Annotated in this window: 44 protein-coding genes, 1 pseudogene and 1 riboswitch; of the genes and pseudogenes, 30 read left to right on the top strand and 15 right to left on the bottom strand. The window is 76.8% G+C overall.

What is annotated here, in order from left to right; all coding sequences use genetic code 11:
* The first annotated feature begins 650 nt into the window (after positions 1-650).
* From WDZ17_RS14565 to WDZ17_RS14500, 14 genes are all read left to right on the top strand, one after another.
* Positions 651-1,268, top strand: coding sequence for a hypothetical protein (locus WDZ17_RS14565; RefSeq protein WP_339575899.1), 618 nt, complete (start codon positions 651-653; stop codon positions 1,266-1,268).
* Positions 1,265-1,825, top strand: a complete 561-nt coding sequence (locus tag WDZ17_RS14560; RefSeq protein WP_339575898.1) for a tetratricopeptide repeat protein — start codon at positions 1,265-1,267, stop codon at positions 1,823-1,825. The genes WDZ17_RS14565 and WDZ17_RS14560 overlap by 4 nt, the downstream gene beginning before the upstream one ends.
* Entirely contained in the window at positions 1,818-2,813 is a 996-nt protein-coding gene (locus tag WDZ17_RS14555) for an HAD-IIA family hydrolase (RefSeq protein WP_339575897.1), read from the top strand. The genes WDZ17_RS14560 and WDZ17_RS14555 overlap by 8 nt, the downstream gene beginning before the upstream one ends.
* A 10-nt stretch (positions 2,814-2,823) precedes the next feature.
* Positions 2,824-3,072: a hypothetical protein gene (locus WDZ17_RS14550; RefSeq protein ID WP_339575896.1), complete on the top strand. Its 249-nt coding sequence runs from the start codon at positions 2,824-2,826 to the stop codon at positions 3,070-3,072.
* A 26-nt stretch (positions 3,073-3,098) separates the two neighbouring features.
* Positions 3,099-4,073, top strand: a complete 975-nt coding sequence (locus tag WDZ17_RS14545) for a TlyA family RNA methyltransferase (protein ID WP_339575895.1) — start codon at positions 3,099-3,101, stop codon at positions 4,071-4,073.
* Positions 4,070-5,197 (top strand): NAD kinase, encoded by a 1,128-nt coding sequence (locus tag WDZ17_RS14540; RefSeq protein WP_339575894.1) that lies wholly within the window; start codon positions 4,070-4,072, stop codon positions 5,195-5,197. Before WDZ17_RS14545 ends, WDZ17_RS14540 begins: the two co-directional genes overlap by 4 nt.
* Positions 5,198-5,200: 3 nt before the next feature.
* Entirely contained in the window at positions 5,201-6,910 is a 1,710-nt protein-coding gene (gene recN / locus WDZ17_RS14535; RefSeq protein WP_339575893.1) for a DNA repair protein RecN, read from the top strand.
* 52 nt (positions 6,911-6,962) lie between these two features.
* On the top strand, positions 6,963-8,162 hold the full coding sequence (steA, locus tag WDZ17_RS14530; RefSeq protein WP_339575892.1) for a putative cytokinetic ring protein SteA: 1,200 nt from the start codon (positions 6,963-6,965) through the stop codon (positions 8,160-8,162).
* Positions 8,163-8,229: 67 nt separating this feature from the next.
* Positions 8,230-9,243 carry a copper transporter gene (locus WDZ17_RS14525; RefSeq protein WP_339575891.1) on the top strand — a complete coding sequence of 338 codons (1,014 nt, stop codon included), beginning with the start codon at positions 8,230-8,232 and terminating at the stop codon, positions 9,241-9,243.
* On the top strand, positions 9,240-10,154 hold the full coding sequence (locus WDZ17_RS14520) for a hypothetical protein (RefSeq protein ID WP_339575890.1): 915 nt from the start codon (positions 9,240-9,242) through the stop codon (positions 10,152-10,154). The genes WDZ17_RS14525 and WDZ17_RS14520 overlap by 4 nt, the downstream gene beginning before the upstream one ends.
* Positions 10,151-11,968, top strand: a complete 1,818-nt coding sequence (locus WDZ17_RS14515) for a lipid II flippase MurJ (protein WP_339575889.1) — start codon at positions 10,151-10,153, stop codon at positions 11,966-11,968. Before WDZ17_RS14520 ends, WDZ17_RS14515 begins: the two co-directional genes overlap by 4 nt.
* Positions 11,965-13,122, top strand: coding sequence for a glycosyltransferase family 4 protein (locus tag WDZ17_RS14510; protein ID WP_339575888.1), 1,158 nt, complete (start codon positions 11,965-11,967; stop codon positions 13,120-13,122). The genes WDZ17_RS14515 and WDZ17_RS14510 overlap by 4 nt, the downstream gene beginning before the upstream one ends.
* A 39-nt stretch (positions 13,123-13,161) precedes the next feature.
* On the top strand, positions 13,162-14,898 hold the full coding sequence (gene pyrG, locus WDZ17_RS14505; protein ID WP_422631996.1) for a CTP synthase: 1,737 nt from the start codon (positions 13,162-13,164) through the stop codon (positions 14,896-14,898).
* A complete protein-coding gene (locus WDZ17_RS14500; protein ID WP_339575886.1) occupies positions 14,895-15,554 on the top strand; it encodes an NUDIX domain-containing protein in 660 nt (219 codons plus the stop codon). The genes pyrG and WDZ17_RS14500 overlap by 4 nt, the downstream gene beginning before the upstream one ends.
* A gap of 87 nt (positions 15,555-15,641) precedes the next feature.
* Here WDZ17_RS14500 and WDZ17_RS14495 read toward each other — a convergent pair whose 3' ends face one another.
* Both WDZ17_RS14495 and WDZ17_RS14490 read right to left on the bottom strand, forming a co-directional pair.
* On the bottom strand, positions 15,642-17,474 hold the full coding sequence (locus WDZ17_RS14495) for a DNA polymerase (protein WP_339575885.1): 1,833 nt from the start codon (positions 17,472-17,474) through the stop codon (positions 15,642-15,644).
* Positions 17,471-19,186 (bottom strand): ATP-dependent DNA ligase, encoded by a 1,716-nt coding sequence (locus tag WDZ17_RS14490; RefSeq protein ID WP_339575884.1) that lies wholly within the window; start codon positions 19,184-19,186, stop codon positions 17,471-17,473. The genes WDZ17_RS14495 and WDZ17_RS14490 overlap by 4 nt, the downstream gene beginning before the upstream one ends.
* Before the next feature lie 107 nt (positions 19,187-19,293).
* Here WDZ17_RS14490 and WDZ17_RS14485 point away from each other — a divergent pair, with 107 nt between their 5' ends.
* The 4 genes from WDZ17_RS14485 to metX all read left to right on the top strand — a co-directional run bounded on the left by WDZ17_RS14485 (position 19,294) and on the right by metX (position 23,625).
* Entirely contained in the window at positions 19,294-19,959 is a 666-nt protein-coding gene (locus WDZ17_RS14485) for a hypothetical protein (RefSeq protein WP_339575883.1), read from the top strand.
* Positions 19,960-20,066: 107 nt separating this feature from the next.
* Positions 20,067-20,495, top strand: coding sequence for a YkvA family protein (locus WDZ17_RS14480; protein WP_339575882.1), 429 nt, complete (start codon positions 20,067-20,069; stop codon positions 20,493-20,495).
* Positions 20,496-20,846: 351 nt separating this feature from the next.
* The gene (locus tag WDZ17_RS14475) at positions 20,847-22,076 is read left to right on the top strand and encodes a DUF4192 domain-containing protein (protein ID WP_339575881.1); all 1,230 of its coding nucleotides are present in this window, start codon (positions 20,847-20,849) and stop codon (positions 22,074-22,076) included.
* Between the two features lie 92 nt (positions 22,077-22,168).
* Positions 22,169-22,280: riboswitch (SAM riboswitch) on the top strand.
* 34 nt (positions 22,281-22,314) lie between these two features.
* Positions 22,315-23,625: a homoserine O-acetyltransferase MetX gene (gene metX / locus WDZ17_RS14470; RefSeq protein WP_339575880.1), complete on the top strand. Its 1,311-nt coding sequence runs from the start codon at positions 22,315-22,317 to the stop codon at positions 23,623-23,625.
* Positions 23,626-23,653: 28 nt separating this feature from the next.
* Here the strand turns inward: metX and WDZ17_RS14465 are convergent, their stop codons facing one another.
* Complete coding sequence (locus WDZ17_RS14465) at positions 23,654-24,160, bottom strand: NUDIX domain-containing protein (RefSeq protein ID WP_339575879.1); 507 nt, start codon at positions 24,158-24,160, stop codon at positions 23,654-23,656.
* Between the two features lie 220 nt (positions 24,161-24,380).
* On the opposite strand from WDZ17_RS14465, the gene WDZ17_RS14460 reads away from it, so the two are divergent.
* Both WDZ17_RS14460 and WDZ17_RS14455 read left to right on the top strand, forming a co-directional pair.
* Positions 24,381-24,797 carry a universal stress protein gene (locus WDZ17_RS14460; protein WP_339575878.1) on the top strand — a complete coding sequence of 139 codons (417 nt, stop codon included), beginning with the start codon at positions 24,381-24,383 and terminating at the stop codon, positions 24,795-24,797.
* Positions 24,798-25,094: 297 nt separating this feature from the next.
* Positions 25,095-26,735 (top strand): RNA polymerase sigma factor, encoded by a 1,641-nt coding sequence (locus tag WDZ17_RS14455; protein ID WP_339575877.1) that lies wholly within the window; start codon positions 25,095-25,097, stop codon positions 26,733-26,735.
* A gap of 81 nt (positions 26,736-26,816) precedes the next feature.
* On the opposite strand, the gene WDZ17_RS14450 is transcribed toward WDZ17_RS14455, so the two are convergent.
* From WDZ17_RS14450 to WDZ17_RS14440, 3 genes are all read right to left on the bottom strand, one after another.
* The gene (locus WDZ17_RS14450) at positions 26,817-27,233 is read right to left on the bottom strand and encodes a DUF8819 family protein (RefSeq protein WP_339575876.1); all 417 of its coding nucleotides are present in this window, start codon (positions 27,231-27,233) and stop codon (positions 26,817-26,819) included.
* Entirely contained in the window at positions 27,230-27,736 is a 507-nt protein-coding gene (locus tag WDZ17_RS14445) for a DUF456 family protein (protein ID WP_339575875.1), read from the bottom strand. Before WDZ17_RS14445 ends, WDZ17_RS14450 begins: the two co-directional genes overlap by 4 nt.
* A 126-nt stretch (positions 27,737-27,862) precedes the next feature.
* Entirely contained in the window at positions 27,863-28,063 is a 201-nt protein-coding gene (locus tag WDZ17_RS14440) for a DUF7455 domain-containing protein (protein WP_339575874.1), read from the bottom strand.
* Between the two features lie 426 nt (positions 28,064-28,489).
* On the opposite strand from WDZ17_RS14440, the gene WDZ17_RS14435 reads away from it, so the two are divergent.
* Complete coding sequence (locus WDZ17_RS14435; RefSeq protein WP_422631995.1) at positions 28,490-30,565, top strand: DNA gyrase/topoisomerase IV subunit B; 2,076 nt, start codon at positions 28,490-28,492, stop codon at positions 30,563-30,565.
* A gap of 266 nt (positions 30,566-30,831) precedes the next feature.
* Here the strand turns inward: WDZ17_RS14435 and WDZ17_RS14430 are convergent, their stop codons facing one another.
* The 3 genes from WDZ17_RS14430 to WDZ17_RS14420 all read right to left on the bottom strand — a co-directional run bounded on the left by WDZ17_RS14430 (position 30,832) and on the right by WDZ17_RS14420 (position 32,468).
* Positions 30,832-31,728 carry a hypothetical protein gene (locus WDZ17_RS14430; protein ID WP_339575872.1) on the bottom strand — a complete coding sequence of 299 codons (897 nt, stop codon included), beginning with the start codon at positions 31,726-31,728 and terminating at the stop codon, positions 30,832-30,834.
* A gap of 231 nt (positions 31,729-31,959) precedes the next feature.
* On the bottom strand, positions 31,960-32,232 hold the full coding sequence (locus tag WDZ17_RS14425) for a hypothetical protein (protein WP_339575871.1): 273 nt from the start codon (positions 32,230-32,232) through the stop codon (positions 31,960-31,962).
* Between the two features lie 5 nt (positions 32,233-32,237).
* Complete coding sequence (locus tag WDZ17_RS14420; protein ID WP_339575870.1) at positions 32,238-32,468, bottom strand: hypothetical protein; 231 nt, start codon at positions 32,466-32,468, stop codon at positions 32,238-32,240.
* A 123-nt stretch (positions 32,469-32,591) separates the two neighbouring features.
* Between WDZ17_RS14420 and WDZ17_RS17530 the strand changes: the two are divergent.
* The 9 genes and pseudogenes from WDZ17_RS17530 (at position 32,592) to WDZ17_RS14370 (ending at position 36,789) form a co-directional block, all read left to right on the top strand.
* A pseudogene (locus WDZ17_RS17530) lies at positions 32,592-33,228 on the top strand (recombinase family protein).
* A 168-nt stretch (positions 33,229-33,396) separates the two neighbouring features.
* Positions 33,397-33,696 carry a hypothetical protein gene (locus tag WDZ17_RS14405; RefSeq protein ID WP_339575868.1) on the top strand — a complete coding sequence of 100 codons (300 nt, stop codon included), beginning with the start codon at positions 33,397-33,399 and terminating at the stop codon, positions 33,694-33,696.
* Entirely contained in the window at positions 33,693-33,965 is a 273-nt protein-coding gene (locus WDZ17_RS14400) for a YlcI/YnfO family protein (RefSeq protein ID WP_339575867.1), read from the top strand. The genes WDZ17_RS14405 and WDZ17_RS14400 overlap by 4 nt, the downstream gene beginning before the upstream one ends.
* A 252-nt stretch (positions 33,966-34,217) precedes the next feature.
* Positions 34,218-34,790 (top strand): hypothetical protein, encoded by a 573-nt coding sequence (locus tag WDZ17_RS14395; protein ID WP_339575866.1) that lies wholly within the window; start codon positions 34,218-34,220, stop codon positions 34,788-34,790.
* Between the two features lie 283 nt (positions 34,791-35,073).
* Positions 35,074-35,262, top strand: a complete 189-nt coding sequence (locus WDZ17_RS14390) for a DinB family protein (protein ID WP_339575865.1) — start codon at positions 35,074-35,076, stop codon at positions 35,260-35,262.
* A gap of 15 nt (positions 35,263-35,277) precedes the next feature.
* Complete coding sequence (locus WDZ17_RS14385; protein WP_339575864.1) at positions 35,278-35,625, top strand: mycothiol transferase; 348 nt, start codon at positions 35,278-35,280, stop codon at positions 35,623-35,625.
* 162 nt (positions 35,626-35,787) lie between these two features.
* Positions 35,788-36,051, top strand: a complete 264-nt coding sequence (locus WDZ17_RS14380; RefSeq protein ID WP_339575863.1) for a hypothetical protein — start codon at positions 35,788-35,790, stop codon at positions 36,049-36,051.
* Positions 36,038-36,367 (top strand): type II toxin-antitoxin system PemK/MazF family toxin, encoded by a 330-nt coding sequence (locus tag WDZ17_RS14375; RefSeq protein ID WP_339575862.1) that lies wholly within the window; start codon positions 36,038-36,040, stop codon positions 36,365-36,367. Before WDZ17_RS14380 ends, WDZ17_RS14375 begins: the two co-directional genes overlap by 14 nt.
* Before the next feature lie 92 nt (positions 36,368-36,459).
* Positions 36,460-36,789, top strand: coding sequence for a hypothetical protein (locus WDZ17_RS14370; RefSeq protein WP_339575861.1), 330 nt, complete (start codon positions 36,460-36,462; stop codon positions 36,787-36,789).
* Between the two features lie 58 nt (positions 36,790-36,847).
* Here WDZ17_RS14370 and WDZ17_RS14365 read toward each other — a convergent pair whose 3' ends face one another.
* The 6 genes from WDZ17_RS14365 to WDZ17_RS14340 all read right to left on the bottom strand — a co-directional run bounded on the left by WDZ17_RS14365 (position 36,848) and on the right by WDZ17_RS14340 (position 41,138).
* Positions 36,848-37,666: a hypothetical protein gene (locus tag WDZ17_RS14365; RefSeq protein ID WP_339575860.1), complete on the bottom strand. Its 819-nt coding sequence runs from the start codon at positions 37,664-37,666 to the stop codon at positions 36,848-36,850.
* On the bottom strand, positions 37,663-37,956 hold the full coding sequence (locus WDZ17_RS14360; protein WP_339575859.1) for a sigma factor-like helix-turn-helix DNA-binding protein: 294 nt from the start codon (positions 37,954-37,956) through the stop codon (positions 37,663-37,665). The genes WDZ17_RS14365 and WDZ17_RS14360 overlap by 4 nt, the downstream gene beginning before the upstream one ends.
* Entirely contained in the window at positions 37,956-38,222 is a 267-nt protein-coding gene (locus WDZ17_RS14355; RefSeq protein WP_339575858.1) for an RNA polymerase sigma factor, read from the bottom strand. The genes WDZ17_RS14360 and WDZ17_RS14355 overlap by 1 nt, the downstream gene beginning before the upstream one ends.
* A 272-nt stretch (positions 38,223-38,494) precedes the next feature.
* Complete coding sequence (locus WDZ17_RS14350; protein WP_339575857.1) at positions 38,495-38,962, bottom strand: SRPBCC domain-containing protein; 468 nt, start codon at positions 38,960-38,962, stop codon at positions 38,495-38,497.
* A gap of 200 nt (positions 38,963-39,162) precedes the next feature.
* Entirely contained in the window at positions 39,163-40,461 is a 1,299-nt protein-coding gene (locus tag WDZ17_RS14345) for an MFS transporter (protein ID WP_339575856.1), read from the bottom strand.
* A complete protein-coding gene (locus WDZ17_RS14340; RefSeq protein ID WP_339575855.1) occupies positions 40,458-41,138 on the bottom strand; it encodes a helix-turn-helix domain-containing protein in 681 nt (226 codons plus the stop codon). Before WDZ17_RS14340 ends, WDZ17_RS14345 begins: the two co-directional genes overlap by 4 nt.
* Positions 41,139-41,349 lie beyond the last annotated feature (211 nt).

The raw sequence follows: 41,349 nt of genomic DNA, 5'->3' as shown, positions 1-41,349 counted from the left end.
GGGTGGGGGTCGTTCGTCTCCTGGCCTCGTGCTGCTGGTCTTCTTCTCCTCGGAGGAGGGGGCTGGTGGTGCGGGTCGGGGACGGGCGGCCCCTTCTCGCATGCCCGGAGACCAGCAGCCGGTCGCGAGCGCCAGGTCACCTCCACGGACGCCGTCGTCCGAGGATGACTCGGCTCCGAGAGCGTCGTCGTGCGGTCCCCGGGTCGCCCGGGCGTCGCAAGCACGCTCCTCCGTCGACGTCGGGCCGGCACGGTCGGCGTGTGAGCGGCGGACGACGCGCGGCCGTCCGCTCGTGGGGCAGGCTGGTGCGCGGACGGACGAGAGGCGCCGCACGGGCGCTGCGCAGGAGGGCGGACATGGCAGACGATCGCGACCGGGGTGCGGGAGGTCGACGCCGTGGCGACGCCTCGGCCGCGGCGGCAGGGGACGACAGGCCGCCCCGCGGGCGGTACGGGACCGGCGCGCAGACGGGCGGGCGAGCGGGCGCAGCTTCTCGTCCGGCTCGGTCCGGGGGGCCCCGGGGGGCTGCGTCGGCGGGGTCGTCCCGGTCCGCGCCGGGCGACGCCGACGAGCGCCGCGCCGGACGTCCGCCCCGGCCTCGCGAGCCGGACGTCCCCGAGCAGGTCACCGGGGACGAGCTGGACCGCGAGGTGCGGCGCGACCTTGGGGGCCTGTCCTCGGAGAACGCGACGGCGGTGGCGCGGCACCTCGTGATGGTGGCCGAGCTCCTCGACGCCGACCCCGCGCGGGCGCTCGAGCACGCCCGCGCGGCGCAGCGACGCGCTGGGCGCGTGGGAGCCGTGCGGGAGGCGGCCGGTCTGGCCGCCTACCGCGCCGGCGAGTACGAGGAGGCGCTGCGCGAGCTCCGGACCGCGCGGCGCCTGACCGGCTCGCAGGTTCACCTGCCCGTCATGGCCGACTGCGAGCGGGGGCTCGGTCGGCCCGAACGTGCGCTCGACGCCGCCTCGGGGACGGGGGTGGACGCCCTGGACCGCGCCGGCCAGATCGAGCTCGCCATCGTCATGGCCGGTGCCCGGGGCGACCTCGGGCAGCACGACGCGGCCGTCCTGAGCCTCCAGCTGCCGGAGCTGGACTCCCGTGTCCCGGCAGAGCTCGAGGAGGCGCAGGAGCGCCTCCGCGAGGCGTACGACGACGCGCTCGTCGCCGCCGGGCGGCCCCCGCGCCGACGGGGGGGCGGAGGAGGCGGGGCGGCCGCGTCACCGGTCGACCAGGTCGACGACGGGGTCGTCTCCTGGGACGAGGCATGAGCGTCGCCCCGCAGGGAGCCGCCCCGGACGAGCCCGGCGGCGAGGACGCCCTCGGCACCTACGAGTGGCTCCAGCGGGGGATGCGCCTGCTGGAGGCCGGCCACGCCGCGGCAGCGGCCACCGTCCTGGAGCGGGTGGCGGCCGACGAGCCGCGGTCGGCCAGCGTCCTCGAGGCGCTGGGACGAGCCCAGTACACCGCCGGTAGGCCCGGTGCCGCCGTGACGACCTTCGAGCGGCTCGCCGACGTGGCGCCCGACTCGGACTACGCGAGGTTCGGGTACGGGCAGTCGCTACGACGGGTCGGTCGGCTGCCGCAGGCCGCCGAGCAGCTCGCCCTCGCGGTGGCGATGCGCCCCCACCGTCCCGAGTACGTCGAGGCCCTCGCCCGGGTGCGTGAGCTGCTCGCCCCCCGGGGGCTGCGCTCCGGCGGTGCCACGGCGACGTCCGGCCGGAGCCGGCCCGACGACGCGGACGCCGACCCCGGGGCCGGCGACGCGGCGGGGGACCGGGGCATCGAGATGCCCGGGTCGCAGGACCTCGGGGGCTCGCGTGGCTGACGCCGCCGGCACCACGCTCGTCGACGACGTCGAGGTCGTCCTGCTGGACCTGGACGGGACGGTCTACGCCGGGGGCCGTCCGGTGCCGGGGGCGGCCGAGGGGGTCGCCGCCTGCCGGGCCCGCGGGCTGCCGGTGCTCTTCGTGACGAACAACGCCTCCCTGCCGCCCGAGGACGTCGCCGACCACCTCCGTCGCACCGGCGTGCCGGCGTCCCCCGACGAGGTCCGGACGTCGTCGCAGGCGGGTGCCCGTCTCCTGCGGGAACGGGTGGGGCCGGGCGCCCGCGTCCTGGTCGTCGGCGGTCCCGGTACGGCGGTCGCGTGCCGGGAGCAGGGGCTGGAGCCCGTGACGTCGGCGGACGACGGGCCGGCGGCCGTGCTCCAGGGCTTCGGTCCCGAGGTCGGGTGGGCGGAGCTCACCGAGGCGGCCTACGCGATCCGCGCGGGCGCCCTGTGGGTGGCGACGAACACGGACACCGTGCTCGCCCGCGAGCGGGGCCTCGCCCTCGGCAACGGCAGCCTCGTCGCGGCCGTGCGGACGGCGACGGGCGCCGAGCCGCTGGTCGCGGGCAAGCCGCAGCGCCCGCTGCTCGAGGGCGCGGCCGCGGGCCGTCGGGCCCTCGTCGTCGGGGACCGCCTCGACACCGACGTCGCCGGCGCCCGCGCCGCGGGTCTCCCGAGCCTGTGGGTGTCCACGGGGGTGGACGACGTCCGCCGGCTCCTCGACGCGGCCCCGCACGAGCGTCCGGACCACCTGGGGGCCGACCTCGGGGCGCTGCACCGGGCGCCGGCGGCCACCCGGCGCGACGACCACGGCTGGCGGTGCGGCGACGCCGTGGTGGCCGTGGACGCGGGAGCGCTCGTCGCCCGCGACGGCGGCGAGCTGCTCGACCTGCTGCGCGCCGCGTGCGCCGCGCGCTGGGAGGTGGGGGACGTGCGGGTCCCGGACGACCTGCTCGAGCGGCTCGCCCCCCTCGACGCCCGGTAGCGTGGCCGGGGTGAGTGCCGGCGACCTCCCCGCGCGTGCCGCGGGCGGACCACGCCCGGTCCCGAGCCCGCCCGGCCCGGCCGGGGGGCAGCGCGCCACCGGGGACCCCGGAGACGGCGCGGACGGGCGCGCCGGCACGGACGACGTCCTCGCCGACCTGGAGGCCCTGCCCGCCGACGCCCCGGTGCTGCAGCAGGCGGAGGTCCTCGAGGACCTGCAAGAGCGGCTGGCGCAACGCCTGTCCGGCGCCGCCCGGTGACGGGGCCGCGCCGCCGCCGCCTGGACGTGGAGCTCGTCCGCCGCGGCCTCGCCCGCTCGAGGACCGAGGCGGCGGACCTCGTCGGCGACGGGGCCGTGCTCGTGCGGGGCAGCCGTGCCGCGAAGGCCTCGACCCAGGTCGAGGTCGCCGCCGCGATCGTCGTCGCGCCGGTGCAGCCCCACGAGGGGCCGGCCGGGTCCGGTCGCCGGTGGGCGAGCCGCGGTGCCCACAAGCTGCTGGGCGCCCTCGAGGCCTTCCCGGACGTCGAGGTCGCGGGGCGCACCGCCCTGGACGCCGGTGCTTCCACGGGCGGCTTCTGCGACGTCCTGCTCGACCGCGGGGTCGCGCGGCTGCTGGCCGTCGACGTGGGGTACGGCCAGCTGGCCTGGCCGGTGCGCAACGACGAGCGCGTCGTCGTCCTCGACCGCACGAACGTGCGCTCGCTGGTCCCCGACGACGTGCGCCGCGCCCTCGGCGAGCTGCCGTCGCTGGTCGTCGCGGACCTGTCCTTCATCTCGCTGCGGCTGGTCCTGCCCGTCCTCGCGGCGTGCAGCGCCGCGGGCGCCGACCACCTGCTCATGGTCAAGCCGCAGTTCGAGGTGGGCCGCGAGCGGCTCGGCGCGGGGGGTGTGGTGCGAGACGTCGAGGCGCGCGTCCGGGCGGTCCTCGACGTCGCCCGGGCCGCCGGCGACGGCGGGCTCGGCGTCGTCGGCTGCGCGGCGAGCCCGCTGCCGGGGCCGAGCGGGAACGTCGAGTACTTCCTGCGGCTCCGGTCCCCCGGCGACGCGGGGAGCGGACCGGGCCCGGCGGTGGACGACCTCGACGGGCTCGTGCGCTGCGCCGTGGCGGCGGGGCCCACCGGCGCCGGCGTCGACCCGGACGTCGACCCAGGCGTCGACCCAGGCGTCGACCCAGGCGTCGACCCAGGCGTCGACCCAGGCGTCGCCACAGGCCGGGCGCCGGACGGCCCGACGACCACGACGAGGAGGCGGCGGCCGTGACGACCGGCGGCACCGAGACCGGCCGCACCGAGACCGGCCGCACCGAGACCGGCGGCACCGAGACCGGCGGCACCCGACCGGTCGACCGGTCGACCGGCCCGGACCAGCCCGACGGGGGGCGCGACGTCTGCGAGCTCGGCGCGACGGGGGAGCGCACCGTCCTCGTCCTCACGCACACCGGTCGGGAGAGCGCCGTGAGCGCGGCCCGCGAGCTCGTCGAGCTGCTGCGCGACGCCGGGCTGCGGCCGGTGATGCTCGCCGACGAGGTGACGGAGATCCCGGGGGTCGAGGACGTCCCCGTGCTGGACCTGTCCGACGTGGAGGACCACGTCGTGCTCGGCGCCGAGATGGTCGTCGTCCTCGGCGGCGACGGCACGATCCTGCGCGCCGCGGAGCTCGTCCGGCACCGCCCCGTGCCGCTGCTCGGGGTGAACCTCGGCCACGTCGGCTTCCTCGCCGAGAGCGAGCGCGACGACCTCGCCCGCACGGTCGGGCGCATCGCCGCCCGCGACTACGTCGTCGAGGAGCGGATGACGCTCGACGTCCGCGTCCTGCGCGACGGCGAGTGCCTCAGCACCTCCTGGGCCGTCAACGAGGCGAGCGTGGAGAAGGCCGACCGGGAGCGGATGCTCGAGGTGGTCACCGAGGTGGACGGGCGCCCCGTGTCAGTCATCGGCTGCGACGGCGTCGTCATGGCGACGCCGACCGGCTCCACCGCCTACGCCTTCTCCGCCGGGGGGCCGGTGGTGTGGCCGGAGGTCCAGGCCCTGCTCATGGTGCCCATCTCGGCCCACGCCCTGTTCGCCAAGCCGCTGGTCACCTCGCCGCGGTCGGTGCTGGCCGTCGAGGTGCTCTCGCGCACGGCCGGGGGCGGGGTCCTGTGGTGCGACGGTCGGCGCACGGCTCAGCTCCCGCCGCGCTCGCGCATCGAGGTGACGCGGGGCGAGCACCCCCTGCTGCTGGCGCGCCTGACCGAGGGGCCCTTCACCGACCGGCTCGTCGCGAAGTTCCGGCTGCCCGTCGAGGGCTGGCGCGGACCCGACGACGGGGCACCCGCCGAGGCGGGCGGCCCGTCGGGGACGCCCCGCGGCGCACCGGCTCCCCGCGCCGCCGACGAGGGCTGAGGCGTGCTCGAGGAGATCCGCATCCGCGACCTCGGGGTCATCGAGGGCTCGACGCTGGAGCTCGGCGCCGGCCTCACGGTCCTCACCGGGGAGACCGGCGCCGGCAAGACGATGGTCGTCACGAGCCTCGGGCTGCTGCTCGGCGAGCGGGCGGACGCCGGTGCCGTCCGCTCGGGCGCCCGGTCGGCGGTGGTCGAGGGCCGCTTCACGCTGCCCGAGCGGGGCGGCGCCGCCACCCGCGCCACCGAGGCGGGCGCCGAGCTCGACGGCTCGGGCGGCGGCCGGGCCGAGCTGCTCGTCGCCCGCACGGTCGCGGCCGGGGGGCGCAGCCGCGCCCACGTCGGCGGCCGCGCCGTCCCGAACGGGCTGCTGGGCGAGCTCGCGGACGACCTCGTCGCCGTCCACGGCCAGAGCGAGCAGGTGCTCCTGCGTTCCCCGCAGCGCCAGCGGGAGGTCGTGGACGCCTCCGCGGGCGAGGAGGTCGCGGAGCCGCTCGCGGCCTACCGCCGGGCCTACGAGCGCCACCGGGCCGTCCGCGCCGAGCTCGACGAGATCCGGACCCGGGGTCGCGAGAGGGCGCAGGAGGCCGACCTGCTGCGCCACGGCCTGGAGCGGGTCGAGCGGGTCGACCCGCAGCCCGGCGAGGACCTCGCCCTCGCGCAGGAGGCCGAGCGGCTCACCCACGCCGAGGACCTCCGGCTCGCGGCCGCCACGGCGCGTGCCGCGCTCACGGGGGACGACGAGGGTGCGGGGGAGGCCGGGGACGCCGTCTCGGCGGTCGAGGGCGCGCGCCACGCCCTGGACGCCGTGCGGGCCCACGACCCGGAGCTCGCCGCGCTGGCCGACCGGCTGGCCGAGGTGTCCGTCCTCGTCGTCGAGGCCGGCGCCGACGTCGCCGCGCACCTGGCGACGCTCGAGGCGGACCCGGCGCGGCTCGCGGCCGTGCAGGACCGCCGCGCCGAGCTCGGGCCGCTGCTGCGCGCCTACGGGGAGGACGCGAGCGCGGTGCTCGCCTGGGCCCGGGAGGCCTCGGCCCGCCTGCTCGCCCTCGAGGGCGACGACGACCGGCTCGCGCAGCTGGGCGCCGAGGAGGCCACGCTCGCCGCCGAGCTGGACGAGCTGGCGGGCCGGCTGCACGCCGCGCGGACGGCGGCCGGGCAGCGGCTGGCCTCGGCCGCCACCCAGGAGCTCGCCGCCCTCGCGATGGGCGGCGCACGCCTGGTCGTGCGCGTCGAGCGCACCGACCGCCTCACCCCCGTCGGCGGCGACGACGTCTCCCTGCTCCTGGCCGCGCACGCCGGGGCGGAGCCGCGACCGCTGGCGCGCGGCGCGTCCGGCGGCGAGCTCTCCCGCGTCATGCTCGCCCTCGAGGTCGTCCTCGCCCAGGCCGACCCGGTGGAGACCTTCGTCTTCGACGAGGTGGACGCGGGCGTGGGCGGCCGGGCCGCCGTCGAGATCGGCCGCCGCCTGGCGGCCCTCGCCGAGCGCGCCCAGGTCCTCGTCGTCACGCACCTGCCCCAGGTGGCCGCCTTCGCCGACCACCACCTCCTCGTGGAGAAGGGCGGCGACGGCAGCGTCGTCGCGAGCGGCGTCCGGGCGCTCGACGACGACGGCCGGGTCGTCGAGCTGGCACGGATGCTCGCCGGCCAGGGCGGCAGCAGCAGCGCCCGCGCCCACGCCGCGGAGCTGCTCGAAGGAGCCCGGCGCCGGTGAGCCCGGCGGTGCGCCGCCGGTCGTGGTGCCCGACGTGGGACCATCCACGGCGATGAGACGAGTGCTGCGCCGCCGACCCGGCACCTCCGGGGCCCCCGCCGGTGCGGGCGGGGTCCTGCGCGTCGACCGTCGCACGAAGGACCTCACCAAGCGGCTGCAGCCCGGGGACGTCGCCCTCGTCGACCACGAGGACGTCGACCGCGTCGCCGCCGACGCCCTCGTGGCGGCCCGTCCCTCCGCGGTCGTCAACGCCGCGGCCAGCACCTCGGGGCGCTACCCGAACCTGGGTCCGCAGATCCTCCTCGAGGCGGGCGTCGTCCTCCTGGACGGCGTGGGCGCGCGCGTGCTCGACGAGCTCTCCGAGGGGCAGCGGGTGCGGGTCGAGGGCGACCGGCTGCTCCTGCTCGACGCCGACGGCGGGGAGCGCGTCGTGGCGACGGGCACCCGGCAGAGCGCCGAGAGCGTCGCCGCCGCCATGGAGGCCGCGCGGGCGGGCCTGTCCACCCAGCTGGAGTCCTTCGCGGCCAACACGATGGAGTACATGCTCCGCGAGCGGGACCTGCTCTTCGACGGGGTCGGCATCCCCGACGTGCGGACGTCCTTCACCGGCCGGCAGGCGCTCGTCGTCGTCCGCGGCTACCACTACCGCGAGGACCTCGCGACGCTGCGGCCCTACATCCGCGAGTACCGACCCGTGCTCGTCGGCGTCGACGGCGGCGCCGACGCCGTCCTGGAGGCCGGCCACCGGCTCGACATGGTCGTCGGCGACATGGACTCGGTCTCCGACGCCGCCCTGACCAGCGGCGCGGAGGTCGTCGTGCACGCCTACCGCGACGGCCGTGCGCCGGGCCTGGAGCGCGTGCGGGCGCTCGGGGTCGACCCCGTCGTCTTCCCCGCCACGGGCACGAGCGAGGACGTCGCGATGATGCTCGCCGACGACCGCGGCGCCGAGCTCATCGTCGCCGTCGGCACGCACGCCACCCTCGTGGAGTTCCTCGACAAGGGCCGCGCGGGCATGGCCAGCACGTTCCTCACCCGGCTGCGGGTGGGCGGCAAGCTCGTCGACGCGAAGGGCGTCTCCCGGCTCTACCGCCAGCGCATCACCACCGCCCAGGTGGCCGCCCTGCTGGTCGCGGGCCTGCTGGCCCTCCTCGTGGCCCTGCTCGCGACGTCCGCCGGCCAGACGGTGCTCGTCCTCGTGCTGGCCCAGCTCGACGGCCTCCTCGCCCCGCTGCGGGCGTGGGCCGGGTGAGCGCCGGCCCGACGGGGTCCCCGCCGCCCCCCGCCCCCCGCCCCGCCGCGCCCGCAGGAGCCCTCCGGTGATCGACTTCCGCTACCACCTCGTCTCGCTGGTGAGCGTCTTCATCGCCCTCGCCATCGGCGTGGTCCTCGGCGCCGGCCCGCTGCGGGACTCGATCGGCGACACGCTCAGCAGCCAGGTGGACCTGCTGCGCGACGACCGGGTCCAGCTGCAGGACCAGGTGACCTCGCTCACCTCCGAGGTCGAGGGGCGCGACGCGACCATCGAGGCGCTCGCCCCCGCCGCCGTCGACGGCGCGCTCACGGGTACCAGGACGGTGGTCCTCACCCTGCCCGGCGCGGACGCCGACCTCGCCGGGGAGCTCGCGGACGACCTCGAGGACGCCGGCGGCGACGTCACGGGCGTCGTCGCGGTGCAGCAGGCGTGGACCGACCCCGACGGCGCCGACGCGCGCCGGCGGGTCGTCGCGTCGCTGCCGGAGCTGGCGCTCGCCCCCGTCGCCGGGGAGGACCCCGAGATCTCCACCGCCCTGGCCGCGGCGCTGGCCGGCTCCGTGACGACGCCGGACGCCGCCCTCGTCGGGACGGCCTCGGCCACGGGCACGCAGGTGCTCGACGCGCTCGTGGCCGCGGACCTCGTGGCGCTGCGGGGGGACCCCTCCCTGCGGGCCGGCAGCGCCCTGGTCGTGGCCCCGGGCGGGGGGTCGGTCGCCGTCACGGCGAGCGCCGACGGCGCGGCGACCGTGGCGGACGCCGACCTCGGCCTCCTCTCGGCGCTCGCCGACACCGCCGGCGCCGTCGTGCTGACCAGCCCGGAGGGTGCCGCGCCCGGCACGGGCCTGCTCGCGGCCCTGCGCGGCGACGACCTCGCCGCCACCGTCAGCGGCGTCGACGACGCCGGGACCGCGGCGGGTGCTGTCGGCGTCGTCCTCGCCCTGCGCGAGCAGGTGGAGGGCGGAGCCGGCCAGTACGGCGCGCGGTCCGGGGACGGTGGCGTCCTGCCGCCGCTGCCCCAGGGCTCGACGGCGGCGGCCGAGCCGCCGGACGACGAGCCGGGCCAGGAGGACGGGTGAGCAGCCGCGCCCGGCCCGCGGCCGTCGCCGCCACCGCGGCCGCGCTCGGCTGGGGCGGTGCGCAGCTCCTGCGGCGCCGTCCGGCCGGGGCGCGCTGGGAGCGCACCAACCACCGGGGTACCCCCCTCACCCTCCTGGAGGGGCCCGCCCTCGCCCTCGGCTCCCTCGCCGGTGTCGCGGTGGCGCCGCTGCCGCCGCGTGCCCGCGCCGGCGCGGCCCTCGTCACGGGGGCGGCCGCCGCGCTCGGCGCCGTCGACGACCTGGTGGGCTCCGCCGACGCGAAGGGGCTGCGGGGCCACCTCGGGGCCCTCGCGCGCGGACGGCTGACGACGGGCGGGCTCAAGGTGCTCGGCATCGGCGCCGCCTCGCTCGCCGGGGCGGCGCTCGTCGACGGCCCGCGTCGCGGCGCCGCGTCCCCGGCGCCCGCTCGCGCCGCCGACCGCCTCGTGGCGGGGGCGCTGGTCGCCGGGACGGCGAACCTCGTGAACCTCCTCGACCTGCGGCCGGGCCGGGCGCTCAAGGCGGTGCTCCTGCTCGGGCACCTCGTGGGCGGCGCCGGCGTCCCGGGATCGCGACCCGCGGGCCCGCTCGCCGCCGCCGGCGCCGGGTCCGCCGCGGTCCTGCTGCTGCCGGACCTGCGCGAGCGGGGGATGCTCGGCGACTGCGGCGCCAACGCCGCGGGGGCGCTGCTGGGGGCGGCCCTGCTGACGCGGACGCGCTCGCGCACCGCCCGCGGCGGCGTCCTCGCCGCGGTGCTCGCGCTGACCGCCGCCTCGGAGCGCGTCAGCTTCACCCGCGTCATCGAGGGGACGCCCGTCCTCGCGGCGCTCGACCGGCTGGGGCGCCGACCCCCGGCCCCGCCGTCCGCCGGGCGCGTGGGCCCCTCGGTGCAGCGCCCCGCCGGTCCGTGAGGTCGCTCGGCCGCGGCCTGCTCGGCGCGGCCGCGCTCATCGCCGTCCTCACGGCGCTCGCGCGCCTCGTCGGCTTCGCGCGCGGACTCGTGTTCACGGCCACCGTCGGGAACACCAGCGCCGTCGGCGAGGCGTACAACGCCGCGAACACCGTCCCCAACGTCCTCTTCGAGGTCGTCGCCGGGGGGGCCCTGGCCGGCGCGGTCGTGCCGCTGCTCGCGGGACCGCTCGCCCGGGGCGAGCGCGGGCACGTCGACCGCGTCGTCGGGGCGCTCGTCGGCTGGGCCCTGCTCCTCCTGGTGCCGGCCGCGGTGGCCGTCGCGCTGCTCGCGGGCCCGCTGGCCGCGCTGCTGCGCCCGGGCGCCGACGCCGCCGACCAGCGTGCCCTCGTCGCGCTCATGCTCGTCGTCTTCGCCCCGCAGGTCGTCCTCTACGGCCTCGGGGTCGTGCTCACGGGCACGCTGCAGGCGCAGCGGCGCTTCGCCTGGCCCGCGGTGGCCCCGCTGGCCTCCAGCCTCGTGGTCGTCGGGACCTACCTGGGCTACGCCGCCGTCGCGGGCGGGACGGCGGGCGGCGACGCGCCAGGTGCCGCCGTCGCGGTGCTCGCGGGCGGCACGACGCTCGGCGTCGTCGTGCTCACGCTGCCGCTCCTGCTCCCCGTCCTGGCCGGCGGGGTGCGACCCCGGCCGAGCCTGCGGTTCCCGCCCGGCGTCCTGCGGCGGGCGCGCGGGCTCGCGGCGGCGGGACTGCTCGCGCTGCTGGCCCAGCAGGCCGCCGTCCTCACCGCCCTGGTGCTCGGGGGGAGGCTCGGGGACCCGGCACCCGGGTCGTTCAGCGTCTTCGTGCAGGTCGTGCAGCCCGTCGCGCTGCTGCCCTACGCCGTCCTCGCCGTGCCGCTGGCCACGAGCGCCTTCCCCCGCCTCGCGGAGCTGGCCGCCCGCGGGGACGGGGCGGGCTACGCCCGGACGGCTGCGCTGTCCACGCGGGCGGTCGTGCTCGTGGCCCTCCTCGGCGCGGCGGTGCTGGCGGCAGCCGCGCCGGCGGTCCGCTCGCTGTACGTCCTGCTCGACGCGGCGGGCCCGAGCGGGTCGACCGCCTACGGCGCAGTGTCCGCGGCGGTGACGGCCGTCGCCCCCTCGCTGCTCGGGCTGGCGCTCGTCGCGCACGTCGGGCGGGCCCTGTACGCGCTCGAGCGCGGCCGGGCCGCCGCCTCGGCGACCGTGACGGGGTGGCTCGTCGTCGTCGTGGCCCAGGTCGTGCTGGCCGCGGCGCTGCCCGGGCAGGACCGGGTGGTGGCCATGGCCGGCGGCACGAGCGCCGGCATGGTCGTCGCCGCGCTGCTGCTGCTGCGGGCGCTGGGGCGCGCGGCGGGGCCCTCCGCGCTCGCGGGCGTCGGCCGGACGGCCGCCGCCGCGTCGTCGGCCGCGCTGCTCGGCGCGGTCGCCGGGAGGGTCGTCGTCGTCGCCCTCCTCGGGCCCGCCGACGCGGGGGCCGACGCGGGGGCCGGTGCGGGGGCGGGGGCGTCCGCCGCGGTGGGCGTCGTCGCGGCGGGGGCCGCGGGCGCCGCGGTCGCCGCCGCCGTCGTCGCGGCGGTCGTGCTCGTGCTCGACCGCCGTGCGGGGGCGGCCGTCCTCGACCGGCTCCGCCGCCGCGGCGCCCCGCCGGGCCCGACCGGCACGGGGACGGCCGCCGACGGGCCCGGTGCCGACGGGGCCCGTGTCGACGGGTCCGGTGACGTCGGGTCCGGTGCCGACGGGACGCAGCAGGAGGCCGCGCCGCGGGAGCGCGGGCGGCCGGGGGAGGAGCGGGGATGAGGGTCGTCCTGGTCACCGGTCACGCCACGGGCGGCGTCGCCGGCCACGTCGCCGGGCTCGCGGACGGGCTGGGCGAGGCCGGTGTCGAGGCGGCCGTCGCGACGAGCGGGGTGACGGCCGCCCGCTGGCGCCGGCTCGGCCTCGTCGCCGCGGCGCCGGTGCACGAGCTGTGGCCGTCGCCCCGGCACCCGGTGCCCGCGCTGCGGCGCCTGCGCCGGCTGCGTGCGCTGCTCCTGGGCGCCGACGTCGTGCACGCCCACGGCCACCAGGCCGGGCTGCTGGTGGCGCTCCTGCTGCGCGGCGCCCCCGGGAGCGGTCGGCGCGGGCCGGCGCTCGTCGTCACCTGGCACAACGCGGTGCTCGGGCCCGACGGGGTCGGGCGGTCGCTGCGGGGCCTGGCCGAGCGCGTGCAGGCCCACCGCGCGGACCTGGTGACCGGCGCCTCGGGCGACCTCGTGGCGCGGGCGCGGGCGCTCGGTACCCGGTCGCCCGAGCTGACGCCCGTCGCCGTCCCCGACCGCGCCTCCCGAGGCGGGCACGAGCGCGGCGGGCCCGTCCCCGCGCCGCCGCCGCCCGCGCTGGAGGACGTGCCGCCCGGCACCGCCGTCGTGCTCACGGTCAGCCGCCTCGCCGAGCAGAAGGACCTGCCGACGCTCGTGCGCGCCGCCGCCCGCGCGGGGCAGGCGTCGGCCGCGCCCCTGCTGTGGTGCGTCGTCGGCGACGGCGACCCCGACGTCGAGCGGCGCGTGCGGCGCCTGGTGGCCGACCTGGGCGCGCCGGTGCGGCTGCTGGGCGCCCGCGACGACGTGCCGGCCCTGCTCGCCCGGGCGGACGTCTTCGCGCTGTCCAGCACCTGGGAGGCGAGGTCCCTCGCCGTGCAGGAGGCGATGGCCGCCGGCCTGCCCGTCGTCGCCACCCGCACGGGCGGGCTGCCGGACCTGCTCGAGGGCGTCGGCGCCCTCGTGCCGGTGGGCGACGACCGCGCGCTCGCGGCGGCCGTCGCCCGGCTGGTGGACGACCCCGGCGCCCGCGAGGCCGCCGGCCGCGCCGCCCGGGAGGCCTTCGCCGCGCTGCCCGGACCCGCCGACGTCCTGCGGGGGTGGGTCGACCGCTACGCCCGCCTCGTGCGCGACCGTGGACCGGCCCGGACCTGACCTCCGGGCGGCGTCGTGGGCACCGGCGGCCGCGGGGCGCTGATACCGTCGAACCCCGTGGCAGATCGCGGTCTCTCCCGGTCAGGCGGCGCGCTCGGCAGCGGCACGCGGCACATCTTCGTCACCGGTGGGGTGGCCTCGTCCCTGGGGAAGGGGCTGACGGCCTCCAGCCTCGGGCACCTCCTGCGGGCCCGCGGCCTGCGGGTGTCCATGCAGAAGCTGGACCCCTACCTCAACGTCGACCCCGGGACGATGAACCCGTTCCAGCACGGCGAGGTCTTCGTCACCGACGACGGGGCGGAGACCGACCTCGACATCGGCCACTACGAGCGCTTCCTCGACGTCGACCTCGACGCGGCGGCCAACATCACGACCGGCCAGGTCTACTCCGAGGTCATCGCCAAGGAGCGGCGCGGGGAGTACCTCGGCGACACCGTGCAGGTGATCCCGCACATCACCGACGAGATCAAGGCGCGGATGCGCGCCAAGGCCCAGCCCGGGCCGGACGGCGAGCCGGCGCCCGACGTCATCATCACCGAGGTCGGCGGCACGGTCGGTGACATCGAGTCCCTCCCCTTCCTCGAGGCCGCCCGGCAGGTGCGCCGCGACGTCGGCCGCGACGACGTCTTCTTCGTCCACGTCTCGCTCGTGCCCTACATCGGGCCGAGCGGGGAGCTGAAGACCAAGCCCACGCAGCACTCGGTGGCCGCGCTGCGCAACATCGGGATCCAGCCCGACGCCGTCGTCTGCCGCTCGGACCGACCGATCCCCGAGGGCATCAAGCGCAAGATCGCCAGCAGCTGCGACGTCGACGAGGCCGCCGTCGCCAACGCCGTCGACGCGCCGTCCATCTACGACATCCCCAAGGTGCTGCACGCCGAGGGGCTCGACGCCTACATCGTCCAGCGGCTCGGGCTGCCGTTCCGGGACGTCGACTGGAGCGAGTGGGACCGGCTCCTGCAGCGGGTGCACGCCCCGCGGCACACCGTCCGGGTCGCGCTCGTCGGCAAGTACGTCGACCTGCCCGACGCCTACCTGTCCGTCACCGAGGCCCTGCGCGCCGGGGGCTTCGCCGCCGACGCCCGCGTCGTCCTCCAGTGGGTCGCCTCGGACGAGTGCGCGAGCCCCGACGGCGCCCGCCGCGCCCTCTCCGGCGTCGACGCCGTCTGCGTGCCCGGCGGCTTCGGCGTCCGCGGCATCGAGGGCAAGCTCGGCGCGCTGACGTGGGCCCGGGAGCACCGCGTCCCCACGCTCGGCCTGTGCCTCGGGCTGCAGTGCATGGTCATCGAGGCCGCCCGCTCGCTCGCGGGGCTCGAGGGCGCCTCCAGCTCTGAGTTCGACCCCTCCACGCCGCACCCCGTCGTCGCCACGATGGAGGAGCAGAAGGCCTTCGTCGAGGGGGCGGGCGACCTCGGGGGCACCATGCGCCTCGGGCTCTACCCGGCGGCGCTGACGCCCGGCTCGGTCGTGGCGCAGACCTACGGCAGCGAGCTCGTGCACGAGCGCCACCGGCACCGCTACGAGGTGAGCAACGCCTACCGCGAGCAGCTCGAGGCGTCCGGCCTCGTCGTGTCCGGGCAGTCGCCGGACCGGGCGCTCGTGGAGTTCGTCGAGCTCCCCCGCGAGGTGCACCCGTACTACGTGGGCACGCAGGCGCACCCCGAGTTCCGGTCGCGCCCGACGCGCGCGCACCCGCTGTTCGCCGGTCTCGTCGAGGCGGCCGTGGCCCGCCAGCGCGAGGAGCGGCTCGTCGAGGTCGACGAGGTGCTCGCGTGAGCGCCGACGAGCGGGACGAGGCGGCCGGGCCCCTGGCCGACGTCCTCGCCCCACGGCCCGTGCGCTCCTCGGAGGTCGTCTTCGACGGCGCCGTCTGGGACGTCGCGAGCGAGCGCGTCGACCTCGGCGGCGACGAGCCGGTGCGGCGCGACAAGGTCGTGCACCCGGGTGCGGTCGGCATCCTCGCGCTCGACGAGGACGAGCGGGTGCTGCTGCTGCGCCAGTACCGCCACCCCGTGCGGCACGAGCTGTGGGAGGTGCCCGCGGGCCTGCTCGACGAGCCGGGGGAGGCGCCGCAGGACGCCGCCGCCCGGGAGCTGCGGGAGGAGGCCGACCTCGTCGCCGGCCGCTACGACGTGCTCGCCGAGTGGTACAGCACGCCCGGCGGCTCGGACGAGGCGCTGCGCGTGTACCTGGCCCGCGACCTCGCCCCCGTGCCCGAGGGCGAGCGCTTCGCCCGCGAGCACGAGGAGGCCGACATGGTGCTGCGCTGGGTCCCGCTCGACGAGGCCGTCGACGCCGTGCTCGCCGGGCGCCTGCACAACCCCACGGCCGTCGTCGCGCTCCTCGCCGCCTCCGCCGCCCGCGCCCGCGGGTGGGCCACGCTGCGCCCCGCGGACGCGCCCTGGCCGGCCTTCGACCAGCGCCGCGCCTGACCCCGGGCCCGACGCCTCGCCGGTCCCGGACGCCGACCCCGGACGCCGACCCCGGGCCGGCCCCGGACGCCGGGCACGGGTGACGGCTCAGCCCTTCGCCTGGGACCACCGCTCGACGACCGCGACGTCGGCGGTGAAGCGCACCGGTGGTCCGCCTACCGCCCGGCACCAGCGGGAGGACGCGGCGCCGAGGTCGGCCACGAGCTCGCGCGCGACCCGCTCGGCCGCGCCGGCACGGACGTGGAGCAGGAGCTCGTCGTGCAGGCACAGGACGACCTCCCCGTCCTCGCCCGCCAGCAGGCGGGCGCGCACGGTGGCGGCCCACGCCTTGAACAGCTCCGCCGCCGACCCCTGGACGACGGCGTTGCGCGTGTAGCGGCCCCGGGCGGCCAGCGCCTGGCGGTGCCGGTCCAGCGCGACGGTCCCGGCCTCGACGGGCACGTCGTCGACCGCGCGGCCCCGGACGCGGCGCCCCCCGGCGGTGCGGACGTCCTCGCCCGCGGCGCCGCGGCGCGCCGCGTCCACGAGGAAGCCCGTCGCCACCGGGTAGGCGCGCTCCATGGCGGCGAGCGCCTCGCCGGCGGCGCCGCTGGTCTGGCCGTACATCGCGGCGAGCACGGCGACCTTCGCGACCTCCCGGGCGACGCCGAGGCGGGCGGCGACGGGGGAGTAGAGGTCGTCGGCCTCCGCGGCGCGCGCCAGGCCCGCGTCGCCGGAGACGACGGCGAGGACCCGCGGCTCCACCTGCCCGAGGTCGGCCCGCACGAGCAGGTGCCCCGGTTCGGCGCGGACGGCGCCGCGCAGCTCGCGCGGGAGGCTGTGGACGCCGCCGGAGGCGGTCATCCGACCGGCGCCCCCGTCGCTGGCCGACCAGGACGCGCGCAGCCGCCCGCCGGCGACGTGCTCCTCGAGCCACCGGTGCCCGGAGGCGACGGCGAAGCGCTCCCGCTGCCGCCAGGCCAGCAGCGCGGCCAGCACCGCGGGCGCGCCGGGCTCGGCCGCCATCTGCTCCAGCCGCCACGAGCGCGTGTCAGGCAGGTCCAGGCCGAGCTCCTCCAGCGCCGCCCGCACCTGGTGCGGGCTGCGGAGGTCCACCCCCGGGTCGCCCAGCAGCGCGAGGACCGGGGCGTCCCGGTCGGCGCGGCGGGCCGCCGCCTCGCGCTCGTCCCGCGGCGGCGGGCCGACGAGACGGTCGACGACCTCGCGCGCCGCGGCGACGTCGAAGGGCAGCCCGCCCGCGCCCAGCTCGACGGCGAGCAGGGCGGCGGCGGACTCCGACCGGGCCGTCTGGAGAGCACCGGCGGACCCCGCCCCGGCGCCCGCGGTCAGCTGCGCGTGCTGGCGCCCCGCCGTGGCGAGCGCTAGCGCCGCCCACCGGGCCGCCCGCCGCGGGGTGTCCGACCAGCCGCCGTCGGCCCAGTCGCCCCGCACGTGGCCGTCCGCGCGCAGCGGCCCGTCGTCCTCCTCCGGCACGTCGGTGGCCCCGTCACCGGCGAGGTCCAGCTGGCCCGCGGCGGGAGCCCCCCGCGGGTCGAGCCCGGCGGCGTCGGCGTGCACGGTCGACGGGGCGTCCTCGGCGCCGCCCGCGAGCAGGCGGTGGACGGCGACGAGGTCCCAGGCCCGCGCGAGGCGCAGGTCGGGCGCCACCCGCAGGAGGGGGACCAGCAGCTCCCGGGAGGACCACAGCACCCAGCGGGGCGAGCGATCGCGCTCGAGCGCGGCGAGCACGGCGGAGGCCTCGACCGGCCCGCGGGCCGGGACGGCCCAGGCTCGGCGGGCGTCGGCGAGCCCCAGGCCCGAGGGGCCGCGCACGACGGCGAGCAGGTCGTCGGCCGCCGGTGGCGGTGCGCCGCGCCCGTCCTCGCGCGCGGCGGCACCGGCGCCGGTGCCGGCACCGCTGTCCCTGGGGCCGTCGTTCACGCCGGGCCGGCGGCGGCCGCGTGCAGGCGCTCGAGCTCCTCGACGACGTCCGCCTCCGCCGCGGGCTTGTCGGGCCGGTGCGCGAGCACGCGCGCGAAGCGCAGGGCGAGGCCGGCGGGGTAGCGGGGCGAGGTCTGCACCCCGTCGAGGGCGATCTCGACGACGAGCTCGGGCCGCACGCGCACGACCCCGCCCTCGTCGGCGACGGCGAGGGCGCGCAGGCGCTCGGTCTGCCAGGCGAGCATGGTGTCGGTCAGACCCTTGAACGTCTTGCCGAGCATGACGAAGCCGCCCTCGGGACCGAACCTGCCGTGCGGGTCGCGGGCGCCGAGCCACAGGTTCGACAGCGTGCCCCGCCGGCGCCCGGAGCCGTGCTCGACGGCGAGGACGACGAGGTCGAGCGTCAGGCGCGGCTTGACCTTGACCCACGCGGCGCCGCGCCGTCCGGCCGCGTACGGAGCCTGCGCCGCCTTGACGACGACGCCCTCGTGCCCGAGCGCCAGCGCCGCGGCGGAGAGCGCCGCGGCCGCCGCCGGGTCCTCGGCGGAGCCCGCCACGCCGGGGACCGCGAGGTCCGGCGCGAGGTCGAGCAGCACCTCGCGCCGGCGGAGCTGCGGCGCGTCGAGCAGGTCCTCGCCGTCCCGGTGCAGGACGTCGAACAGCACGAGCTGCAGCGGGTCGGGGGACCCGGTGCCGTCGGCGCCCGCGGCGGCCGGCCCACCGGGGTCGCCGGGTCGACGCGTGGCCACCCGCGAGGACGTCTGCTGGAACGGCGCGGGTCGCCGTGCCCGCCACGGCGCCGCCCCGGCCCCGGTCCCGGCCTCGGTCCCGACCTCGGACCCGCCGCCCGCGTCCCCGGTCGAGGCCTCCGTCCCCTCGTCGTCCGGGCCCCGGCGGCGCAGCGCCAGCACCTCGCCGTCGAGGACGAGGGTGCGCGCGGGCAGGGCCGCCACCGCGGCGACGACCTCGGGCAGGCGCGCGGTGACCTCCTCGAGGGTGCGGGTCCAGACCCGGACCCCCTGCTCGTCGCGGTGCACCTGGACCCGCACGCCGTCGAGCTTCCACTCCACGAGTGCCGTCCCGGTGCGCTCCAGGGCAGCCGCCAGCGAGGGCGCCGACGCCGCGAGCATGGGGGAGACGGGGCGTCCGAGGCGAAGGGCGACGGCCGCGAGGGCGCTGCGCGCCGCGTCCGGGTCGGCCGCGCCCAGCGCGGTGGCGGCCACCTCGGCGACGTCCCCGGAGAGGGTCAGCGCCCGGCGCACGGCGGCGGCGGGGACCCCGGCGGCCAGCGCCAGCCCCTCGACGAGCACGCCGCGCTGGGCGCCCTGGCGCAGCTCGCCCGAGACGAGGCCGGCGACGAGGCGCTGCTCGGGGGCCGTGGCCGCGGCGAGCACGTCCTGCAGCAGCCGGCGGCGGCGCCCGTCGGCGCCGGTCCCGGACTGCACGGCCGCCGAGGCCATCGCGGTGTCCACGTCGAGGACCTCGAGCACGGGCTCCGTCGCGGGGGACGGCGGGTCCGCGAGGGAGCGCCACCCCAGGCCCGTGCGCCGCTGCCGCAGCTCGCCCTCCAGGTAGCGGACGACGACCTCTCGCTCGTCGGCCCCGCCGGAGGCCGCCGCGCGCAGCACCCCCGCGACGACCTCCGCCTTCGCGCGGCGCGACGACGTGGCGGCGACCTCCTCGAGCGAGGCGGCGAGCACGGAGAGCAGCACGCGGCCATCATGGGGGCGCCCCCCGACATCCCGGGGCGCCGGGCGGCCGGGGAGCCGCCCACCGCGCCGCCGACCGCGGCACCACCCGCGCCCGTACCGGAGGACCCATGCCAGACCGCGAGACCGCACCCGAGGCCGACGACCGGGAGAAGGCGGCGTCCGGGCTCGTCCACCGCCTCGTCGACCTCGGCATCCGCGGCGTCGGCCCGCTGGACGCCGCGCACGAGGTGGCCGACGCCGCGCTGCGCTCCGCGGACGGCGACGTCGAGGACGCCGTCCGCCGGCTCGCGCGCTCCCACCTGCGCCTCGCCGGCGTGGAGGGCTTCGTCACCGGCCTCGGCGGGCTCGTCACGCTGCCCGTCGCGCTGCCCGCGAACGTCGTCGGCTTCTACGCCCTGGGGACCCGCCTCGCCGCCGGGACCGCCCACCTGCGCGGGTACGACCTGCAGGACGCCGGCGTCCGCGCCGCCGTCCTGGACAGCCTCGTCGGGGCCGGGAGCTCGCTGCCGGTCGCCGGTGCCGGCGGGGGCCTGCTGTCGCGGACCCTGCTGCGCGGTCTGCCGGCGCCGGCGCGCATGGCCGTCAACAAGGGCGTCGGCTTCCGTCTGCTCGGCCAGATGGGCGCGCGGACCCTGGGCCGGCTGGGCCGCTTCGTGCCGGTGGCCGGCGGCGTCGTCGGCGCCGGCGCCGACGCGTGGCTCATGCGCGGGATCGGCCGTCGGGCGCAGGAGGACTTCCCGGCCGGCGGGCTCGGCGGGCTCGCGCGGCGCTGAGCGCACGTGCGCGTCCCGGCCGCCGTGGCCGGGGCAGCCGGGGCGGGCTCGACGGGCGGCGGGCCGCCTACCCTGGAGACCCGCCCGAGGCCCCCAGGAGGACCCCCGTGACCGCATCCACGCACTCCGCCGGCGCCTTCCGCGCCCTCGCCGCCGCCTTCTGGCGCTCGCGCCGGGCGGGTGACCCGGGCCTGCCGGACCAGCTCTCCGCGCTGCCGCGCCTCGTCGTCGCCACGCTGCGCGGGCGCTACCCCGGCACGACCGCGCGCAAGCTCGGGCTCATGGCGCTGGCCGTCGTCTACGTGGTGTCGCCCGTCGACCTCGTGCCCGAGGCCGTGCTCCTGCTGGCCGGCTTCGCGGACGACGCCCTGGTGCTCGCCTGGCTGGCCGGCGCCGTGCTCGACGAGACCAGCGCCTTCCTGCGCTGGGAGTCCTCCACGGCTGCTGACGGCCCCGAGCGCGGCGGCGCCACCGCGAGCGGCCCGTCCGCCCGCGCCCCCCGCGGCGAGACGGTCGAGGGCCACGTCGTCGTCTGACGCCGCGCCGACGTCGCCGTCGGGCGTCCGCCGGGCGCCGTGACGGAGCCTGCCCCCGGGTCCCGCGCAGGACTCCTCCCCCCGGACCGCCCCGGACGGGCCGCTCCCGGGAGGGCCGCTCCCGGAGAGGCCGGCGGCGCGGGGCCTGTGGACGACCGCTGCGGGACCCCGCGTCCCGGGGCCACCCTCCGGCGCATGACGACGTCTCCGCAGCCCTCCTCCCGCCGCCGACCGAGCCGGGGCGGGCGGGCCCGGCGCCCCGGCCCGACCCCGTCGTCGACGGGGCCGGTCCCGCCGGTCGGCCGACCGTCCGGCGGCCCCTGCACGCAGCCGCCCGAGGTGGTCCTGCGCGTGCAGGACCCGCGTGACCTCCTCGCCCTCGTCCCGCACCAGCTTGGCTTCCGCCCCGAGCGGAGCCTCGTCCTCGTGAGCCTGCGCGGCGGGCGCCGCCGCGTCGGGCTGGTCGTGCGCGCCGACCTGCCCGACCTCACGGTGCAGCGGCGACGGGCCCTCGCCCGGCGGTGCGTGGACGGCGACCTCGTCGAGGAGGTCGGGGCCGTCCTCGACCGGCTCGTCGCGCTGGTGCGGCAGGACGGCGCGTCGGCCGTCGTGGCCGTCGTCTACGAGCCGGCGCCGGAGCCGGACCCCCTCGCCGCCGTCGACCCGCGGGAGGCGGGCCTGCCCGGCCTCGTCGAGGCGCTCCTCGGGCCGGCGTGCGCGTCGGCGGGGGTGCCGCTGATGGACGCCTGGTGGGTGGACGGGAGCCGCTACCGGTCGCTCGGCTGCCGCGACGAGCGCTGCTGCCCCGCGGACGGCGTCCCGCTCGCGGCGCTGGACTCCAGCGTCGTGGCGGCGGAGATGGTCTCGCGCGGGTCCTCGCCGCTCGGCTCCCGCGCGGAGCTGGTGCGGGACGTCGCCGCCGCGCCGACGGCCGCGTGCGCGGACGCCCGCCGCGGAGCGGCCGCGGAACGCCGCCGGCTGCTGCGCTGCTCCCAGGACGCGGCACGGGCCGCGCGGGTGCGCGGCGAGGCGGTCGCCGCCTTCCGCCGGGCCGCCGAGGTCGAGCGGCTCGCCGCGGCCGCTGCCGCCGGGAGCACCTCGGGCGTGCGGGAGGAGCGGCACGACCCGGTGCTGCTCGGGCGGCTGGGCGCGAGCCTGCGCGACCCCTGGGTGCGCGACGCGGTCCTCGTCTCCTGCCTCGAGGGTGCCGGCGACCTGCCGGAGCAGATGGCCCTCACGGGCCCTGACGAGCGGGCCGAGGCGCTCCTGGAAGGCGTGGTCGGCGCGCCCGAGGGGGCGCGCGAGCCGGTGCACGAGGTCCTCGACCCGGTCGTGGCCGTCCTGGCGGCCGTCGTTCGCCACCTGCCGGGCGCCGACGGGGCCGACGCGCTGGGTGCGCTCGCGTGGTCGGCCTGGTGGTGCGGGGACGGCGCCCGTGCCGTCGTCTGCGCCGAGCGGGCGCTGCAGGTCCGCCGGGCCTGCCCGATGGCGCGCCTCGTGCTCGACCTCGTCGACGCCGGTGCGGCGCCGGCCTGGGTGCGGGCCCGGCGCGTCCTCGACGCGGAGGCGTCCCGGGGCTGACGGGTCGCGCACGACCGGTGGTGGGGCGCCGACGGTCGTGGCGCCCGAGGCGGCTTGAGGGCGTCGCGCCGCGCCGGGTAGCGTCGAGGGCAGGTCATGAGTCCCAGCGCGGAGCCCCGGCTCGCTGGGCGGCAACCCTCCTCCGCGGTGGGGTGCCCCGGGTGATGACCGGGCCCGCCGGTCCGCGGCGGGCAAGCGCGGGCCGGCGACGCACGGCCCCTCACGACCGGAGGCCGCCGTGGCCGTCACCTCCTCGCCCGCCGCGGCGGTCCGGACCTCGCGCGCCGGCTCGGCTCCGTGCCCGCCTCCGTCCGCGGCCACGGCCCCGTCCACGTCCCCGCCTCCGTCCGCGGCCCCGCCTCCGTCCGCGGCCCCGCTTCCGTCCGCGGGCCCACCGCCGGCGAGCGGTGCCTGGTTCCCGGGGGAGCCCGTCGGCGACCGTCGGTCGGTCGCGGTGGGGGACCTCCGCCTGGAGTCGGGCCGGGTGCTGCCCGACGTCGAGATGACCTACGAGAGCTGGGGGGTGCCGGACGAGGACGGCGGCAACGTCGTCCTCGTCTGCCACGCGCTCACCGGGGACAGCCACGTCGTGGGTCCCCAGGGGGAGGGCCACCCGACGCCCGGGTGGTGGGAGGGCCTCGTGGGTCCCGGTCTGCCGCTGGACACCGACCGGTGGTGCGTCCTCGCGCCGAACGCCCTCGGGGGGTGCCGCGGCACGACGGGCCCGGCCTCGCCGTCGCCGGACGGACGGCCCTGGGGCAGCCGCTTCCCGGCCGTCACGGTCCGCGACCAGGTCGCGGCCGAGGAGGCGCTCGCCGACGCGCTCGGCGTCGGGTCCTTCGCCCTCGTCGTGGGCGGCTCGATGGGCGGCATGCGCGCGCTGGAGTGGGCCGTCGGCGCCCCCGACCGGGTGCGGCGCGTCCTCGTCCTCGCGGCGTGCGCGGAGGCGAGCGCGGACCAGATCGCCTGGGCCGCGGCCCAGCTCGCCGCGATCGAGGGGGACCCCGGGTACGCGGGCGGCGACTACCACGGCGCCCCGGCCGGCACGGGCCCCCACCACGGGCTCGGGGTGGCGCGCCGCATCGCCCACACGACCTACCGCAGCGCGCAGGAGGTCGACGCGCGCTTCGGCCGCCGGGCGCAGGAGGGCGAGGACCCCGCCCGGGGCGGGCGCTACGCCGTCGAGTCCTACCTCGACCACCACGCCGACAAGCTCGTCCGGCGCTTCGACGCGGGCAGCTACGTCGTCCTGACGCGCGCGATGAACGGCCACGACGTCGGTCGCGGGCGTGGTGGGCGCGCCCGTGCCCTGTCCCGGGTCACGGCGACGCCGCTCGTCGCCGCCGTCAGCTCCGACCGTCTGTACCCGGTCGCCGCCGGCGAGGCGCTCGCCGACGACCTGCCGGGCGCCGGCCCCGTGCACGTCATCACCTCGCAGGCCGGGCACGACGGGTTCCTCGTCGAGGTGGACGCCGTGGGCGCGCTCGTGCGGGACCTGCTGGGGCGGCCCGGTGGCCCCGGACGCACCGGGGGCCGGCCGCGCCTGTGACGTGCGAGGCCGGGCGGCGCGGGGTGGCTCAGGGCGGCAGGTCGGCCTCCGCCCACCGCCTGAGCCCCGGCCACGTCGTCGCCAGGCCCGGGTGCAGCGGCAGGTCGGCCACGTGCGCCAGGGCGACCCAGCGCACCTCGTCGGACTCCGCGGTCGCCGCGTGCGGGCGCTGCACCGGGGCGTCGGCGCGCAGCCGTGCCAGCACGACCGTGTAGCGCCACGTCCCGAGGTCGGCCGTCACGCGCTCGTCGAGCACCTCCACGGCGGCGGGGTCCAGCCCCGTCTCCTCGTGCGCCTCGCGCAGCGCGCCGGCGACGGCGTCCTCGTGGCTGTCGAGGGCGCCCCCGGGGACGCCCCAGGTGCCGCCGAGGTGCGTCCACCCCGCCCGCAGCTGCAGCAGGACGGCGCGACCCCCGGCGTGCCCCGACGCCCGCCGGCGGGCGCCCCCGTCGACGAGCAGGAGGCCGGCGGCCCCGAAGCGGCCCCAGCGGCGCTCGCCGGAGGCCGAGACGACCCACCCGTCCCCGTCACCCACCCGTGCCCCCCGCGCCGTCGCCGGTCGTCCCCGCCGGTCGTCCACGCCGGTGGTCCACGTCGGGCACGCTACGCAGCCGGTCGAGGGCGCCGCCCGTCCCGCGCGCGCGTGCTCGCCCCGAATCCACCCGTCGGAGGGGACCGGTCGGGAGGGCGGTGTCGGGTAGCGTCCGCGGCGCGACCGCGGCGGCCGGCCGGGGGACCCGCACCGAGGAGGCCTCATGACCGTGGTCGTCGGGTACGTGCCGACGCGGGAGGGCAGGGCGGCCCTCGCGGCGGGCCTGGCCGAGGCCTCCCGCCGTGCCGCGCGCGTCGTCGTCGTCGACAACCGGCGCGCGGACCCGGACGACCCGGACCCGGAGGGCACCAGCGCCCGCGCCCTCGACGAGCTCCGGCCGCAGGTCGAATCTGCCCTCGGCTCCGGGGACGACGCACCGCCCTACGAGCTGCGCACGCTCTCGCCCGGCTCGGAGCCCTCGGAGGACCTCATCGCGGTCGCCACCCAGGCCGGCGCCAGCCTGGTCGTCATCGGCCTGCGCCGCCGCACGCCCGTCGGGAAGCTGATCCTCGGCTCCGGGGCGCAGCGCATCCTCTTCGACGCGCCCTGCCCCGTCCTGGCGGTCAAGCCCCCGGCCTGACCCGTCGCCCGGTCCGTGAGGGCGGGCGACCACCTCCCCGACCACCGCGGCCGCTGTGCGACCATGGGGCTTGCGAACCACCGGTCTCGTCATGCCCGAAAACATCGCCCGGCACGGGGCATGAACCGCGGCAGCCGCTCGTTGACCGGTGAGAGCCAGCAGGGCCTCAGGAGCACCGGGAGCACCCGGGGCCGGAGGTCCGCACCGCACCACCCCGGGCGGCTCGCGCCGTCGGTCGGACGTCCTCGCGGCGCGCCGGCCCCGCCCCTGCTCGTCCACCTCGACGGAAGGCAGTCCGTGTCGTCGGTCCCCAGCCCCACCAGCACCTCCTCCCAGCAGCTCCCCGCGGAGTTCGCCCACCCGCAGCTCCAGGAGCTCCTCGCCTCCGGACGGTCCTCCGGCAGCGTCACCGCGACGAGCCTGCGCAGCGCGTGCGAGAGCGCCGACGTGCCCATGTCCCGCATGAAGTCGGTCCTGCGGGCCCTCGACGAGGCCTCCGTCACGGTGGTGGTCGACGACCCGCAGCCGGTGGCCGCCCGCGCGAAGCGCACCGCCGCCGCGACCCGCACCCGCGCCGCGGCCACGGCCGCGGTCGCCACGGACGACGAGGCGCCCGCGACGGACGAGCCGCCCGCCCGCCCGGCGCCGAAGAAGGCGACGAAGAGCGCGACGACCCGCAAGACGGCGGCGAAGACCACCTCGACCCGCTCGACCTCCACGCGGGCGAAGAGCACGGCCGGCGGGGCGAAGGACGCCGGCAAGGACGGGGCGGCGAAGGACGGGGCGGCGAAGGACGGCGCGAAGAGCGCCCCCGCGTCCCGCGCCAAGGCGGCCGCGACCGGTCCCACCGAGGTCGTCGCCCCCGACGTCGCCGACACGCTGGCCGACGAGGACGCCGCAGCCCGTCCCACCGTCCGCGAGACCGACGAGGCGGACGCCAAGAACCAGCCCGAGGGCAAGGGCGACTCCTTCGTCCTGCGCGACGACGACGACGAGGACGCCCCGGCGGTCCAGGTCGTCACCGCCGGCGCGACGGCCGACCCGGTCAAGGACTACCTCAAGCAGATCGGCAAGGTCGCCCTCCTCAACGCCGAGCAGGAGGTCGAGCTCGCCAAGCGCATCGAGGCCGGCCTGTTCGCCGAGGAGCGGATGACCTCCGGCGAGGTCACCGACGCCCGCTACCACCGCGAGCTGCAGTGGATCGCGCACGACGGGCGCCGCGCCAAGAACCACCTGCTCGAGGCGAACCTGCGCCTCGTCGTCTCCCTCGCCAAGCGGTACACGGGCCGCGGGATGCTGTTCCTGGACCTCATCCAGGAGGGCAACCTCGGGCTCATCCGCGCGGTCGAGAAGTTCGACTACACCAAGGGCTACAAGTTCTCGACGTACGCGACGTGGTGGATCCGCCAGGCCATCACGCGCGCCATGGCCGACCAGGCGCGGACCATCCGCATCCCGGTCCACATGGTCGAGGTCATCAACAAGCTGGCCCGCGTCCAGCGGCAGATGCTCCAGGACCTGGGTCGCGAGCCCACCCCGGAGGAGCTCGCCAAGGAGCTGGACATGACGCCCGAGAAGGTCGTCGAGGTCCAGAAGTACGGTCGCGAGCCCATCTCGCTGTCGACCCCCCTGGGTGAGGACGGCGACAGCGAGTTCGGGGACCTCATCGAGGACTCCGAGGCCGTCGTCCCCGCGGACGCGGTGTCCTTCACGCTCCTGCAGGAGCAGCTGCACTCGGTGCTCGACACGCTGTCCGAGCGCGAGGCGGGCGTGGTGTCCATGCGCTTCGGCCTCACCGACGGGCAGCCGAAGACGCTGGACGAGATCGGCAAGGTCTACGGCGTCACCCGCGAGCGGATCCGCCAGATCGAGTCCAAGACCATGTCCAAGCTGCGCCACCCGTCGCGCAGCCAGGTGCTGCGGGACTACCTGGACTGATCCGACCACCGGTCGCGCAGGACGGCCCCGGACCCTCGACGAGGGTCTGGGGCCGTCCTGCGTCCCGGGGGGTTCCCGACGTCAGCGGGGCAGCGCCCCCAGCGGCGCCAGCGCGTCGCCGCTCTCCTCGCAGACCCAGTGGGGGTCGGGGCCGAGGTCCGGCAGGACGTGCAGCGCGTGCGGCTCCCGGCCGGACGGGGGTGCGTCCTCGTGCGGCAGCGGGCACAGGGGCCAGCGCGTGCCGAGCTCGTCGAGGAGGGCCTCCTGCACGTCCTGGGCCACCTGGCCGGCGACGTGCTCGGCGCCCTCGGGCCACGCGTCCAGCCACCAGCGGCGCTCGCGCACGCGGGCGTCCACGAGGTCGACGACGGGAGCGGCGTCGAGGCCGCGGGCGGCGAGGTCGTGCACGACCAGCGCCCGGGCCGCCAGGAGCGCGGCGTGGGTGGGCCCCGCGTCCGGCCCGGGCCCGGGCGAGGGGACCACGTCGTCGCCGCTCACGGCAGCCACCACAGCACGGCGGTGAACCACAGCGTCGCGCAGACGAGGACGGCGGCCAGCTCGATGAGCAGCGCGACGCCGGCGGCGCGCAGGCCGGTCTTCGTGCTCGCCCACGCGGCGGCGGCGTCGGGCTGGCGGTGCCGTTCGGCGAGGTAGAGGCCGCCGAGGAAGCCGAGCACGAGGCCCAGGACCGGGACGACGAAGAAGCCGACGACGCCCACGAGCCCCGCGACGACCAGGGACCGGTTGGGCACACCGGCGCGCTTGAGCGAGACCCCCGCGGTGAGGTACTCGAGCAGCTGGCCCGCGGCGAGCACGACGACGACGCCGACGAGGACCCACCACGCGGCGCCCCCGGTGACGAGCGCCCAGACCAGGACGGACGCGGCGACGAGCAGGCCGCCGGGCAGGACCGGCACGACCGTGCCGACCACCCCGACGACGACGCCGGCGCCGGCGAGCACGGTGACCGTCCCGGCGAAGCCGTCGAGCAGCTCACCCACGGCGCCGCCCGCGCCGCGCGCCCCCGCCGGGACGGCCCGGACGCACGACGGCCGCCGTCCCACGCGGGGACGACGGCCGGGGTGCGGCAGCCGGGAGCAGGGGCCGCCCGGTCACGGGTCGGTGCGTCAGGAGCCGGCGAGCCGCGAGGACTCGTCGACGATGTCGGCGCCCGACTCGCGCAGGCTCTCCTCGTGCTCGCGGCCGTGGTGGTTGCAGAAGTACAGCTCGCCGCCGGACGGGAGCGTGACCAGGAGGTAGGCCTGGGCGCCGCAGCGGTCGCAGCGGTCGGCGGCGGTGAGGTTCTCAGGGGCCAGGGTGGCGTTCACGGCGTCCTTCCCAGGTGCTCTCGGTGGCGCAGGAGTCTCCACGAGCGGTCCCGTGGTCTCGGGAGGTCCAACAGTGCACCACGGCCGCTCCGTTCCCCCATCGGCGCCGCGGCCGTTCGCCACGGGAGAAACCCGCGCCCGGCCGCTCCCGCGCCGGCTCGCTCACCCGTCCGGCGCATCGGCCCCCGACCGGGTCCCCGACCGGGCTGCCTACCGGACCACCGACCGGCCGGCGTCGCGGTCCCGGGCGCCGTCGCACCCGCCGTCTAGCCTGGAGGCGTGGCCCAGCAGACGTCAGAGCAGCAGCCGACGTCGGAGCAGCCGACGTCGCAGCAGCAGGTGGCGGCGGGGCGGGCGTCCGCGCCGCGCCCGCGTGCCGGCGGCGCCGCCTCCCGGGACGACGCCTACACCGCCCGGCACCTGTCGGTGCTCGAGGGTCTCGAGGCCGTCCGCAAGCGCCCCGGCATGTACGTCGGCTCCACCGACTCCCGGGGCCTCATGCACTGCCTGTGGGAGGTCATCGACAACGCCGTCGACGAGGCCCTCGGGGGGCACGCGAGCCGGATCGACGTCGTCCTGCACGCGGACGGCTCCGTCGAGGTCCGCGACGACGGGCGCGGCATCCCCGTCGACGCCGAGCCCAAGACCGGCCTGTCCGGCGTCGAGGTGGTCTTCACCAAGCTCCACGCGGGCGGCAAGTTCGGCGGTGGCTCGTACGCCGCCTCGGGCGGGCTCCACGGCGTCGGGGCCTCCGTCGTCAACGCCCTGTCCGCCCGCCTCGACGTCGAGGTCGACCGCGGCGGCCGGACCCACGCGATGAGCTTCCGTCGCGGAGAGCCCGGCGTCTTCGACGACGGCGACGCCGGGCCCCGGGCGGACGCGCCCTTCACGCCCTTCACGGACTCCTCCGAGCTGCACGTCAGCGGGAGGGCCCGGAAGGGAGCCCCCAGCGGCACGCGCGTGCGCTACTGGGCCGACCCGCAGGTCTTCCTGCGGGAGGCGGCCTTCTCCTACGAGGAGCTCTTGGCCCGCGCCCGGCAGACCGCCTTCCTCGTGCCGGGCCTCCACCTCGTCCTCGTCGACGCCCGGGACGGGGCCGAGGGTGCGCGCACGGAGGAGCTCCGCTTCGACGGCGGCATCGCCGAGTTCGCCGACCACCTGGCCACCGACGCACCCGTGAGCGACGTGTGGCGGCTGCAGGGGAGCGGCCGGTTCACCGAGACGGTGCCGGTGCTCGACGCGATGGGGCACCTGGAGCCGACGGAGGTCGAGCGCGAGTGCGTCGTCGACGTCGCGCTGCGCTGGGGCACCGGGTACGACACGACGCTGCGCAGCTTCGTCAACATCATCGCGACGCCCAAGGGGGGCACGCACGTCGCCGGGTTCGAGGCGGCGCTGCAGAAGGTCCTGAAGAAGGTGATCGAGGAGAACGCCCGTCGGCTGAAGGTCAGCTTCTCGAGCAAGCCGGGAGGCGACAGGCTCGAGCGCGACGACGTCCTGGCCGGCCTGACGGCCGTCCTCACCGTCCGTCTGGCCGAGCCGCAGTTCGAGGGCCAGACGAAGGAGGTCCTCGGCACCTCCGCGGTGCGGGGCATCGTCAGCCGGGTCGTCGACACCGAGCTGACGGCGCGGCTGCGGTCCACCGCGCGGCAGGACCGGACGCAGTCCGCCGCGGTGCTGGACAAGGTCGTCTCCGAGATGAGGTCGCGCATCAGCGCGCGCCTGCACCGCGAGACGCAGCGGCGCAAGAGCGCGCTGGAGAGCTCCTCCCTGCCGACCAAGCTCAAGGACTGCCGCAGCAGCGACCCCGGGCACAGCGAGCTCTTCATCGTCGAGGGCGACAGCGCGCTCGGGACGGCGAAGGACGCCCGGGCCAGCGAGTACCAGGCCCTGCTGCCGATCCGCGGCAAGATCCTCAACGTCCAGAAGGCCTCGCTCGCGGACATGCTCGGCAACGCCGAGTGCGCCGCCATCCTCCAGGTCATCGGCGCCGGGTCCGGCCGGTCCTTCGAGCTGGAGGCGGCCCGCTACGGGCGCGTCATCGTCATGACGGACGCCGACGTCGACGGGGCGCACATCCGCACGCTGCTGCTGACCCTGTTCTTCCGGTACATGCGCCCTCTCGTCGAGGCGGGGCGGGTCTTCGCCGCCGTCCCCCCGCTGCACCGGGTGGAGGTCGTCGGCGCCGGACGCCGTCCGGCCGAGGTCCTCTACACGTACTCCGAGGCCGAGCTCACCCGCACGCTGCGCGACCTGGAGAAGAAGGGACGCCGCTGGAAGGACTCCATCCAGCGCTACAAGGGCCTCGGCGAGATGGACGCCGACCAGCTCGCGGAGACGACGATGGACCCGGCCCGACGCACCCTGCGCCGGGTCCGCGTCGAGGACGCCGCCGCCGCCGAGCGGGTCTTCGAGCTGCTCATGGGCGGCGAGGTCGCCCCCCGCCGGGACTTCATCGTCGAGGGGGCCGCCGAGCTGGACCGCGAGCGCATCGACGCCTGAGAATTGCTGGCCAGTGCCCGCGGACCGGCGAGGCCCGCGGAACGTGATGGCGGCCGCTGACCCAGCGCGGCCGACCGTGCTGGGAGAAGCGTGAGGCGGCTGTCGACCAGCGACGCCCCTTGCTGCTTCAGATGACGCGCGTTGACCGGGACGCTGGTCCGGACGGGGCTGCTGGGACGCAGCTGGCGAAGCGGCGTCCGAGGAGCGTCGTCAGCAGCAGCGTTGCCGGATGGGGGTCGCTTGCTGGGACGGGTCGTCGGGGTGGTTCAGGCTCCGAAGGGCTGGGTCTCAGGAAGGTGCTGAGGCTCCGCGAGCGGTCCTCTGCAGGTCCGGATCGTGGCCTCGTGCACGATCGCCAGCCAGTGCTCGAGGTCGTCGTCGGTCGTGATGGGCAGAGCCAGGTCGTAGCGACTCCACCCGCCCTCTCGAGGCACCCAGGACAGCGACTGCTCCATCGAGTCGGGGTCCTGCTGCCGGCGAGTCTCGAGGTCTGCGTTGACCTGCTGCCACTCCGCTGCGGTGAGCATGCGGCCGAGGTCCCACATCCACGTGTCGTGGTAGCCGGTGCGGGGATTGCGGCCGCGGTGCAGGTCGACGTCGACTTTGAGGTCTCGTGCTCCGTCTCGGGACTGGACGTTGACCTGGACCTCGATGCCACGTCCTTCACCGAGGTCGCGGTGCCAGACGAAGGCCCCCCGCTTGATCAGCCCGAGGGCCTTGAGGTCGGCGCGCAGGACGTCACGGACCCGCTTCTTGACGACCTGGGTGGGGATCGCTGCTCGTGGTGTCGCGATGTGGTCGGCGTAGCCGGACCCGTCCTCCAGGGGCAGGTAGACGTCACCACCGTCGGCGCCCTGGAAGTCGAAGACCACGAGCCCGTGGTGATGAGCGATGTCGACCAGGCGCGCCAGGTCGTGGGCCGAGGAGGAGTACGACAGGTTCAGGTCCATCAGGTCACCAGCGCCCTCCGCGGTTGCGGACGGCTCCGAGGCCCACATCTCGTCATCGGGCAGCGCCTGCAGGAGCTCCGCCAGGAACGCCTGCAGCGACGGAGCCGCCGGGACGTCGACGTCCTCCACGGCGGCAAGCTGCTCGTACCGGGCTAGAGCCTCGGCGTTGTCCTCGGGCTGAGGGCCCACCCACCCCGCGATGTCGTAGGACATGCTCCGGACGCTACGCAACCGCCCCGGGCCAAGCGGTGGAACACCGGCCGCATCCCTCCACCGGGCCCGTGTCGAACATGTGCGTGCGAATCGCCGCCTCCCGGTGGTCGATACCGAGTGAACGACAACGGGTGGTGGCTGGGGACGTTGCCGACCACGCGTGGTCGCACGGGCCAACTTCATCGCCGGCCTACGACGAAGATCGAACACAAAGAGGAGCGGGCGATGGGGTCAGGCGTCCTGGGTGCTGCCGTAGCGCTGGCGTGCTGCTTCGCCGGAGGTGCCGAGCAGGGCGCCGATCGAGGACCAGGAGTACCCGTGGGCGCGTGCTCCGGCGACGGCTTCGGTGATCGAGCGCTCGGCTCGGGAGCGGGACAGGACCGCTTCCCGCAGGGCCAGGTAGCTCTGCGGGTCGCGCTCGTCGTGCTCGGAGGGCTCGTAGTCCTCGAAGCGCTGGGCGAGCTCGTCGGCGTGGGCGAGGATGTCGTGGACGGTGCGCGGCATGGTCATCACCTCAGGAACTTCGCTCGGGCCTTCATGGCATGGACGATGACGGGGGCCAGCACGCCCTCGACCACGCCGACCTCGTAGACGATCGCGGCGCGGTTGGCGCCGATGACCATCGTGAAGCCGTCGTCGAGCTCGAAGACGCGCAGCGGGTGGGCGTAGGCGTGAAGCATGTCCTCGTCGCTGACGCCGTGCTTGCGGGCGCTGTCGGCGATGACCGGCTCGACGCCCATGCCGACAAGTTAACTTGTGTCGGGCGGTGCCGTCGAGTCACCGTCGCCGGTGGCGGCCATCGCGCCGCTGCCGGCTCCGGTGCGAGGAGGCCCCGGGGCGGCCACCCCCTTGGGAGTCTCGCCATGACCGCACTGCAGGTGGGCTACGCCCGCGTGTCCACCGACGGCCAGGACCTCACCGCCCAGCGCGACGGCCTGCAGGCCCTCGGCGTGCCGGCCGCGCGGGTCTACGTCGACCACGGCCTGACCGGCACCAACCGCGACCGACCGGGCCTGCGGGAGGCGATGGCCGCCTGCCGGGAGGGCGACACCCTCGTGGTGACCAAGCTCGACCGCCTCGTCCGGTCTATACCGGATGCCCGCAGCATCCTCCGAGGAGCTGACCGCCCGGCAGGTCCGCCTCAGCCTCGGGGGGTCGGTGCACGACCCGCTGGACCCGGTCGGGCGGTTGCTGTTCACCGTGCTGGCCATGGTCGCCGAGTTCGAGGCCGATCTGATCCGCATGCGCACCCGGGAGGGCGTGCGGGTCGCCAAGGCCAAGGGCCGCCTCCATGGCCGGCAGCCGAAGCTCAGCGCGAAGCAGGAGGCGCACCTGGCGGTGCTGGTCGGCACGGGGGAGTACACGACCCTGGAGGTCGCCGAGCTCTTCGGCGTCGGACGCTCCACCGTGTACCGAGCCGTCCACCGCGCCGGGGCCCGCGCCGGCGCCTCCGTCCGGTCGGACAGGGCGACCCCGACCGGCGGAGTGACGTCCAGGTGAGCTCGCGCGGCCGTCCCGCACCCGACACCCCTGCGGGACGGCCGCAGCGCCGTCATCCCTCGAACCGCCAAGAGGTCCTCGCCGTGCCAGCAGGCGGTCGCCATACGGGACGGGCCCCGGTCGTCGACGGCCGTAGCCAGCCGTAGTCGGTCGTATTACGCTCACCGCGTGGAAAGGTTCGATGTCGACGCCCTCGACGACGAGCCCTTCGAGGTCGACGGCCAGGTCGCGCACCTCTTCACGCACCCGGGTCTGGGCCTCGAGGACGTCGAGGAGGCGTGGGCGAGCGACCCGTTGTTCTACCCGGCCACCCCACCGGCGCACTGGCTGATGGTGGCCGAGGTCGCCGGGAGAGTGCTCACCGTGCCGCTCGCGCCATCGCGCTCCGGCGACCATCGCCGCTGCCGACCCATCGGCTGCTACGAGGCAGCCGCCCACCTCGCACGCCGCTACCGGGAGGACCGATGAGCACCCACGACCAGGAGCCTGCGGCGACGGCCCCGATGACGCCCGAGCAGGAGAACGCCTTCTACGCCGACCCGCACAACCAGACCCCCCAGGGACCGCCGGTCCGCCGCCGACGAGGCGGCACCGCCAAGCTGAGCGACCCGGTGCCCGTGCGCTTCCCCGAGGACCTGCTGGAGCAGGTGCGCCGACGCGCCGCGGCGGACGACAGGTCCTTGTCGAACTGGATCCGTCGGGCCGTGGAGCACGAACTCACCCGACCCGGCGCCTGAAGCCTTCCCGACCGGCGATCGACAGCGGGACGCTGTCCGGCCAGCGATCGACAGCGGGACGCTGATCGGCCAGCGATCGACAGCGGGACGCTGACGATCGACGACGCGACCGGTGGGGCCGGCGAGAGGAACTCGCTCACAGGTGGTCTTGAGAGCCGCTGAGCAGCCGAGGACGTCGACGACGCCATACACGGCCTTGACCCGTCCGAGGACAGTGCTGACAGCCCGCCTCCGCGACGGCGACACTGAGCCATGCCCATCACGGCCGCGGACCAGCCGCCCTCTCGGCGCCGCCTCGCCCTGCCGCTGACCGCCGGCGCCGCGCTGTGGGCCTTCGCGCACTACCTCCTGGCCTTGCCCGGAGCCCACGACACCGCCGGCATCCAGACGTGGGCCCTGGCCACGAGCTGGGTCATCAGCACCGCCGGAGCTGCCCTCGCGCTCGTGTGCACCTACCTGCTCGCGCGTCGCCTCGAGATCCACCTCACGTCCCGGGACCGCACCCCACAGCCGCCACAGCCTGCGAGCTCTGGCCGACGACGCTGGTCATCCGCGACCATCCTCATCGCCGTCGGAGCCGCGGTCACCGCCCTGTCCCAGCTGCTGTGGGTATTCGTCGGACCGCTCCCGTCGTGGGCCTTCACCCTCGTCGACATCGTCGGCGGCGTCGTGGCTCCCGCCGCGCTGACCCTGGGCATCTACCTGGCCCTGCGGCGGCTCGAGGATCACCTCGCCGGCTACCACCGCGGCAGGGCGCCGAAGGCACCCGACGCCGGGGGACAGCGTCACGCATCGGGCCTGACCAGCCCATACGTCATATCCTGAGTTTGTCGGCCCGGCCGCGAGAGCCCTGGAACGGGCAGGGGACCGACGGTGCGGGCACCACCCACGTCACCATTGGAATTGTTTGAACCACAGGTGGCCAGCCACTCGACATGCCTCGCCGGCAGAGCGTCGCGCAGTCGATCCACAGCGGGGCACCGGAGGGGCGGGCGCCAGCTCCGTCGTCGGGTGCGGTTGGCGCACCCGGCAGGCAGTCGGCTTACCGCCGTCGGCCAAGGAGCACGTCGGTGGTGCAGGGATGAACGGCTCCGACATCCTGACCGGCATGGATGACCAACACCGCTCGACCGTCGTCGTGCACGAGCGGGTCGACACCCGCACGGACGGGCCCAAGACCGGCGGGGAACGGGAGGTCCTCGACCACTTCCTCGAGCTGTACCGCGAGACCGTCCTGCTCAAGATCGCCGACCTCGACGCCGAGCAGCTCGCTCGACGCGCACTGCCCCCGTCCTAGCTGAGCCTGGTGGGCGTGGTCCGGCACCTGACCGAGGTCGAGGCCTACTGGCTGCGCGTGGTCCTCCTCGACGAGCAGGACGTGCCGGACTACTACTGCACACCTACCAGCCCGGACGGGGACTTCGACGACGTCGAGGCGGCCACCGCAGCAGCCGACGTCGCGGCCTACGAGCGGGAGCTCGTCACCACGCGCGTAGCCGCCGCGGCCTGGGTCGATCTCGACGCTCCCGTTCGTGGCCGGCGCAGAGGAGAGCCGGTGAACCTGCGCTGGATCCTGGTCCACCTCATCGAGGAGTACGCCCGTCACCTGGGCCACATGGACCTGCTGCGCGAGGCCGTCGACGGCCGAACCGGCTACTGAGAACGAGGCTGGGGACGCCGGTACGAAGCGCCCTTGGCTCCTGATGCCGACCGGCTGAGGGTGAGCCCGCAAAGCGCGCCCCCTGGCGATCGGCGACTGGCACGCAGAGGCAGGGCGCCGACGGCCTCGACGGCGGCGCCGTGTACGACGGATCGTAGACACGTGACGACGACCACCGGGGCCAGCGAGGTCTGGCAAGCACGGATCGACCACGAGCTCGCCGCCCAGCTACGCGCCGACTCCCAGGTCCTCGGCCTCGACGGGCGCACCGAGATCGTGCGCGCCGCCCTCCAGCTGCTGCACCAGCGAGCAGCCGAGGAACGGATGGCCCGTGACGTCGACGACTTCTACGCCGGCCAGGCGCCACCGCTGCCGATCGGCGTGCGACCGGCAGCAGACGACGCGGCCGACGGTGCCCCGGCCTGAGCCCTTCCGCGGGGAGGTCTGGGACGTCGACTTCCCGGACGTCGGGACCCACCCCGCCGTCGTGCTCAGCGCCAATCCCCTCAAGACCAGGCTCGGCCACGTCGCCGTCATCCCCGTCACCGGCACCCCCGGACCGGCCGCCACGCACGTGCCCCTGACCTCCGACGCCGGGCTCACGCGCTCCCCGGAGTCCTACGCCGACGTCACCGCCCTGCAGCCGGTCGACCGGGCGCGGCTGCTGCACCAGCGCGGGAGGCTGGTCCCCAGCGAGATCGACCGGCTGGCAGCGCAGCTCCGCACCTCCCTCGGCCTGTGACCAGACGTGGCTGGTGGTCCTCCGCGGGGACCCGTCCCGGCTGGACCTCGACTGCCGCCGCGGGCACTGGGGCACCGCGCCAGACTGATGTCGTGCAGGTCGAGCTTCCCGACGAGCAGTGGGACGCCCTGTCGTCCGGACGACTGGAGGGTCCTGACGGCAGGCGCTACCAGCGGCGGTCGACGCGGATGCGTCGTCGCCAGGTCGACGACCTCCTCAGCAGCGGCGCGCCGCTCGTCCTGTACTGGTACGGCGGCTCACAGCTCGACTGGTGCGACGGCGAGGACGCGAGGCGTGCCTGGGAGGCGGCACGCAGTCGGCTCACCACCTCGGTGCCCCGTCCGGACGGGGACGTCGTCTGGACCGCTGGCGAATGGGTCAGCGACGACACGAGCCTGGTCCTGCTGACGGGCACCTGCTGACCCAGCTGGCGATCGGATGTGGCAGAGATGCCCCAGGTGTCCTCGCGCGGTGACCGGTTCAGCAGGTCTCTTCGGTCAGCCCTCGGTGGCACTCGCCCAGGAGGGTGACGGTCGCGGTCGACCCGTCCTGGTAGCCGACACGGACCCGGATGCCGTCGGGGTCGGCGACGTCCTCGAGCTCGTCGCCGGGGAACCAGAGCGCCCACGCTCCCGAGCTGACGGTGGCGACGACGTCGCCGTGGTCCTCGCTGGCGTAGGTGACGGTGTCGACGTCCTCACCGGCACGCCCTGTGAGCTCGGAGACCTCACCGGCTTCCACGGTGGCGGTGCCGGAGATGAGGACCGTCAGCTCCCGAGGACCGGGCACGCGGCCGCCGTCGCCGGCCCCGCCGGAAGAGTTCTCATCCGGCGGGTCGGTGGTCAGGCAGCTGCCGAAGAAGCCGCCCGGGTCGGTGAGCACGACCTGGGTCCAGCGACCGCGCCGTTCGGTGATGGCAACGTCGGCGTCCTGTGCCGGGAGCGTGTCGGGGCCCTTGCCCGTCAGCAGGTCGCGGCACTCGTCGGCCACGGTGGCGCTCTGCTCGGGGGACAGGCCGCTCGGGTAGGCGGTCCATGTGGCGAAGGCGGAGTTCTCGCCCAGGACAGGGGGCAGCACCAGCAGGCTGGTCGTGGCGGCCGCGACGAGGCCACCGGCGACGGCGATCCGCCGTCCGGTGCGGGGACGTCGAGGGGTGCCGTCGTGCTGCGGTGGTGCAGGCGTGGCCGAGGCGAGGATGCGCTCGAGGTCGGCGGCTGCCCGGCTGCCGCCGGCGGTGGTGTCGGCGGTCGTGGGGTCGAGGGTCCGAAGGGCGGCGTCGAGGTCGCGTGCTGTGGTCACGGGGTGCTCCTCGCGGTGGCCGGCGTCGGGGTCGGCGCCGCGGGTGGCTGGTGCTGCAGGTGGAGCCTCAGAGCCCGTCGGGCGCGAGACAGCCGCAGGCGGAAGGCCACGGGCGAGATGTCCAGCACGCGCGCGGCTCTGGGGGCGTCGAGCTCTTCGAAGACGGCCAGCCCGAGCACCTCTTGCTGGGCCTCGGACAGACGTCGCCATGCCCGGGCCAGGTCGACCCGGTCGACGACGGCGTCGACGTCGTGGTGGCTCTGCTGACCGGTGACCTCGTCCTCGGCCATCAGGCGTAGCCCGAGGGCGCGGCGGCGGCCGAGGCCACGCTCCCGGTTGAGCAGGGTGTGGCGGTGATGCCGTAGACCCAGGCGCGGGCGTCCCCGAGGTCGGGCGGGACGTCCTCGAGGCGTCGCCAGACCACCAGGAAGGTGTCGGCGACCACGTCCTCGGCCTCTCCCGGCCCGGCCCTGAGACGCACGAAGCGCAGCAGCTGCGGGCGCAGCTCGTCGTAGAGCAGCCGGAAGCGCTGCTCCCGGGGGGTGGATGAGCTCATGCCCTGTTCATGTCCGGCTCGCTGGTGGATGTGTCGCTGCCCGGACGTCGACGACGACGGTGGACCACCGGCGTGGAGGGCGACCCACCCCACCGTCCCTCGTCGCTGACCGCCGGTCCCCGGCCCGGCGTGAAGCCTGCCGAAGAGCCGTCCCCCGCGGACGCTGCCCGCCCCTCACAGCCGGCGGCGGCGGCGCCGTCGCCCGCTCCTCGCCGCAGGGACGGGGAGAGCAACCGGGTCGAGCCTGATGGGGGACGTCGGGTCTGCTCCGGTCACCCGTCGTGCTCCTGCCGGAAGCGCTCGAGGGCCGTCGGCCAGGCCTCGGCGAACTGGTCCCGGTAGGCAGCCGCGCCTTGCCCGTGGCGGTCCCAGTCGTCGTGGGTGACCGCGACGGTCGTGCCGCCGCCGTCCTCGGCGGTGAAGGAGACGGCGACGGTGCTCGCCTGGGCGGGGTCGGGGACCGGCACCCGGTCGGCAGAGATCTGCCAGGTGAAGGACAGCGACGCCGGCGGGTCCCAGTGCTGGATGCGGCCCCAGTCGATGCGGAAGCCGTGCGGGCCGGTCTCGGTGAGGAGCCCGCCAGGGCGGCAGTCCATGCCGATGGAGACCAAGAGGGCGGGCTGGGACCAGGTGAACTCCGCCGGCCACCAGGAGCCGAAGCCGTCGGTGAACCTCGCGAAGGTCGCGGGCGGTGGAGTCGGGACGGTGACGGACGCGGTCAGCGCGCGGATGTCGACCATCACGGCACGGTAGGGCCCGACTGCCGCAGCGGGTGAGACCAGCCGTCTGCTCCGAGGGCGTCCCAGATCACGATCCCCTCGTGACACAAGATCACATCGGGCGCCCGCGCCCCGGCTCGAGCGCCGGAGTGCTCCGTCAGGCGGTCGCTTACTGGGATGCGACGAGGTGCCGCGGTTCGGCTTGGGTGAGGTGGGCGGGGTCAGCGGGAAGGTGGGGCGCGGCGGGCACTGAGCTGTCGCCAGCTACCGCCGGTGAGCGGGGCGAGGGCGACGAGGACGTAGGCGACACCGATGACGGCGAAGACTAGGCGAAGGTCGAAGACATCGGCGGCCACGCCGCTGAGGAAGGAACCGACCGGAATGCCCGCCCAGGCGATGGAGATCATGAGGGTCTGGACGCGGGCGAGCATCCGTGGCGGTGCGAGCTCGAGGCGCAGCGTCCCGATGAGGGGGTTGAGCATCCCGGCGGCGAGGCCGGTGCCCACGGCGACGGCGACGAGGGGGAAGGTCTGGGCGCCGAGGGCGAAGGCCACCGACAGCGGTCCGCCGGTGAGGGCGAAGGCGCCGACGAACAGGGCTCGGCGGGGTAGGCGGTGGCCCCAGGCGCTGAACAGGGCGGCGCCGGCGAGGGCGCCGGCGGCGAGGGCGCCGCTGATGAGGCCGGCGGCTGTGGCGTTGCCGAGCTCGCCGTTGGGGCCGTTGAGCTCTTCCAGCGCGTAGAGGGGGAGCAGGACGTTGAGGCGGGCGGTGTCGAAGGCGTTGAGGACCAGGACGACGAGGGCGATGTTGCGCAGGAGAGGTGTGGCCAGGACGAAGCGGGCGCCGTCGGCGAGCTGGCGCCAGTAGCCGGCGCCGTCCTTCTCGGTGCTCTGCTCGTCGTCGTCCTCGTGGGTGGGGGTGGCGCGGGGGACCAGGGCGGTGACGAGGAGCGCGGAGACGGCGAAGAAGGCGGCGTCGACGAAGAACGCCTGCGCGGGGCCGAGCAGCATGACCAGCACCCCGCCCAGGGGGGCGGCGGCGAGCATGGCGGTGCGCTCCGCCCCGGTGACCAGGCCGACAGCGCGTTCGAGCGGGACGTCGGCGCCGCGAGCGAGGCTGGGCAACAGCACCGTGCGGGCGGTCTGGCCCGGGGTGTCGAACAGGCCGCTGACAAACAGCACGGCGAGCAACCCCCACAGCGGCAGGCTCCCGGTCGAGCCGAGGACGGCGATCGCGAGCACGGTGAGCCCGCTGATGATGTCGGCGGCAATGCTGGATAGGCGGTAGCCGATCCGGTCGACGAGGACACCGGCGAGCGGTCCACCGAGGACGATGGGGAGCGTCGCCGCGGTCACGGCCAGGCCGACCTCGGTGTTGGAGCCGCCGATGGAGCGGACGTAAAACGGCGTAGCGAAGACGGTGATGGTGTTGCCGGCCTGCGCCATGGTGTGGGCGACGGCCAAGCCACCCAACGCCAGCCGTGGACGTCGTACCGGCGGCGTCGGCGCCGGGGCGCTCACGGCTCCTCCGTCTCGTCCCGCGGTGTGGGTGGGGCCTGCTCGGGGTCGGGGAAGAGCTGGTACTGCATCGAGACGACGACCGCGTCGGCGGGGACGTCACCGCTGCCGGCGGGGACGGCGGGGTCGTGCTGGCGGTAGCGGGCGAGCAGGGCGCCCAGGTCCTCGCGCAGGGTGGCGACCTCGTCGGGGGCCAGGCTCAGCATCCGGTCGCCCATGGTGGGCAGCGCCTGCCACTGCTCGGGCCAGGTGTGCTCGGCCACCAGCCACGCCCGGGCCCGCTCGGCGTAGAGGTCGACGACCGCCCGGTGGTAGTCCTCGCTGGCCGCAGCGTGCTCGTCGTCGCCGGCGGTGGGGCGCTGGGTGTAGGTGAGCTGGCTGACGGCCTTCCACCACCGGTCCCGCCCGTGCACCTGCCGTCCGGCGAGGTCGGCCTCGTCGGCGTCGGTGACGAATCCCGCCGCGGCCAGCTGCCGCAGGTGGTAGCTCGTCAGCCCGGAGGACTCACCGCACCGATGCGCCAGCCGGCTGGCCGTCGAGGGCCCCTCGACCCGCAGCAGCCCGAGCATCCGCAGTCGTAGCGGATGGGCCAGCGCCTGCAGCCGGGACGCCTCGATGACCACGTCCGCGGGAGACACCCCGGGCGGGGGTGAGGAGGTGCCGTGGTCGTGGTCAGCCATGCCCCGGAACCTACCCTGCAAGGGTAGCTTTGCAAGCTGCATTTTGCATGGATGCGTCCGTCACCGGTCGTGGCTCGGAAGGGGGCTGGGGTCCCGATGGCCACCACCGCCTGACTGGTGGTCCCGCTTCCCGGTTGAGGATCGTCAGCGGACGGTCAGGCACCTGTCTCGGCCCAAGGACGGAGGCCGTTGACATGCCGCCACCGACAAG

Source organism: Pseudokineococcus basanitobsidens (assembly GCF_037482545.1).
Taxonomy (GTDB): Bacteria; Actinomycetota; Actinomycetes; order Actinomycetales; family Quadrisphaeraceae; genus Pseudokineococcus; species Pseudokineococcus basanitobsidens.
The sequence above is the reverse complement of the archived record's forward strand: the minus strand, read 5'-3'. Positions and strand labels throughout refer to the sequence as shown.

Coding starts and splice junctions, on each gene's coding strand:
- WDZ17_RS14560 (WP_339575898.1), top strand. CDS start 1,265: ATGAGCGTCGCCCCGCAGGGAGCCGCCCCGGACGAGCCCGGCGGCGAG.
- steA (WP_339575892.1), top strand. CDS start 6,963: ATGAGACGAGTGCTGCGCCGCCGACCCGGCACCTCCGGGGCCCCCGCC.
- WDZ17_RS14510 (WP_339575888.1), top strand. CDS start 11,965: ATGAGGGTCGTCCTGGTCACCGGTCACGCCACGGGCGGCGTCGCCGGC.
- WDZ17_RS14485 (WP_339575883.1), top strand. CDS start 19,294: ATGCCAGACCGCGAGACCGCACCCGAGGCCGACGACCGGGAGAAGGCG.
- WDZ17_RS14460 (WP_339575878.1), top strand. CDS start 24,381: ATGACCGTGGTCGTCGGGTACGTGCCGACGCGGGAGGGCAGGGCGGCC.
- WDZ17_RS14430 (WP_339575872.1), bottom strand. CDS start 31,728: ATGTCCTACGACATCGCGGGGTGGGTGGGCCCTCAGCCCGAGGACAAC.
- WDZ17_RS14425 (WP_339575871.1), bottom strand. CDS start 32,232: ATGCCGCGCACCGTCCACGACATCCTCGCCCACGCCGACGAGCTCGCC.
- WDZ17_RS14420 (WP_339575870.1), bottom strand. CDS start 32,468: ATGGGCGTCGAGCCGGTCATCGCCGACAGCGCCCGCAAGCACGGCGTC.
- WDZ17_RS14400 (WP_339575867.1), top strand. CDS start 33,693: ATGAGCACCCACGACCAGGAGCCTGCGGCGACGGCCCCGATGACGCCC.
- WDZ17_RS14395 (WP_339575866.1), top strand. CDS start 34,218: ATGCCCATCACGGCCGCGGACCAGCCGCCCTCTCGGCGCCGCCTCGCC.
- WDZ17_RS14390 (WP_339575865.1), top strand. CDS start 35,074: ATGGATGACCAACACCGCTCGACCGTCGTCGTGCACGAGCGGGTCGAC.
- WDZ17_RS14360 (WP_339575859.1), bottom strand. CDS start 37,956: ATGGCCGAGGACGAGGTCACCGGTCAGCAGAGCCACCACGACGTCGAC.
- WDZ17_RS14355 (WP_339575858.1), bottom strand. CDS start 38,222: ATGAGCTCATCCACCCCCCGGGAGCAGCGCTTCCGGCTGCTCTACGAC.
- WDZ17_RS14350 (WP_339575857.1), bottom strand. CDS start 38,962: ATGGTCGACATCCGCGCGCTGACCGCGTCCGTCACCGTCCCGACTCCA.
- WDZ17_RS14340 (WP_339575855.1), bottom strand. CDS start 41,138: ATGGCTGACCACGACCACGGCACCTCCTCACCCCCGCCCGGGGTGTCT.